We start from the raw sequence: 56,978 nt of genomic DNA on the forward strand, positions 1-56,978 counted from the left end.
ACACCACTCCCATCCGCCTTCACACGTGGCTTCACGTTGTAGTCAATCACCCGCTTCACGCAGACCAGGGCTTTCATGCGTCGTGCTCCTGCCAATGCCATGCCGTTGATGCCAAAAGGCACCGGCTCGATCCTCGCGATGACGTGGAATGTGGGTGGTGTCCACGGTAAATTTGCAAAGGTGCAAAGCAAAACTTTGCAGTTGGCCCAAGGCGATCGGCATTTGGCCCGCGACGCGAAATGACGTAAAAGAACGGAGATTCTAATAAAGGAGAAGGGATGATGCTGAGACTCTCGCGCCAACTCGACTACGGCAAGCCCGCGCCGGATTTTTGCTTGCCGGATGTCGAAGGGCATCTGCGCAGCCTTGGCGACTATGCCGAAAGCCCTGCATTGCTGGTGGCCTTCATCTGCAATCACTGCCCGTTCGTGCTGCACGTGCTGGACGAATTCATTGCCTTCTCACGCGAGTACCAGCCCAAGGGTCTGCAGGTGGTGGCGATATCATCGAACTGGCCCGACGACTTTCCCGAGGACGACTATCCGCACATGCAGAAGCTGGCGGCGGAGAAGGACTTTCCGTTCCCCTATCTGCATGACGAAACGCAGGACGTGGCGCTGGCTTATAACGCGATCTGCACGCCGGATTTCTTCCTCTACGATCGCGAGCGGCTGCTCTATTACGCTGGCCAGTTCGATGCTAGCAGGCCGCAGATCAATCGCCCGCCGGTGCCGGGGCTGCCGCCGCTGCGAACGGACCTGCCGGTTACGGGCGAAGACATGCGGCGCGCCGCGGATGCGCTGCTGGCAGGAGATGCCGCACCGCAGCCGCAGCATCCAAGCGCCGGTTGCAGCATCAAGTGGCGACCGGGGAAGGACCCGTCCTGGGGTTGAGGCTCCGCAGATTGCAGGCAACAAAAAAGGGGAGCGGCGATGCGCTCCCCTTCTTAATTTGCGACCCGGTGTTGACTTAGAAGTCGACCGCAAGGCGGACGCCGTAGGTGCGCGGCGTACCGAACTGCCAGTTGAACACGTCGTCGTTCGGACCGGCAGAGGTGAAGCCGCCATAAGTCAGTGGACGTTCATTCTCGAGGTTCTTGGCAAAAGCCGTGATTGAGAAGCGTTCGTTCTCGGGCTTGTATTCGAGGCTGACGTCAGTCTGCGTGAAGGCGGTCTGCGTGCCATCGCGGTAGTTGTAGAAGTCAGTGAAGTACTTGCTCTTGAACGTGGTGTTTGCGCTGGCGCGCAGGGTCCCGCTGCTGCCGAAATCGAAGGTGTGATCATATCCTGCGGTGATCACCCATTCCGGCGAGAACGGGGGTCGGTTGCCTGCAAAATTCGGCTGCTGAACACCCGGAGCGACCGGATCGAGATCGCCGATGCCGTTGCGGCTGTTGCAGACGCTCTGCGGATTGCCGGCGGTGGGCAGGCAGAACACGTTGAACTGCGCGAACAGCTCCTTGTATTCGGCGTTCAGGTAATTGACCGAAGCATGGAAGCGGTCGTTGTCGCTCAGCGCGAAGTCAGCCGAAGCTTCGATGCCCCAGATCTTGGCCTTGCCCGCGTTGAAGGTCTGGCCGCCGACGGTGGTGTCGAGCAGGACCGAGACCTGCAGGTCCTTGTAATCGTAGTAGAAGCCGCCGAGGTTGAAATGGTGCTGGCCCTTGTCGCCAAAGGTCTGCTTCCAGCCGAGCTCGTAAGCCGTGTTGGTTTCCGGCTTGTAGTCGCCCACGGAGTCGAAGCCACCGCCCTTGAAGCCGGTAGAGACCTTGGCGAACACGAGCGTGTCGCTGTTGGGCTTGTAGTTCAGGCCGGCAAGCCAGGTGATCTTGTCTTCCTTGCTGGAGAGCGGGAAGATCGTCTTGAACTTGAGGTCGGCAAAGTTCTTGGGGCTGATGGCGCCGTTGAACAGGAGCGGATCCGGCGGGCCTGCGCCGAACGGCGATGCATTGCGGTAAAGTGCATCGCGCGAGTTTTCGGTGTAGCGCAGGCCGCCGACAGCCGTAAGTGTTTCGCCGAGCGGTACTTCAACCTGACCGAAGGCCGACTTGCTCTCGCTGGTGATGTCGCGATCAAAGTAGGACAGCGTCACGACGTTCGGGCCGAAGGTGGTGACGAAGCTGCTTTCGGCGTTGACGGTCTCCTTGAAGTAGAATCCGCCGACCTGGTAGGTGATGCCGTTGACTTCACCGTTGAAGCGCAGCTCGTGGCTCTGCGTGCTGGTGCGCTGATCCCACCCGAACGAGCGGTAGGTGACCGGCAGCGTCAGGAACTGGCCCGGCGTACCTTCGAACTTGCGATAGCCGCCGATGTACGAGATCGTCAGGGCATCGCTGACTTCATAGGCCACGCGGCCGCGCAGGGCATAGGTGTCCTGCGAAAGCTTGCCGAGACCGAAGGCGGGCGCTGCATATTCCCCGCGATTGACGCCTGCGAGCAGGTTCGTTTCATTGGGAATGCACAGGACCTGATTCAGTGAGGTCGCATAGAGCGGGGCTACGGCAGTGAAGCCCGAAGCCGTCGCGCAGCTGGCGTTTGTCGGGCGAACGCCGGTTGCATTGAGATCTGCTGACGCGAAAGCCTGCGGGGTGAATTCACGCTTGGCATATTCGCCAGCAAAATAGACCGTCAGCGCATCGGTCGGCTCGAGCTGGACCGAGCCACGCACGCCATAGGACTTGTTGTCGTCCGAACGGCCGCCTGCAAAGGCCGGATAATTGTAACCGCCGCCATTGTAGGCAGCGCGAGCAGGGTGCTTGATGTAGCCATCATGCTCGTCATAGAAGCCGGCAACGCGGACGCCACCGATGTCACCCAAAGGAACGGTCACGCCGCCGTCAAGGCGCACGGCGTTGTAGTTGCCATAGCTGGCCGAGGCGTTGGCGGCGAATTCCTTGCCCGGCTTGCGGGTGATGAAGTTGATGGCTCCGCCGGTGGAGTTGCGGCCGTAGAGCGTACCCTGCGGGCCGCGCAGCACTTCGACGCGATCGAGATCGAACAGCGCGATGCTGAGCGCCTGAGGGCGGTTCATGTATTCGCCGTCGATGTTCACGACGACCGAGGTGTCCTGCGATTCGTCGTTCGAGTTGGTGCCGACGCCGCGGACGGTAACCTTGATGGTGCCCTGGTCCTGGTTGAGCTGCACCGCAGGGGCGATCTTGCCGATGTCGTTCATGTTCGAGAAGCCGGCCTGCTGCAGCTGCTCGGCATTCACCACGTTGATCGCGATCGGAACGTCGTTGACGTTCTGCGCGCGGTTCTGCGCAGTCACGATGATGACGTTGGGATCTGCCTCTTCGGCCGCTTCCTGTGCATGGGCGGGCAGGGCGAAAGCCAGCGCGCAGGCGCTCGCCAAAAGGGTGCGGGTGTACAGGGTCTTGGGCATGATTTTCAGTTCCTCCCCAGGTGGCGCCACGTTGGGCGTGGCAGCGTGTTAGCAGATTAGAATCTAAAAAACTAGAACATAAATTCTATTGGTGGAAATGTTCTGACACCTTGCGGCATTTTTGCCACGGAGAGCTCAAATGAGGCTCTGTGCGATCTGCTTCTGACGCCGGCCCATCATACAGTAAAATACCAAGCTTTGCCTTTGCCATAGTCTGCGACTCTGGAAGGCAGATATATCCGCCGGTGCTGCAAAGCTACGCGCCATGGCTTGATACACAAAGGAAACAAATTTCATGGAAGGTCATTCATCGCGTAAATGCGATTGGGCAAAAAGAAGGCGCCGCCGATCGTCTCGGCGGCGCCCCGATGATGAAGGGTTGATGGTTCAGCTAATTCCCATCAGCTTCGCGTTGAGAGAGCGATCCGCACCTCCAGCGGCGAAATCATCAAAGGCATGCTCGGTGACCTTGATGATGTGGCGGTCGATGAAGGGTGCTCCCTCGGCCGCGCCGACCTCAGGATGCTTCAACGCGCATTCCCATTCCAGCACGGCCCAGCCGGCATAATCATTCGCGGCCATCTTGCTGAAGATGCCGAGGAAATCGACCTGTCCATCTCCCAGAGAGCGGAAGCGTCCGGGCCGATCGACCCACGACTGGTAGCCGCCATAGACACCCGAGCGCCCGTTGGGCCGGAATTCGGCGTCCTTCACGTGGAAGCACTTGATGCGCTCATGGTAGATGTCGATGAAGGCCAGGTAATCGAGCTGCTGCAGCACGAAGTGGCTGGGATCGTAGAGGATGTTGGCGCGCGGATGGTTGCCGACGCGTTCGAGGAACATCTCGAAGGTCACGCCATCGTGCAGGTCCTCGCCGGGATGAATCTCGTAGGCCACGTCGACGCCGTTCTCGTCGAACACGTCGAGAATCGGCTTCCAGCGGCGGGCGAGCTCGTCGAAAGCGTCTTCGACGAGACCGGCCGGGCGCGCGGGCCAGGGATAGAAATAGGGCCAGGCAAATGCGCCGGAGAACGAGGCGTGCGCCTTCAAGCCGAGATTGGCGCTGGCCTTGGCCGCATGCTTCATCTGCTGCACGGCCCATTCCTGCCGAGCGGCGGGGTTGTTGTGGACCGCTTCCGGGGCAAAGCCATCGAACTGCGCGTCAAAGGCAGGGTGCACGGCCACGAGCTGACCCTGCAGGTGGGTCGAAAGCTCGGTGATCTCCAGCCCCTTGTCGGCGAGCATGCCCTTGATCTCGTCGCAGTAGGTCTGGCTGGTCGCAGCATTCTCCAGATCGAACAGGCGTCCGTCCCAGCTCGGGATCTGAATGCCCTTGTACCCGAGCCCCGCCACCCAGTCGGCGATGGTCTCGAGGCTGTTGAACGGCGCGGCGTCGCCCGCAAACTGGGCAAGGAAGATGCCGGGGCCCTTGATGGTCTTCATGGCGGATTACTCCTTAGAGCTTGACCCAGCCGGCGTTGTCGCGGCTGGCGGAAACGGCGGTGTCGATGAAGGTCATGCCGCGCACGCCTTCTGCGATACCGGGCAGGAGCGGGGCGCTTTCGCCGCGCACGAGGGCGGCAAAATCGCGATAGAGGTTGGCGAAGGCTTCGAGATATCCTTCGGGATGGCCTCCGGGCGTGCGGGTGCGCGATGCTGCATCGCCGCCGAGAACGCCAGTGCCGGAGCGGACGAGGGTGCAGGTGCCATCGAGCCGGTTGATCGTGAGAGTGTTCGGCTCTTCCTGCTTCCAGGTCACGCCACCCTTGTCGCCATAGGCGCGGATGCGCAGGCCGTTGAGTTCGCCGACCTCGATCTGGCTGGCGAGGAGGACACCTCGCGCACCGTTGTCGAAACGCAGGAGGATCGAGCAGTCATCATCGAGCAGGCGGCCGGGCACGACTGCGCCCAGATCGGCCAGCAGTTCGGTGACGCGCAGGCCGGTGACGAATTCGGCAAGCTGAAATGCGTGCACCCCGATGTCGCCGATGCAACCGCCGAGACCGGCCTTGGCAGGATCGACGCGCCATTCGGCCTGCTTGCCAACGGCCTCGCCAGCAAGCCAGCCTTGCGGATATTCGACGACGACCTTCCGGACGGTGCCGATCTCGCCAGCGGCAATGCGGGCGCGAGCTTCGCGGACCAGCGGGTAGCCGGAGTAGGTGTAGGTCACGCCGAAGGGCTTGCCCGCGGTTTCGACAAGCGTGGCCAGTTCATGCGCTTCGGCAAGCGTGGCGGTGAGCGGCTTGTCGGTAATGACCGGATAACCCGCAGCCAATGCAGCACGGGCGGAGGGCAGGTGGTTGTGGTTGGGCGTGACGATCGAGACGAAGTCGATCCCGTCCTCCCGCGCCCCTTCGGATGCGAACATGGCGTCGAGCGAGGGATAGGCACGGGCAGAATCAATACGGTAGCTCCCGCCCGCTGCAGCGCTGCGTGCGGCATCGCTGGAGAAGACGCCGGCGACGAGCTCTATTTCGCGGTCCAGTTCCGCTGCAAAGCGGTGCACTGGCCCGATGAACGCCCCCGGACCACCACCGATCATTCCCATCCTCAACCGACGCATCGATATCTCCAATTTTTAGAAAGCCTGTTCTATTTTGAAAATCCAAGGGGTCAAGCGCGAGTACGCCGATTGACCATCGCCTTTCCCGTCAAATCGTGCAACAAACCGCCCACACATTCTAGAATACGAATTTCCTTTAAGGGCGAACGGGTAAGCAATGGCACGAGGCGCAAACGGGCAGGCCGAAGAAGCGGAACTGGCAGTGGAAACGGTCAGCCGAAAGCCACAGCAGGGCCGCAGCAAGGCGTCGCTCGAGCGGATGCTGAACGCGGCGCGCGAACTCATGCTGGAGCGCGGCAGCGAGGACTTCACGCTGCAGGATGTGAACCAGAAGGGCAACGTCTCCATCGGTTCAATCTACCTGCGTTTCCAGAGCAAGGACAATCTCGTGCGCGCTGTGATCGCGCGGGCGCTCGAGGATATCGCGGCGGACGAAGAGGCGATGGTCGCCGATGTCCTGGCGCAGTCGCCCACGCTCGACGAATTCATGCCGCGCTATGTGGCGGGATATGCCGAAGTGCTGCGGGTCAATGCGCCGCTGCTGCGCCTGGCGATGGAGCGGGCGACCTTCGACCCGCTCGTATCGAAGCCCGGCAAGGATCACGCCTTGCGCGCAACCCAGCGCGGCATGGACGCGATGCTGCGGTATCGCGAGACGTTTGGCGGCACGGACCACGAGACCAAGGCCAACTCGGCCTACAAGATCGTCTTCGCCACGATGGCCCGCCAGCTCAGCCTCGGCTCCTCGGGCGAAGCGGCGCATGATTATGACTGGGAAGTCCTGAAGCGCGAACTCGGCCGGATGTGCCTGGCCTACCTTCGCGCTCCATGACGGGGGACGGGCCGAAGTTCAGCCTTCGGCCAACAGCCGCTTCATGATCGCGCGGACATCGTCGGCCATGTCTGGACGTTCAAGCGCCAGCGCCAGCGTGGCCTCGACGAAGCCGGTCTTGCTGCCACAGTCGAAGCGGCGTCCGTCAAACTTCACGGCGTGGAAGGGCTGCTGGCCGATCATGCGCGCCATGGCGTCGGTCAGCTGGATTTCACCGCCCGCGCCTTTCTCCTGGCTTTCAAGCGTGCGCATGACTTCGGGCTGGAGAATGTAGCGGCCAGAGATGATCAGGTTCGAAGGCGCATCCTCGCGCCTCGGCTTCTCGACCAGGCCGGTCACTTCGGTGAGGGAATCCGAAACCCGATTGCCGGGCGCAATCACGCCATAGCTGGACACTTCCTCCTGCGGGACTTCGAGCACGGAGATGAGATTGCCGCCCACTTCGTTGTAGGCATCGACCATCTGCTTCATGCAGCCGCCCTTGCCGCCGGGCTCGCCGACCATCATCTCGTCAGGGAGGAAGATAGCGAATGGTTCGTTGCCGACGACCGCGCGGGCGCACCAGATGGCGTGGCCCAGACCCATCGGCACCTGCTGGCGCACGGTAACGAGATTGCCCGGCAGGATGCGGGTGGGCTCCAGCACCTCGAGCGCCTTGCCGCGATCGGACATGGTGTGTTCGAGTTCGTAGGCGGTGTCGAAGTGTTCGACGATGGCGGTCTTTCCGCGGCCAGTCACGAAGATGAGCTGTTCGATTCCGGCCTCGCGCGCTTCATCCACCGCGTACTGGATCAACGGGCGGTCGATCACTGGCAGCATTTCCTTGGGGATCGCCTTGGTGGCGGGCAGAAAGCGGGTGCCAAGCCCTGCTACCGGAAAAACGGCCTTGCGGATCGGCTTTCGCGAAGTGTCGGAACTCATTTGTCAGCCAATATCCATGCTTTGTTGCATCCTCATGATGCACTGCACAATTACTAAGTGAAAATGTCAAGCACGCCTCGTCACGTTATCGTATGCCCCAAGCTTGCACCGCCCTGAAAACCGGATAAACGGCAGCGATGGACAAGATCATCATCCGTGGCGGCAAGCGCCTTTCGGGAACGGTGCCGGTCTCCGGCGCCAAGAATTCGGCCCTTACGCTGCTGCCCTGCGCGCTGCTGACCGATGAGCCGGTGACCCTGCGCAACCTGCCGCGCCTGGCAGACATCGACGGCTTCCAGCACCTGATGAACCAGTTCGGGGTTTCCACGTCGATCGCAGGCGCGCGCCCCGAGGACTTCGGTCGCGTGATGACGCTGCAGGCGACCCGCCTGACGTCGTCGGTCGCGCCCTATGATCTGGTGCGCAAGATGCGCGCGTCGATCCTCGTGCTTGGCCCGATGCTGGCCCGCGCGGGCGAGGCGACGGTTTCGCTGCCGGGGGGCTGCGCCATCGGCAACCGCCCGATCGACCTGCACCTCAAGGCGCTTGAAGCACTGGGCGCGACGATCGAACTGGCTGCCGGTTACGTCCGCGCAATTGCGCCTGACGGTGGCCTGCCCGGTGGGCGCTATTCGTTCCCCGTCGTCTCTGTCGGGGCGACCGAGAATGCGCTGATGACCGCCGTGCTGTGCAAGGGCAAGTCCACCCTGCACAATGCCGCGCGGGAGCCGGAAATCGTCGACCTGTGCAACCTGCTGGTGGCGATGGGCGCGCAGATCGAAGGCATTGGCACTTCGGACCTGACGATTCATGGCGTCGACCGCCTGCACGGCGCAACCTACATGGTCATGCCCGATCGCATCGAGGCCGGCTCCTATGCCTGCGCCGCTGCGATCACCGGCGGCGAGGTCATGCTGCAGGGCGCTCGCATAGAGGACATGGAAGCGACCGTGCAGGCGCTGCGCGATGCCGGCGTGCACGTCGAGCCGCGCAAGGGCGGGCTGTTCGTTGCAGCGGAAGGTCCGTTGAAGCCGGTCACGCTCTCGACCGCGCCGTACCCCGGCTTTGCTACCGACATGCAGGCGCAGCTGATGGCCATGCTGTGCCTGGCCAAGGGTTCCTCGGTGCTGACCGAGACGATCTTCGAGAACCGCTACATGCACGTTCCCGAGCTCAATCGCATGGGCGCACGGATCGAAACCAAGGGCCGCACCGCCGTGGTCCATGGCGTCGACAAGCTGACTGGCGCGGAAGTGATGGCCACGGACCTGCGCGCCTCGATGAGCCTGGTCATTGCCGGTCTTGCAGCCGAGGGCGAGACGCAGGTGCACCGCCTCTACCACCTCGACCGCGGTTATGAGCGGCTCGAAGAGAAGCTCTCGCTGCTCGGCGCCGAGATCGATCGCGTCGGGGGCGACTGAGGGGCGGCGATCAATCCAGCCGGACCTTGCCGCGTCCGGCCTTTACCGCGCCCCTGATCTTCTTGCCCGCTAGCCGCTCGGTCTTGCCGACGCGGTTTAGGCGGGACTTGGCGCGCTTCTGCGGCAGGTTGCAGGCTTCGCGCAGCAGTTCTGACAGCCGCTTCCTGGCATCCTCGCGGTTCTGTTCCTGCGTGCGATAGCTGCGCGCGGTCAGCACGATCTCGCCTTTCGCGGTCATCTTGCTGCCCGCCAGCGTCTTGAGGCGGTGGAAGATCTCCGGCGGCAGGCGCAGCATGAAGACGTCGAGCCGCAGTTGCACAGCGGTTGCCACCTTGTTGACGTTCTGCCCGCCCGGCCCGGCCGAGGCGATGAAGCTCTCCTCGACCAGCGTCAGCGCATGGGCGACGAGAGCATCGGGCGACATGTCAGGCCTCGGTTTCCGGTTGTTCTGCTATTGGCAGCTCGAAGGCGAAGGCTGCGAAGTCGAGCGGCATCGGTGAATAGGCGTCGATCGGCGGCTTGCCTTCGCGCTTCACCACGAGTTCCGAAGCATGGAGCATCGTGCGCCAGGCAAGCTTCCCGTCACCATAAATCGGATCGCCGACAAGCGCGTGGCCCAGCCCCGCAAGTGCGTGGATGCGGATCTGGTGGGTGCGCCCGGTTTCGGGGCGAAATTCGACCAGCGTCATGCCCGGCTTGCGCGACAGCACCTTCCAGTGCGTGACGGCGGGCTTGCCCTTCCTGGCCGGGATCATGCGCCAGCCCTTTTCGGCTGAGCTGATCTTGGACAGGGCGAGTTCGATCGTGCCGCTTTCGCCCTGCACTTCGCCGGCAACGATGCCGAGATAGACTTTCTCCACCTCGCGCGCTTCGAAGGCGGCCGAAAAGCGCTTCAGTGCCTTGGGATTGCGAGCGAGGAGCAGGCAGCCGGAGGTATCCTGATCAAGCCGGTGGACAGGTTGCGGTTCGCGCTGGAAGCCGAAGCGCAAGGCGTCGAGATGGTTCTCGAGACTGTCGCCACCGGCGCGCGGAGGATCGAGCGGCAATCCTGCCGGCTTGTCGATCACCAGCGCTTCACCGTCTTCGAACAGGATGGAAAAGTCGATCACGCTACCGCCTTTGCTATACGCCGCAGCGCTGCCTCGAGTTTTGCCTCGTCCGCCGCGAAGCTGATACGGAAGCCGTCCTTGCCGCCGAATGCCGAGGCAGGGACGACTGCCACGCCGCTTTCGAGCAGGTGGAGGCACAGTGCTTCGTCATCTCCGAAACGCGCCATCAGCGGGGTGGCATCGACCATGCAATAAAATGCGCCGTCTGGGATCGGGGTGGACAGGCCGGGTATCGCGTTGATGCTGGCACAGACCATGTCCCGCCGCGCGCGGAAGCGTTCGCGCCAGTCTAGCAGAAACTCCTGCGGGCCTTCGAACGCGGCGACGGCGGCTGCCTGGGAGATCGAGGCCGGGTTGCCCGATGAGTGCGACTGCAGGCGCCCCATCGCGCCGATGAGCCAAGCCGGGCCCGCCGAAACGCCGATGCGGAAGCCGGTCATCGCGTGGCTCTTGGATACGCCGGAAACAGTCAGGATGCGGTCGGCAAGGTCCGGGCGTTCCACCGCCAGCGTGGCATGGAGGCCCTCGCCATAGCGCAGCGGCGCATAGATATCGTCGCTCATCACCAGCACACGCGGGTGGCGGCGCAGGACTTCGCCCAGCGCGCGCAGTTCCTCGGCCGGGTAGGTCGCGCCGGTCGGGTTGCCGGGGCTGTTGAGCAGCAGCCAGCGGGTGGCGGGCGTGATCGCCGCTTCAAGCTGGGCAGCGGTGATGCGGAATCCGCCTGCGGCATCGGTCGGCAGGTCCAAGACTTCGGCGCCGGCAAAGCGCACGATTTCGGGATAACTCACCCACCACGGGGAGGGGATCAGCACTTCGTCGCCCGGATCGAGCGTGGCGAGCAGGGCGTGGAAGATCGCCTGCTTGCCGCCTGCGCTGACGATGATCTGCGAGGGCGGAACTGCGATGCCAAGGTCGCGCTTGAAATGCAGCGCGGCGGCCTCGCGCAACCGCTGCGTGCCGACGACGGCGGTATATTTCGTGTCGCCTGCGTCGAGCGCGTCCTTGGCGGCCTCTACGACGTGGGCGGGCGTGGCGAAGTCTGGCTCGCCCACCGAGAGCGAGATCACGTCGCGGCCTTCGGCGCGAAGCTGGATGGCGCGGTCGGTGATGGCGGTGGTGCGCGATGGCGCGATGCGCGCGAGGGCTTTTGATAGCTGGGTCATGAGAGTCAGGAGCCGAGCAGGCGCGCCGGGATCAACCCGCGCAGGGCGTTGCCGACGAGGAAGCCGCCTGCGAGATCGTCAAGCGTCAGGTCAGCCTCGACGGCCCGTCCGGCCTCGATCAGCGAGCGGCGTAGCACGCCCGGCAGCAGGCCGAGGTCGGCGCGCGGGGTGAGCAGCTTGCCATCGCGTTCGACGAACAGGTTGGTGAAGGTGCCCTCAGTGAGCAGGCCATCATCGCGCAGGAACAATGCCTCGCCGGCCCCGGACTTGTTCGCGGCAGCCAGGCCTGCTTCGTAGAAGCCGCGGTCGGTAGTCTTGTGGCGCAGGCGCCAGTCTCCGTCCGAAACCGGCAGCGGCAGGACTGCGCAAGTCAGGCTTTCTAGCGGCGCGGGCATGTCACTGGCATCGAGCGCATGGGCACCGCCCCTGGAGGCCACCAGCCGCACCTTGGACGGCTTGTCGAGATCGAAGCACAACGCATGGATCGCATTGCGCACGGCGTGGCGATCGAAGCTGAAGCCCAAGGCCAGTGCGCTCGCGTTCATGCGTTCGAGGTGCAGTTCGAGCAGTTCGATGCCCTTGGCGGGATCGAAGGCCATCGTTTCGATCAGGTCGGCATGGCCGGCAGACAAGCGCAAGAAATTCCCCTTCACCACGCATTCGCGCCATTCGCCGATCATTGCGGAATCGGCGACCACGGCCGAGCCCACGCCCATCACGGCGCGACCATCGGGCGAGAGGCGCACCGTGCGGATTGCCACATTGAACGCGGCATCGCCAGAGGGGTCTATCCGTCCGATCGAACCGCAATAAGCCCCGCGCGCATCACGCTCTGCCTGGTGGATGATCTCCATGGCGCGGATCTTGGGCGCGCCGGTGATCGATCCGCAGGGGAAGATGGCGCGCAGGAGGCTGCGCACGTCCTGGCCAGAATCCAACTCTGCCCGAACTGTCGTGACCATCTGGTGAACTGTGGGGTAACTCTCGATGGCAAACGGGGCTTCGACACGGACCGAACCGGGGCGCGAAACGCGCGACAGATCGTTGCGCATGAGATCCACGATCATCAGGTTCTCGGCGCGATCCTTAACGCTGGCCGAGAGGTCCGCCTTGAACCGCGCGTCCTCTTCCGGGGTGCTCCCTCGCGGAGCCGTGCCCTTCATTGGGCGGACGCGGGCTTCCCCGCCCGAGAGCTTGAAGAACAGTTCGGGCGAGAACGAGAGGTGCCAGTGCGCGCCGTCCCAGATCACGCCGCCATAGCCTGCCCGGGCATCGCGGCGGACATCGGCATAGATCGCCAGCGGATCGCCGTCCCACGTGCCGGCGAGCGGGAAGGTGAGGTTGGCCTGGTAGATGTCTCCGGCGCGGATCGCTTCCTGCACCTGGGCAAAGGCCTTGGCATAGCCACCGGAAGAGATGGCCGCGCCCATCGGGCCGAGCCTGCCGGAGTCCGTGGCGGTTGCGGCGAGCCAGCGTTCGACGGCGGCGCTGGCCATGCGCGTGACCTTCCCGAACCGGGCGAACCACACCAGCGGGCCTGCCGCGCCGGTGCGCTCTGCCGCCAGAGGGGCGAGGCGCGGTTCGAGCGCCAGCCCGGCCTCGTAGGCAAGGTAGCCCGCCCAATCGCCCGGTGTGGCGGCGATCTGCGCCAGCGCGGCCTCGACTTCATCGGCCCGGCGCGCAACGACGAGTTCGCGCACGTCCTCATAGAGGCGTGCGTCGCTGGCGCCTTCGGTTCGGGCATCGTCGAGCAGGATGAAGGGGGCGCGGGTCATGGGCGGGTCATTGTCTCTGGCGAGCGCGCTCTAGCCGTTCCCCGCTCCGGATGCAAAAACCCCTCGCAAGGGGCGCGGCTGCGTCTTAGTCTCGAGCCAAATCGATGGGGTGCTGTGCATGGACGATATCTACCTTGGCCTCGGTTCCAACGGCGAACGGCAGGTGCTGCGCCTTGGCCGCGCCAACCGCCACGGCCTGATCGCGGGGGCGACCGGCACCGGCAAGACGGTGACGCTGCAGGGCATTGCCGAACAGTTCTCGGCGCGAGGCGTACCCGTGTTCATGGCCGACGTGAAAGGCGACCTTGCGGGCATCGCCATGCCCGGAAGCCCGACCTTCAAGCACGCCGCTTTCCTCGAATCGCGCGCCAAGGAACTGGGCATCGAGGACTACGCCTATTCCGACAATCCGGCAGTGTTCTGGGACCTCTATGGCGAATCTGGCCACCCCATCCGCACAACGATCTCGGAAATGGGCCCGCTGCTGCTGGCGCGGCTGATGGGCCTCAATGAGACGCAGGAAGGCGTGCTCAACATCGCCTTCCGCTATGCCGATGACAACGGACTGCTGCTGATCGACCTGCCCGATCTGCAATCGGTGCTGATGGCCTGCGCCGAGAACGCCAGTGCGCTTGCCACGCGTTACGGCAATGTCTCCAAGGCCAGCGTCGGCACGATCCAGCGCCAGTTGCTGGCGTTCGAAAGCCAGGGCGCGGACCGCTTCTTCGGCGAACCCGCGTTCGAGGTGCACGATTTCCTCAAGGTGGACGAACAGGGGCGCGGCATGGTCAACGTGCTCGCCGCTGACAAGCTGATGCAGAGCCCCAAGCTCTATGCCACATTCCTGCTGTGGCTGCTGTCCGAACTGTTCGAGGCGCTGCCCGAAGTGGGCGATCCGGAAAAGCCGTGCCTGGTGTTCTTCTTCGACGAGGCGCACCTGTTGTTCGACGATGCCCCGCAGGCGCTGATGGAGAAGGTGGAGCAGGTGGTGCGCCTGATCCGCTCGAAGGGCGTGGGCGTCTATTTCGTCACGCAGAACCCGATCGACATTCCGGAGAAGATCGCAGGCCAGCTCGGCAACCGCGTGCAGCACGCCCTGCGCGCCTTCACGCCCCGCGACCAGAAGGCGATCCGCGCGGCGGCCGAGACGTTCCGCATCAACAAGGACCTCGATGTCGAGACGGTCATCACGGAGCTGAAAGTCGGCGAGGCGCTGGTCTCGACGCTGGACGATGACGGCGCGCCTTCGGTGGTGCAGCGCACCCTGATCGCCCCGCCGCGCTCGCGCCTTGGGCCGCTGACCCCAAAGGAGCGCACGGTGATCCAGTCGGTCAGCCCGTTCGATGGCAAGTACGATACTGCGGTGAACCGCGAATCCGCCGCCGAAGTGCTGGCGCAGAAAGCGGCTGACGCGGCAGCGGCGGCACAGCAGGTGGAGGAGCAGGGCGAAGAGGCCCAACGCGCCTCGCCGCGCCGGACGACGACGATGTGGGAACGCGCGGGCAAGGCCGCAGCGGGCGCAGTCGCCTCATCCGCAGGCGCAGTGATCGCCGCCAGCATCACCGGCAAGAAATCCCGCGCGGCGCCGGTGGCTTCGGGCGTGACCGCGATGGTCGGCTCGATCGCGACGTCGATTGGCGGCGAGGCCCTGGGCCGTTTCGCGCGGGGGATTCTGGGTGGGTTGTTGCGTTAGGGCTTGGACTGCTTGGGCAATTGCGGCTTGGCCGAGTTGGCAGTTATCCGCCACTTTGCGGTGGAAGGAGACTTTCGGGATACGACGCCATTCAGGACATTGACCCCTACTGCTGAAAACGTCAGTCAGAGCTATGAACGCTGAAATCGAAGATGCTTTCGCAGCCCTCTCCGTACGAGCAAAAATCGCCGTCCTGGCTCGCGCTATCCACATGGAAACAATCCATAATCGGGATCAACCAGAAAGTGCTGAGCGGCTCTACCGTTCGAGTGAGTTCATACATCGATTGGTCGGGTTCATTATGTCGCTGGCCTATCGGCCTGAGGATTTCCAACGTGATGCGACTTGGGCGAGCAAGACTCTAGTCGAAGGCGTGGCAGTTCACGGCCAACCATATTTGGCAAAGTTGCACGATTGGATTGTGGAAGTTCGTATGGTTTCTTGAGGTCAATTTCCCACCCCAAAACAGTCAACATGCTCCCAGCATTGAGGACCCAAAACCCGTCGTCCCGGACTTGATCCGGGACCTGGCTTTTCTTCTTCAGTGTTTGGCCAGAAAGAAGCCCAGCCCCGTGTCGAGCACGGGGCGACGGTTAGTATGTTTGGCAGTTGTTTGCGCTGCCCAGCTTTTCGTCATTGCGAGCCGCCGCAGGCGGAGAAGCAATCCAGTGCGGTTTGTACCAAGCCGCAATGATCGTGACCCACAACGCCCCTCCCCCTTGAGGGGGAGGTTGGGTGGGGGTGTACCACGGCGGCTGTGGACGCTCGGCTTTGCCTCGCTCCCCACCCCCGAACCCTCCCCGCCGGGGAGGGGAGATGAGACGGCGTTGTCGACTGTCCGGATTACTTCCCCTTCGCGTTCTGCCAGTCGGTCAGGCCCTTGATGAACTGCGGGCGGGTGCGGGCCTTTTCGGTGAGGACTCCGATCACGCGGTCAACCGGGCGGGCGGCTTCGGCGGGGACCGTGGCCTTGAACGCCTTGAGCTTCTCGATCATCGCCGGATCGTTCGACTGCCCGCCGAGGCTGGCGATGAACGTGACGCGGCTCTGCGCGTCGACCAGCGATTCGATCTTCTCGCGGTTGGCCAGCGCGAAGTCGTAGGTCTCGTCCGGGTGCAGGCCTGCCGAGGCGACGATCATTGCCGCGCTGGTGGTCTTGCCGGGCGCGTCGGTCAGCGCAAGCTCACGCGCCGCCTTGGCGAGCGAGGCATCGGCGGGGCGGCCCAGCAGGGTGTAGAGGAACTGGCGTTCCACCGCGCTGTTGCTGGCCGCGGCCATGGCCTTGATTGCTTCCCAATCCGCCTTCGTCGCGTTGCGGGCGACGATGTTGAGCCAGGTCGTCTTGAGCGGGCCGTCCAATGCCTTGGGGTTGCTGGCGAGCATGGCGAAGCGGCGGCGCGCTTCGGCCACGACGTCGGCATCGCCCATCGTGCCGAAGCCCGCGATCAGCGTCGAGCGCAGGTCGGCATCGCGCAGGGGCTCATCGGCCTTGGGCTCGAAGCCCAGCGCCATGAGGCGCGGCTTGTAGGTGCTGGCGACCTTGCCGTAGAGCTTCTTCTGCGCGGCAGGATCCTTGTCGAGCACGCGCCACGCGCCGACGAAATCGCCGAACGCATTGCCGAGCACGACCGGATTGGCATTGCCGGGGATCGCGGCGAGCAGATCGAACGCCGGACCATAGGGCTGGTAGCCGCTCGACGAGAGCGCCAGGTTGTCGGCAACCAGGCCCATCTGGTCGACAGGCTGCAGCGTCGGCATCGCCTTCTTCAGCGAAGTCAGCATCTGCGGCGTGTAGAGCGAGCGGTAGTAACCAAGCTGGCCGGCGTTGATCACGATCGGGCCGCAGCCGTTGACCGTTACCGTCGCCTTGCCGCCATCGAGGATGGTGCGCACCGGCTCGCCGGAACCGGCCGAGACGATCAGCGGCACCTTCCACTGCTGCGGCTTGGCGGCGACTTCGTCCTTGCGGTCGACGCTGAATTCGCTCTGCTGCAGCGTCAGCGTGGAAACGCCCTTCTTGCAGGTCATGCCCGTCACCTTGACCAGCGGGATGCCGGGCTTGGTGGTGAAATCGGTGGCGATGGCGGTGAGGCCGGGAGCGCCGGCCTTCTCGATTGCCTGCCACAGGTCCTTCGAGCGGGTGTTGCCGAACTTGTGATCGCGCATGTAGGCGCGCAGGCCATCGCGCCAGACGTTTTCGCCCGCGAACGCCTCGAGCATCGAGATGACCGCTTCGCCCTTCTGGTAGGTGATCGCGTCGAAGGCCTGGTTGGTCTCGTCGACGGTCTTGATCTCCTGCACGATCGGGTGCGTGGTCTTGAAGCCATCAAGGCCCATCGCCGCATCGCGCCCGTTCACGCGCTCGAGCAGCGGGAACCAGTCGGGATGGAAGTGGGCGGTGGCCTTGGTTTCCATCCAGCTGGCGAAGCCCTCGTTGAGCCAGAGGTCTTCCCACCAGGCCATGGTCACGAGGTTGCCGAACCACTGGTGCGCCACTTCGTGCGCCTGCGTGGTGACGATGTTCTGGCGGGCAGCAGCGCTGGTGATGGCGGGATCGTTGAGCAGGATGCGCTCGAACGTCAGGATCGCGCCCCAGTTTTCCATGGCCGAGAAGAACTGCGACTGGCCGGGTGCGGCGATGTTGTCGATCTTGGGCAGCGGATAGGGCTGGCCGAAGTATTCGGAATAGTAGGGGATCAGCGGCGCGAGTTCGTCCAGCGCGAAACGGGCCTGCTCGCCGCTGCCCTTGGGCGCGACGATGCCAGCCTGAACGCCGGGGGCGGCTTCCTTGGTTATCCGCTCCCAGTCGCCCAAGCCAAAGAACAGGAGGTACGAAGACATCTTCGGGCTGGTGCCGAAGGTCACGCGCTTCATGCCACCCGCGAGCTGCTCTTCCTTGGCGATCGGCATGTTGCTGACGGCCATCTGCGTGGCGGGGACGGTGGCGGAAAGGTCGAACGTCGCCTTGTAGATCGGCTCGTCGAACATCGGGGCGAAGCGGCGGGCGTCGGGCGCTTCGAACTGCGTGAACAGGCCGCGCACCTCCTTGCCGGTCACCTTGTCAGGGTAATCGAGCGCGAAGAGGCCATTGGCCTGCGTGTTGATGATCCCCGAATAGCTGGTGTCGAGCCGGTACTTGCCGGGCTTCAAGGGTGCGGCGGCGGTGAAGGTTGCGGTCTGGCTCTTGGCGTCCATCGTCACGGTGACGGGCATGGCTGCGCCGCCTGCGGGCGTGAGCGTGGCGGTGGCGATCTTCAGGTCGAGCGCGTGGAGCGTCAGCGCGGGCGTCGCTTCGGTGACTTCGAGATCGACCGAGGAGGTGCCGGTGAAGGTCAGCGCCTTGGCATCCGGGGTGATCGAGATGGTGTAGTGCGAGGGGTGCGCCACGCGGGGAAGATCGGTGTGGACGCCCGCTGCAGCCGAAGGATTGAGCGGCGCCTGCGCCGTGGCGGGGACGGCAACGGTCGCAACAGCGAGAGCGAAAGCGGAAACAAGTGAAATGGTACGCATGCCGATCATGACTCCCCGGCGCAATGAAGATTGGTTGCACTAGCAACCGGTCGACCACTGCGCGACTCCTTTCGACGAACGGCAGGCGCGCACCGACGAAGGTCGGTTGACTATTGCGGCGGGGATGAGCGGTGGCTTAACCGAGCGGCAGGCGCATGGTTGCGGTGAGTCCGGCAATGCCATTCTCGCCGCGCCGGTTGGTGAGCGTCAGCGTGCCGCCGTGCTGGTCGGCGATGGCGCGGGCGAGCGTCAGGCCGAGCCCGGTGCCGCCCGTGCCGCTGTTGCGCGAGGCATCGAGCCGGGTGAACGGCTCCATCATCCGCGCAATCTCGTGCTCGGGGATGCCGGGGCCGTCATCCTCGATCCGCAGCACAGCCTCTCGGCCTTCGCGGGCGAGCGTGATGCGAGCGCGATCGCCATAGCGGATTGCGTTGGAGACGAGATTGCGCAGGGCGCGCCGCATCCAGGTCGCGCGGACAGGCAGGACGACGCGGTCGGTGTCACCCAGTTCCACCGGTTCGCCCATGTCCTCGAATTCGCCGATCACGTCGGCGACCAGTGCCGAAAGCTCGGTGGGCTCGAGTGGATCGGACGGCCGTCCGACGCGGGCGAGCGACAGGATATCGTCGAGCGAGCGGTTGATGTCCTCGATCGTCGCAGCCATGCGGGCGCGCTCGACATCATCGTCGACGGCCTCGATCCGCACGCGTAGCGCCGCCAGCGGGGTTTTGAGATCATGCCCGATCGCGCCGAGCATGACGTCCTTTTCATCGAGCATTGCCGCGATTCGCGCTTCCATCGCATTGTGGGCGACGATCAGGCCCTGGATGTCCTCAGGTCCCTCTGGCTGGAGTTGGCCATCCAATGTGCGATTGCCGGCGAAGTCCTCGACCCGGCGGGTGAGGGCCTTCAATGGGCGGGCCATGCGCCGCAGGATCAGCGCCATCGTGCCGACCAGCACCAGGTACAGCACGATGGTCTGGCCGACGAGCGGCGCAAGCACGCGCATTTCACCGCCTTCGGTGAACACGCGGGTCGAGGTCCAGCCGCCAGATGGGCTGCGTATCGAGGCAATGACCAAGCGGGGCATGGGCTCCTTCGAGACCAATTCCAGTTTCCGGCGATTGCGGTTCCAGAATTCGATGCTCGGCCCGTCGCGCATCGGATCGCGTTCGAAGACCAGCACCTCGGCGGTCTCCACGCCCTGCGCGTTCAGGACTTCGCTCAGTTCGTGCTCGACGCGGGGCAGCCGCCGCTCGCCGGGGCGATAGAGTGAATCTTGCGAATGTTCGATGCGGAACGGCGGGGGCGGGCGATCATCGGCATCCCCGTGTCGATGGCGGCGTTCTTCAGGGCTGGGGCCGATCAGCCGAAAAGCGGCCGAACTCACCATGGAAACTTCGCGCCGATGATTCTGTTCGCGCCAGATCAGCACGGCGGAAATGGTCTGCGCCACCAGCAGTGCCAAGGCGATGGCGAGCAGGACCTGGCCCTGCAGGCTGCGCGGCCACAAGCGGAGGTTCTTCACGCCCGGTCAGCTTTCGTCCGAAGTGGCGGGACGCTTGCGCACCTCTGCGGCAAGCATGTACCCGCCGCCCCACACCGTCTGGATCAGTTGCGGGTTGCGGCTGTCGACCTCCACCTTGCGTCGCAGGCGCGAGATCTGGTTGTCGACAGCGCGGTCGAACAGATGCGCCTCGCGGCCCTGCACCATGTCGAGCAGCCGATCGCGATCGAGCACCTGTCGGGGGTGGTCGAGAAAGGCCATGAGCAGGCGGAACTCCGCCGAGGAAATGGCGACGACCGCGCCTTCGCTGTCGATCAGGCGGCGCTTCAATGGATCGAGCCGCCAGCCTTCGAATTCATAGATGACCGCGTCCGAGACCTCGCTCGACTGCTTGGTCGCGCGCCGCAGGACCGAGCGGATGCGAGCGACAAGTTCGCGCGGATCGAATGGTTTGACCACGTAGTCGTCGGCACCGATCTCCAGCCCGACGATGCGGTCGGTCGATTCGCCCTTGGCGGTGATGAAGATGACGGGCAGGCGCTTGGCCTCGACCAGATGGCGGCACAGCGAAAGGCCGTCCTCGCCCGGCATCATGATGTCGAGCAGCACGAGGTCGCAGCCTGCTTCGAGCAGGCGGCTGCGGGCTTCGGCGGCGGTGCCGGCCTGTGTCACGACAAACCCCTGCCGGACCAGATAGTCCGCCAGGGGTTCGCGCAGCGCAGGTTCGTCATCGACCAGGAGCAGTCGGATCGGCGCTTCGTTCATCGTGGATCAGTTAGCCTCAGGGGGCGGCGGAGGTCCATCACCCATCGCACCCATATGGCCGGCGTGCGGGCCCTTCATCTTGCCCATCATCGCCTTCATCGAAGCACGACGCTCTTCCGGCGTGATCTTGCCGTCCTTGTTGGCATCGGCCATGTCGAAGTGCGCCTTCACGCCAGCGTCGAATTCGGCGCGGGTGACGGTGCCGTCCTTGTTGGCGTCCGCCATCATGGCCATGCCGCCACCCATCATCATGCCCTTCATGCCGCCGTGGCCACGGCCACCATGACCGGCCTTGCGGTCACCATCGCGGCCTTCAGGCCCCTTCATCTGCTGGTGATGGGCAATGAATTCCTCGCGGCTGATCGAACCGTTCTTGTCGGTGTCGATCTCGGCGAACTTCTCGGCCCACTTGGCATTCTTGTCGGCCTGGTCGAGCTTGCCGTCCTTGTTGACGTCGAGCTTTACCCACATCTCGTCGGACTTGGCCTTGGCTTCAGCCCAGGTGATAGTCTTGTCGCCGTCGGCATCCATCTTCTGCGCAAAGGCAGGCGAGGCGGCGTAGAGCGCGAGCGAGGCCGTGGCCGTCACTGCAGCGGCAGCCGCAATCTGGAATTTCTTCATCGGTTAGTTCCCGTCAGTAGAGGGAGGAGACTGCGGCCACTGGCACTTGGCAAGGAGAGGGGGAGGGAGTGCCTTGCTCAGGGGGGACTGAAAACCAGCGACCGCAGTTCCTGTAGTCCTTATCTAGGCGCAGCTTGTCGCGCGACTATGCCGGGGACGCGGGTTTATTGTCGCAATTTGTCGCGCCTGCACCGGAGCGTTCATCCGCGTGCAAGCGCGGGCGGAAATGCCTGCGTTCAGCCCATCACGAAGGCGTTGAGCTTGTTGCCGTCGGGGTCGCGGAAGTAGGCGGCGTAGAAGCCACCACCGCGCAGTCCCGGCTGGCCCTCGCAAGTGCCGCCATGGGCAAGCGCAATGGCGTGGAGGCGCCCGACCTGTTCCTTGTCCTTGGCCTGTAGCGCGACCATGACGCCATTGCCCACCGTTGCGGGCTGCCCGTCGAAAGGCTTCATCGCCGCAATTCCGGCAGCGCCATCGGGCACGCCCCAGGCAATCCCGGTCTCGAACTCCATCATCCGGCCCACGCCCATTTCTGCAGCGATGGCATCATAGAACGCTGCGGCCTTGGCCAGGTCATTCGTGCCGACAGTGACGTATCCGATCATCGCATTGCTCCTCATCTTTGAGTCGATAAGGAACAATACGTGAACATATACCCTGTCACAAGGGCGCGCAGGCCGCTTCCAGCCAGATCAGATCGTCACCGGAAAGCTGCGGGGCGAGGACGTCGCGCACCTTGGCGTGGTAAGTGTCGAGCCACTCGCGCTCATCGGGTGAGAGGAGGGCGATATCCACCAGATCGCGGGCGATCGGGGCGAAGGTGAGCGTTTCAAAGCCGTAGAACTCGCCCTCGGCGCCGGGAATGTCGCGCTTTTCGACCAGCACGAGATTTTCGATGCGGATGCCGTATTCGCCGGTCTTGTAGTAGCCCGGTTCGTTCGAGAGGATCATGCCCGGCATGAGCGGCTGGCCGGTGCCCGCCTGCCCGCCGCTGGCCTTGGCAATGCGCTGCGGGCCTTCGTGGACGGCGAGGAAGCTGCCGACGCCGTGGCCGGTGCCATGGGCGTAGTCGAGGCCAGCGGACCACAGGAACTGCCGGGCGAAGCTGTCGAGCTGGCTGCCGGCGGTGCCTTTGGGGAACACGGCGCGGGCCAGCGCGATGTGGCCCTTGAGCACGCGGGTGAAGCGGTCCTTCACTTCCGCATGCGGCGCGTCAGGTCCGACCCAGACGGTGCGGGTGATGTCGGTGGTGCCATCAACGTACTGCCCGCCCGAATCGACGAGGTAGACGCTGTTCGGCTCGAGCGTACGGCTGGTCTCCTCGCTGACGCGATAGTGAACCACCGCACCGTTCGGCCCGGCGCCCGAAATGGTGTCGAACGAGAGGTCGCGGAGCAGCCCGCCCTCGGCGCGGAAGGCTTGCAGGCGGTCGGCTGCGGAAAGCTCGGTCACGGTGCCGTTGGGCGCTTCGACCTCGATCCAGCGCAGGAAGCGGGCAATGGCGGCGCCATCGCGGGCCTGTGCGGCGCGGTGGCCGGCTTGTTCCACCGGGTTCTTGATGGCCTTGGGCAGGACGACCGGATCGGTGACGGCAACGACTTGCGCACCGGCCCCTTCGAGCGCCTGGAAGATCGCGGCCACCGCCCGTTCGGGATCCACCGCCACCTTCCTGCCCTTGAGCGCCTGGAGCGCCGGGACGAAGGCCTCGCGCGGCTGGACGCGAACCGCGTTGCCGAGATGCGCCGTCAGTTCGGGCGTGACCTTTTCGGGCGCGATGAACAGGTCGGCGGTGCCATCGGCATTGGCGATGACGAAGGAGAGCGCCACGGGCGTGCGATCCACGTCCTCGCCGCGAATGTTGAGCAGCCAGGCCACCGAATCGAGCGCAGTGATGACCGCAGCGTCGAGCCCTTGCGATGCGAGCCACTCGGCCACATCGGCCCGCTTTTCCGTTGCCGACTTGCCGGCGTGTTCGGTGGCATGAGGCACGGCCGGAGCGAGCGAGGGCGCCGGCTGGTCCTGCCATACCGCGTCGACGGGGTTGTCTGTGACTGCCACCAGCGAGGCGCCGCGCGGTTCGAGTGCGGAGGCAACGCATTGCGCCCAGCTCTTGGCATGGAGCCAGGCATCGTAACCGATCTTCGCACCTTGCGGAGCATGTTTTCCGAGCCATTCCGCAACGCTGGTCTGCGGCACCGACTGGTACGACCACAGCTTGCCATCGACCTGATCGCGCACCTGCAGGGTATAGCGTCCGTCAACGAAGATCGCGGCTTCATCGGCCAGCACCACCGCCGTGCCCGCGGAGCCGCCGAAGCCGGTCAGCCATTCCAGCCGCTGGGCATAGGCGCCGACATATTCGCTCATATGTTCGTCAGAAATGGGGATGACGAAGCCGTCCAGCCCGTCCTTGGCAAGCTGCTTGCGCAAGGCGTCGAGGCGGGCTTCATGAGTTTGCATCAGCATGGGATCGGTCCTGAATGTGGGCGGCCCGCCTTGCGGGCATCATGCACGCAACATAGATGCGGGGGATGAGCATTGCCACACCTCCTGTCGCCGCCCGCATTCCGCACAGCTTTTCGCATCATGGCCTGACTGTCTCCGACGATTACGCCTGGCTGCGCGATCCCGGCTATCCCGAGGTCACCGACAAGGCCGTGCTCGCCCATCTCGAAGCCGAGAACGCCTGGTTCGAGGCTCGCATGGCCGAGCGCAAACCGGTCATCGACGCCCTGTTCAAGGAAATGCGCGCCCGCATCAAGGAAGCCGACAAGTCCGTGCCGCAGAAGGATGGCGACTTCCTCTACTGGATCGAGTTCGAGGAAGGCGCCGAATACAAGAAGTGGTGGCGCAGGCCGGTTGGCGCGCCCGACGATGGCAGCGCGGATGAACTGATTCTGGATGAAGTCGCTCTGGCGGAGGGCAAGGACTACTTCCGCCTTGGCGCGATTGCGGTGTCGAAGGACGGGACGAAGCTCGCCTGGTCGGTGGATGACAACGGCTCCGAACGCTTCACCGCCCGCATCAAGATCATCGCCACCGGGGAGGTCCTGCCCGACGAGATCCCCGGCACGCTTTCCGGTCTGATCTGGGTGAAGGACGACACCGGCCTCGTCTACAGCCTTGCCAACGAGAACTGGCGGACGGACAACGCGCGCCTGCACTGGATTGGCCAGCCCTTGGAGAACGATGTCGAACTCTATCACGAGGACGACGAGGGCTTCCGCGTGGGCGCGTCGCTTTCGGCCAACGAAAAGTGGCTGATCATTTCGACCGGCGATCACGAGACGGGCGAGGTGCGACTGGTTCCGGCGGACGATCCGCTTGCCGAACCCCTGCTGGTCAAACCCCGGCAGAAGGGCGTGGAGTACGATGTCGATGAGCGCGATGGCGTTCTCTATATCCACGCCAACGATACCCACGAGAACTTCCGCCTCGCCACCGCGCCGCTCGCGAACCCCGGCGAATGGACCACGCTGATCGAGGGAACGGACGATTTCTACCTTACCGGGTTCGACCTGTTCCGCGACTTCTACGTGACCGAAGGGCGAGTGCGCGGGTTGGACCGGATCGAGGTGCGCTATTACGACGATCCGTCTCGCATCGAACCGATCGAGTTTCCCGAAGCAAGCTACGAAGCGTCGCTTGGCGACAATCCCGAATGGGACATGAGCGTGCTGCGCGTCGGCTATGAATCGATGGTCAGCCCGGCGTCGTCCTATGACTATGACGTGGCCACCCGCAGCCTGACCCTGCTCAAGGTGCAGGAAATCCCGAGCGGGTACGATGCTTCTCTCTATGACACGGCGCGGCTGGAAATTGCGGCGCGCGATGGCACGATGGTCCCGGTCAGCGTGGTCTGGCGCAAGGACCGCGCGGCCATCAATGGCGAACAGGGCGGGCCGCTGCACCTCTATGGTTACGGCGCTTATGGCATCGCCATCGGGCCGGGCTTCTCGACCACGCGGCTGAGCCTTGTCGACCGCGGATTTGCCTATGCCATCGCGCATATCCGCGGCGGCGACGATCTTGGCCGCGCGTGGTACAAGGCGGGCAAGCTGGAAGCGCGGACCAATACCTTCAACGACTTCGTCGACGTCGCCAGGGGCCTGATCGAGCGTGGGTTCACGCAGGCTGGCAAGATCAGCATTTCCGGCGGTTCGGCCGGGGGTGAACTGATGGGCGCAGTGATCAATTCCGATCCAGACCTGTGGGGCGCGGTCGTGGCCCACGTGCCGTTCGTCGACGTGCTCAATACCATGCTTGACGAGGACCTGCCGCTGACACCGGGCGAGTGGCCTGAATGGGGCAACCCGATCGAGGACAAGGCGGCGTTCGAGCTGATCCAGTCGTACTCGCCCTATGATCAGGTCAAGCCGCAGGGCTATCCGCCGTTGATGGTGACTGCAGGCCTCAACGACCCGCGCGTGACCTATTGGGAGCCTGCCAAGTGGGTGGCGAAGCTGCGCGAGGTGAAGACCGACGGCAACGAGCTGATCCTCAAGACCAACATGGGCGCGGGCCATGGCGGCAAGTCGGGCCGGTTCGAATCCTTAAAGGAAACGGCGGAGGAGTTCGCCTTCATCCTGTGGCAGCTGGGGGTGGAGGCTTGAGCAACAGCCACACCCTCACCTTTACCGCAGGCCCCGAGCACATCGACGAGCTTGGCCATGTCAACAATGCGGTGTGGGTGAACTGGATTCAGGATATCGCCACCGCGCACTGGTCCGCGGTCGCCTCGCCCGAGCACCAACAGGCCTACGTCTGGGTCGTGACGCGGCACGAGATCGATTATCGCGGAAACATCGTTTCGGGCGAGAGCGTCACGGCCGAGACCTTCATTCCGGAACCGCCCACCGGCGCGAGGTTCGACCGGCGCGTGGATTTCCGCAACGCAGGCGGCAAGGTCATCGTCAGCGCGAAGACCACCTGGGCGATCATCGACCGCGCATCAGGCCGCATATTGCGCGTGCCGAAGGATGTTGCCGCGCCGTTCCTGCCATAGGGTTTCGTCCTGAGGCTTTCCATTCTGCCTGAATGGTTGCAACCATAGATGACCCGAATGCGTTTGGCCGCAGATGCAAGGGCAGTACGTGGATAGGACGATTGGCGCAGTCACGCCGTCAGGGCGCTATCGCGACCGCCAGCGCAGCGGGCGCGAGCGGCTTGCGCCCACCGTGCTCGCCGCATTGTTGCATATCGTTGTGCTGTGGGGTGTGATCCACGGTTTCGGCGGGGTCCCGGCCATGACCGATTTGGCCAAGGAGGCTTTCACCACCAGCACCTTCGATGTGCCGCTGGACGAGCCCAAGCCCACGCCCAGTCCGACCAGGCCCGAACCCGCTGGCGCTTCGGGGGAGGAGGGGAAGAAGGCCAAGCCCAAACCGGTGATCGCCAAGGCTCGCGTCCCTTCGCGCAAGGAGAATGCGCCACCGGTCGCCTCGACCGGCCAAGACGCGCGTTCGGGCGCAGCCGCGCAAGGGCAGGGGACCGGCGGCGGTGGTGAGGGCACGGGCACCGGCAGCGGCGCCAGCGGCAATGGTTCGGGTGGTGGTCTTGCCCGGAAGGCGGAAAAGATCGCCGGCGATATCCGCTCGACCCGTGACTACCCGGTCAGCAGCCAGCAGGAACGCATCGGCAAGCGCGTGGTTATCCTGCTGACGGTCGGCACGGACGGACGCGTATCGTCCTGCCGTGTCTACCGCGCGAGTGGCGTGCCCGAGGCCGATGCGACAACTTGCCGTCTTGCCACCGAGCGCTTCCGCTTTCGGCCTGCGCTTGATGCGGAAGGCAATCCGGTCACCTCCAGCTACGGCTGGGAACAGCGCTGGTTCGAACCATAATACTGCACTGCAACATAGCAGTTCTTATATCCTAAGTTATACAAATGGTTGGATAGAAGAACTTTTGCGGTAACCTGCGTTATTTCCGCGCTATTTTTGTTGCGTCGCAATGCAACCGGATTGCCCTCCCTGCGTTGGTTCATCGACAGTACAGCATCCGCGCCATGCGGTTTGCGACGAGCCTTCGGAAACCTGCACGCCATGACTCTCATCGAAAATGCCTTCGGCACCGGCGACGCTTCCGCTCCCGGAGTCCTCTCCTTCCTCCGTCGCGGCCAGAAAGCGCCCTGCCGCGTTGCGTTGATTGGGGGCTACACGCCGCGCAAGTGCGGCATCGCCACCTTTACCACCGATATCTACGAGCAGCTCCAGGCGCATCATTCGGACATCTCGGTCGATCTTCACGTCATCGACGATGCGCGTTCGCCGCTTGAATACGACGATGTGCGCGGGCTCATCCGTTCAGATCAGGTCGAGGACTATCGTGCCGCGGCGCGCCGCATGAACGAGGACGCGGTCGATGCGGTCTGGCTCCAGCACGAATACGGCATCTTCGGGGGTGCCGATGGCGATATGGTGCTCGAACTCGTCGACCGGGTTGCGGCGCCGCTGATCGTCACCCTGCATACGGTTCTTGCCCAGCCATCCGCGCATCAGCGCGAGGTGCTTGAACACATCCTCCGCCGCGCCTCTCGCGTCATGGTCATGTCGCAGCACTCGATGGGGCTGCTGCAGGATCTCTACCGCGTTGCTCCCGAACGCATCATGGTGATTCCGCATGGCGCGCCAGACCGTCCGTTCGGCCGTGGCGAGGCCTACAAGGCGCGCATCGGCCATGAGGGGCGGCGCGTTATGATGACGTTCGGCCTGCTCGGCCCAGGCAAGGGGCTTGAAACGGTCATCGAGGCGCTGCCGGCCATCGTGCAGAACCATCCCGATGTCGTCTATCGCATCGTTGGTGCCACCCATCCCAACCTCGTTGCCAGCGAAGGCGAGCGCTATCGCGAGAGCCTTGAGGCCCTCGCTCAGGATCTGGGTGTTGCCGCCAACATCGAGTGGGACAACCGCTTCCTCGATCTGGACGAACTGCTCGACCAGCTCGAGGCCTGCGACATCTACCTTACCCCATACCCCAACATGCAACAATCCACCTCGGGGACCCTCAGCTATGCCGTGGCATTGGGCAAGGCTGTGGTCTCGACCCCATATGTCCACGCCCGAGAACTCCTTGCCGATGGGGTGGGGGTTCTGGTCGATCCGCGCCGGGCCGATGTGATTGCAGCCGCTGTGAATCGCCTGCTTGATGATCCCGACGAACTGCATGCCGTGCAGAAGCGCGCTTGGGACAAGGGCCGCGAGACGATCTGGCCCCGCTTTGCCGGCGCCGCCCGCGAACTGGTCGAAAGCGTGGTGGTCCGACCTGATCGCACGACCCCGCTGCTGGCGACTCCGGGCTTCTCTGGCGTGACTGCGATGAGCGATGCCACCGGCATGCTGCAACACTCCATCCTGACAGTGCCCGACCGCCGTCATGGCTACTGCCTGGATGACAACGTGCGGGCACTGATGCTGATGGGTGTGGCCGACACCGTGCCCCTGGCAGAACGGCAACGCTGGGCCATGGTCTATGCCTCGTTCATCCAGCACGCCTGGAATCCCGACGCGCGCGCCTTTCGCAACTTCATGAACTTTGACCGGACCTGGTGTGAACCGATCGGATCGGCCGACAGCAATGGCCGAACGGTCTGGGCACTGGGCCGGGCCATGAACGATGCGCCGGACGCCGGGCTTCGGCACTGGGCAGCACAGTGGTTCGACATCGCGCTTGCTCCGGTTTGCACGATGGATGCCCCGCGCACGGTTGCGTTCGTGATGCTCGGCTGCATCGAGGCTTTGCGCGCCAACCCTGCACATGGCGAGGCGCTGGCCAGCCTTCGCCACGGCGCCGAGTTGCTTGCCAACCTTCTCAACGAAGCGCGTCGCCCCGATTGGGCTTGGTTCGAAGCCGTGCTCAGCTATGACAATCCGCGCCTTTCCCAGGCGCTGATCGGGGCCGGGCAGGTTCTGGAGCGAGCTGACTGGGTGGAATCCGGCCTGTCCTCGCTGCGTTTCATTGCGCGGCAGCAGGTTTCGGCGCAGGGGCACTTCCGCCCCGTGGGTTCGGAAACCTTCGGTCGGCCTTATGAGAACATGCCGTTCGACCAGCAGCCACTGGAAGCTTGGGCTGCGGTCGATGCGGCGGCGACCGCCTATGCCGCAACCGGTGATATTACATGGCTGCGTCATGCGGAAACCGCCTATCGCTGGTTCCTGGGCGGTAATGACCGCGGCGAGGTGCTTGGCGATATCGTGTCAGGCCGATGCCGCGATGGCGTGACCCCGCAAGGGGTCAACCTCAACTGCGGTGCGGAGTCCATCCTCGCGTTCCAACTTGCGCATTACGCCATGGTCGATATTGCGCGGCGCCCGGGTTCCGGAACGATCCGTCAGGAACCTATTCCGCCCCATGCCATTGCCATGAAGATCAACAGCAAGGGTACGCAACAGCTTGCGGGTGCTTGAACAACGACTTCATGCCGATCCCTCCAGGGTCGTGCTTCGTCCATTTCATCTTGGCTGGCAGGGGCCCGGCGGCTCTGGCGCGCGCGCTCGCAAGCTAGTCGCCGATGTCCTTTCGCTTGGCCACAAGGAGGCAGACGAGGAGTACGCGCGCGTGCTCCACGATTTCGAGGAGCGTCACTGGCAGACCGAACAGCTTTTCGAGGAGCGCTATCGCCAGATGGAGGCGGTGCTCAACTTCGATGGTTCGGAACTGTCGATCCGCCGCAAGCGGCTCATCGGTGCCTACTTCTGCCACGAATACACTTATGCCGCTGCGGCCCTGATGAACCCGAGCATCGTGCCGCATCCCGACCAGTCGGGCATGACCGACGGCGCAGTCCGGTTCGTGATGAGCCTGCGTGCCGTGGGCGAGGGGCACATCAGTTCGATCGTCTTCCGGGAAGGCATTGCCCTTCCCGACGGCGCTTTCGAACTCTGGCCGCAGAGCCATTTTGCAACAGCCATGCTGCCGGACGACAGCCTGACGGTGTGCCAAGGGGCCGATTGCGCCGTCACGTTGCATCGGCACTCAGAAAGCACGCTTTCCAACAGCGTGATCTTTCCTGTGACCGAACAGCAACGCGGCGGCCTGGAAGACCTCCGCCTTGTCCGCTTTGACCATGGCGGTGGGGATTACGAGTGGATCGGCACTTACACTGCCTATTCCGGAGCAGATATCAGGTCCGAATTGCTGCGCACGCGGGATTTCCGGTCCTTCCTGCTTGAACCCATCGTCGGGCGCGCCGGTCGGAACAAGGGCATGGCGCTGTTTCCGCAGAAGGTGGGCGGGCAATATTGCATGGTCGGCCGGCAGGACGGCAAGAACCTGTTCCTGCTCCGCTCGGACAGCCTGGAGCGCTGGGACGATGATGGCGTGCTGCTGATGGAGCCGGAATTCCCTTGGGAATTCGTGCAGATCGGCAACTGCGGCAGCCCGATACTGACCGACCACGGCTGGCTGTTGCTGACGCACGGTGTGGGCGCGATGCGCAAGTACGCGTTGGGCTGCGCCTTGCTCGATCGTGATGACCCTTCGAAAGTCATCGCGCGCTCAAGCAAGCCATTGCTGACAGCCATTGATGCCGATCGCTTCGGGTATGTTCCCAACGTAGTCTATACTTGCGGTGCGCTGCTGGTCGAGGATCAGTTGCTTGTGCCATATGGCATATCCGACAGCGCCGTTGGCTTCGCTACGACATCGGTTGGCGAGATGCTGGCAAGAATGGATGCAACTCGCTAGAACAGTGCTTCGCTGCGCTGCAGCAAGTCAGATCAAGGCAACACATGACCAATACAGTTCCCGTGATCCTGTGCGGCGGTAGCGGCACCCGTCTTTGGCCGCGCTCGCGCAAGGCGCGGCCAAAGCCATTCCTTCCGCTAGTAGGCGACGAGACGCTGTTTCGCGCAACCGTCCTGCGCTGCCCGGTGGGGGAAGGCTTTGGCAATCCTGTCGTCGTGACCGGTGCCGCCCATCTCGATCATGTCGAGCAGCAGTTGCCTGATCCTGCCAATACCCGCATCATTGTCGAGCCGGAAGCGCGCAACACTGCGGCGGCGATCGCGCTTGCCGCGCTGACCCTGCCGGAAGACGCGATCATGCTGGTCTGCCCCAGCGACCATCATATCGGTGATTGCGATGCCTTCCGGGCCTCCGCGCACAAGGCGGCGGCACTGGCGCAGGATGGCTGGCTCGTTTCCTTCGGCATCGTGCCCACTGCGCCCGAGACCGGTTTCGGTTATCTCAAGCAGGGGGAAGCGATCGACGGCACCGGCGGTCGCCGCGTCGAGCGCTTCGTCGAAAAGCCCGATCTGGCCCGCGCGATCGAGTTCCTCGGCAGCGGCGAGTATGCCTGGAACGGGGGCATATTCGCATTCAGGGTCGGCACGTTCCTCGAGGAACTCGGCCGGCATCGGCCCGACATTCTGTCGGCCGTGCGCGAGGCCGTGGCCAAAGGGCGGGAAGATGGCATGCGTTTTCATCCCGATCACGAAGCCTTTGCCAAGGTGCCCAGCGAATCCGTCGACTATGCCGTCATGGAAAACACTTCGCGCGCAGCGATGGTCCCGGCTGAGATGGCATGGTCTGACATCGGCAACTGGCAGGCCCTGCACGAAGCGCAGGATCGCGATGAATCGGGCAATGCCGTCCGCGGTCGGGCGGAACTGAAGGATTGCAGCAACGTACTCGTTATGAGTGATGGCCCCCGCGTTTCGGTGGTGGGCGCGTCGAACCTCATGATCGTCGTCGATGGCGACGAAGTCCTCGTCTGCACGCCGGAAGGTGCGCAAGGCGTGGGCAAACTTTCCGGAGCTGCGAACCAGTGAAATTGCTGCCGAGGCGGATAGTCGAAAAACCTTGGGGAAAGAACGATCTGCCCCCGCCTTTCGAATCCTACTCGGGCAAGAGCATTGGCGAAATCTGGTTCGAGCCGCCGCCCGAACTGCCATCGGTCCTGATCAAGTACATCTTCACCAGCGACAAGCTTTCGGTGCAGGTGCATCCCAGCGACGCGCAGGCGAGGGCGCTGGGCGAGCAGGATCGCGGCAAGGAGGAATGCTGGCTGATCCTTGATGCCGAGCCGGGCGCGAAGCTGGGCATCGGCTTTGGCCAGCATCTGGATGGCGAAGCGCTGCGCACAGCAGCGCTCGATGGCAGCATCGAAGAGCTGATGGACTGGTATCCGGTTCAGCGCGGGGACTTCTTCTATATTCCCGCCGGCACAGTGCACGCGATCGGGGCGGGTATAAGCCTGATCGAAATCCAGCAGAACAGCGACATCACCTATCGTTTCTACGACTATGGCCGACCTCGCGAATTGCACCTTGAGCAGAGCGTTGCGGTTGCACGGGGCGAGCCGCACGACCCCTCGCTGCGGCGCCACGGTGTTCTGTCGAAACCGGGCAAGCTGGCCAGCGGCAAGTATTTCCGTGCCGATTGCGTGATTGGCGAGCCTGCGGCCGATGTGCAAAATGCGTATGACGGTCCATGCCTTGTCATCCCGGTCGATGCCGCCGTTGCGGTAGCGGGCGAGGCAGTGGACGTGGGTCATTGCGCCCTTGCCGCTGCTGCCGCCGACGTGGCGTTCTCTGCATCCGGCACCTGCCTGCTCGTCCGACCGGCCTAGCGTTCTCGTTCTTCCTTGGAAAAAGGGCGGCGGATTCATGTAATGTTATGTTGTAACATGCGTGCGGCGCCTGTATGGAGCCGTCAACGCCGCAGCCCGAAGGGCGGGTGGCCAGTCGCATTCAGCAAGGACATTCCATGCGTCTTTCTGCTCTCTTCCTCAGCGCTTCACCGATTTGCGCTGTTGCATTCGCCGTCCCCGCCGTGGCGCAGCAGGCTTCTGCTCCTGCAACTGATGACCAGGCAGACGGGCACACTCAGCCGTCGATCCAGATCGTCGTCAGCGCCCCGTTCGAACGCAAGCGCGACGATGTGGCGTCGGCAGTAACCGTCCTTCAGGGTGACGATCTGCAGTTGCAGCAGCGCTCGACCATCGGGGAGACGCTGGCCCGCCAGCCGGGTGTGTCCTCCACCTTCTTTGGCCCCAATGCTTCGCGCCCGATCCTGCGCGGGCTGGATTCCGAGCGGGTGCGCGTGCTGACCGACGGGATCGGCAGCTTCGACGTGTCGAACACATCGGTCGACCATGCCGTGGCGGTCAATCCGCTGCTGGCCGACCGCATCGAGATCCTGCGCGGCCCGGCTGCGCTGCTCTATGGATCGGGCGCGATCGGTGGCGTGGTCAACATGCGCGATCTGCGCATCCCGCGCGAAGTGCCCCAGTCAGGACCGCACGTCGACGCCGTGGCCGGCCTCGCCTCGGCAGCCGACGAGCGCAATGTCGCAGCCTCGGTAAACGCGCCGCTGGGTGGCGGGTTCGTGGCGCATCTGGACGGCAGCTTCTTTGAATCGGGCAATTACCGCACCGGTGGCTTCGTGTTCAGCAAGGATCTGCGTGAGGAAGCGGCGGAAGAGGGTGGCGAGGTGGCCGATGAGGCGCAGGCGCGGGGGCGGCTCGAGAACACGTCCGCGCGCACCTGGGACGTGGCCGGTGGTCTCGGATGGGTCGGCAGCAATGGTGCGAACTTCGGCTTTGCCGTCAGCCATCTCGAAAATCGCTACGGCATTCCCAACAGCCTTGAAACCCACCACGACGATCACGGCGAAGAAGGGGGTGTCACGGCGCTGGCCGAAGACGACCACGAGGGCCACGGCCATGAGGACATCACCCTCGACATGCGGCAGACCCGCGTCGACGTGCGCGGCGCAGTGCCGCTGGGCGGCGCGTTCAAGGAGCTGAAGGTGCGCGGCGGGTGGGCTGACTATCGCCACGACGAGATCGAATCGACCGGGGAAATCGGCACCAGCTTCTTCAACAGGAGCTGGGAAGCGCGCGCCGAACTGGTGCAGGCACAGCGCAACGGCTGGCAGGGTGCCAGTGGCCTCCAGTACTTCAGCCGCAATTTCAATGCCGTGGGCGAAGAGGCCTATATTCCCGCCAACGAGACACGGCAGATCGGCCTGTTCACCCTTCAGGAGTTCGACCTCGGCGTCGCAAAGCTGGAAGCGGGGGCGCGCTACGAGCATGCGACCGTCAGGTCCGCTGCAATCGGGCGGGAGAGGACGTTCGATTCGGTCTCGCTCTCGCTGGGCGGTTCGGTCGATCTCGGCAGTGGCTTCCGCCTTGCCCTGAGCGGGGCCCGCAGCGAACGCGCGCCTTCCGCCGAAGAACTGTTCGCCAACGGCGCCCACGCGGCCACCCGCGCCTTCGAGATCGGCAATCCCGATTTCCGCAAGGAACGGCAGATCGGCGGCGAAGCGGTGCTGCGCGGACGCGGCGAAGGCTGGCGCGTCGAGCTTTCCGCCTTCATCAACCGCTTCGACAACTACATCTTCCTCAACCCCACGGGCGAGGAAGAGGACGAACTGCCGGTGTTCCAGTATGCTCAGGCCGACGCCCGCTTCTATGGCTTCGAGGCCGAAGGCGCGGTTACCGTGGCTCAGGCGGGCGATACCCGCTTCGAACTGACCGGCCTTGTCGATTACACCCGCGCCGATGTGCTGGGCGCCAATGGTCAACAGGGCGGGGCCGTGCCGCGCATTCCGCCGCTGCGCCTGATCGGCGGACTGGAAGCCAGTGGCAGCGTTATCGGTGGGCGCGTCGAGGTGGAGCATGCCACGGCGCAGCGCCGCATTGCTGCCTTCGAAACCGAAACGCCGGCCTGGACCATGGTCAACGCGAGCGTTTCGTGGAAGCCGTTTGGCGCGCAATCGCAGACCACGCTGATGCTGCAGGCCAACAACATCTTCGATGTGGAAGCGCGCCGCCACACCAGCTTCCTTAAGGATGTCGCCCCGCTGTTCGGGCGAGACATTCGCTTGAGCGCCCGCTTCAGCTTCTGATCACCTGCTGAATCTGGAGGTTCATCGCAGATAAAGCCGTGGCCCATCAGTTTTCTCAGCAAGGGAAAACGGTGAGGTCACGGCATGAAGCGGATAGCACTCGCAGGCGCGGCGGCGCTGGTCATTCTCGGCGCAGGGTTGGCGGAAGCCCGCCCTGGCGAGCGTTTGCGCGAACGCATTGCCAAGCGCATGGAGCAGCGTGCCGAAGGCTCTGCCAAGCGTGAGCGTGCGCCGGGCGCGCAGACTTTCGCCTACGGCTCTGATCCCCTGCAGGTCATGGACTTCTGGGCTCCTGCTACCATTGACATCGCGCCCAAGCCCAAGGTCCCGCTGGTGCTCTACGTCCACGGCGGCGGGTGGAAGCGCGGGAGCAAGGACACCGCGATGGGCAATGCCTTGCCCGGCCACTTGCGCGATCAGGGCTATGCCTTTGCCTCGATCAACTACCGCCTCGTGCCCGATGCCACGGTCGAGCAGCAGGCGAGCGACGTGGCGCAGGCGCTGGCCTATTTGCTGGCCCGCGCCGACAAGCTGAACATCGATCGCAGCAAGGTCGTCATCACCGGCCACAGCGCGGGCGCACACCTCGTCGCGCTGGTCGGGACGGACGAGCAATACTTGCGCAAGGCGGGCCTGTCCTTCGCCGACATCGACGGCGTGATGCCCAACGATGGCGCGGCCTATGACGTGCCCAGGCAGATGGAGCAGGCCGGCCGCCTGATGGCCGATACCTACAAACAGGCCTTCGGCACCGACCCCGCGCGCCAGAAGGCGCTATCCCCGGTGTTCCACGCCGCCGCCCCCAACGCCCCGCGCTTCCTCCTCCTCCACGTCCAGCGCAAGGACGGCGTGGCACAGGCGCAGGAACTCGGCGAAGCGCTGAAGAAGGCGGGCGTGAACGTCGAATACGGCAGCTTCCCCGGCACCGGCCTGCAAGGCCACGCCGAAATCAACCGCAAGCTGGGTGAGCCGGGCTACCCTGCGACGCCGGTGATGGATGCGTGGTTGAAGGGGGTGTTTGGGGGGTGAGACAAAATCCTCCCCGGTTTTGCGAAGCACAAATGGGGAGGGGGACCGCCCGAAGGATGGTGGAGGGGGAAAGAAGCCCCTCCGTCATTCGCTGCAGCGAATGCCACCTCCCCGTTTGTCCTTCGGAAGAACAGGGAGGACTGGGTCGTCGCCCCGTGCTCGACACGGGGGTCTGGCTTCTCCTTGCGGCCCAGCGCTGAAGAAGAAAAGCCAAGTCCCGGATCAAGTCCGGGACGACGGGTTTTGGGGTCGTGATGTTGTTGCTTGGATAGCAGGAACGGGGTTAGGCGCTGTCCTGATCTTCAACGATGATCCACGTCCACAGTCGCGCCCCTTCAATTGGGAAAACTACCCGCAGCGCGTTGGTCAGCATTGCAACTTTCGTCTCTGACAGGAGATTTTGACTCCTTTGGAAAAAGAGACGCTGTTGCGGATCTGATGGTTCATCCGGCTGTTCGGTAAAAGTCCAACCATCCCTTTCCATTGCCTCGACCGCAGCCGCGACATGCTGTGGAGGAACATCAATCCTCAATTGAACGGTTCGTTCGACGGACGGGCTTAGGCTTTCCTCATCCGCAGAAGTCCAGTAAATCCCATCCGGATCAAGAACCCGTTCAAGTGTGTCGCTAAAGCTGCTCATACCACTTTTATGCAAGGGATGCGCAGTTGGTTCAATGTCTGCGATGGCGTCGGTCCGGAACGGCCGCTTCCAGTGCAGAATGAAGCGAAACTTGCCGTTCGCTACCTCAAACCTTCTCTGGCCCTATAGCGCCCAGCACATGCGTGCACCCCAGCGCCTGCGCACTGTCCGCATCACTGAGCGCTGCAACGGTGCGCCAACCGATCGAGCGCAACCGCGCCGCCTCGGCACGGTCATGCCCCAACGGCAGGAACACGCGGTCCTCTGGTGTTTCGCTCGCCGAGAGCAGATCGATCAGCGCGTCGGGGTAGAGCGAGAAGCCGGTCGCCGCTTCATCCTTGCCATTGCCTGCAATGCGATAGGTGCCGCCGCGACCGACCGGTCCGCGCGCGCCTTCGGCGTAGAGGGTGAAGCCGAACCAGGTCTGGTATTCGAAGCCGTGGCGCTCGCTGGGGTCGAGCGTCAGCCGCGCCGCGCCGTTCAGGCTCGCGGCGATCTGCCTGAGCGCCGCGATGCGCGAGGCGAGCGCGCCGCCGGCATCGATGGCCGAGAGCTTCTCGATGGCACTATCGAATTCGCCGGTGGCGTAGAGCAGCGGCACATAGGCCTCGCCGCCCACATCGCGCAGGCCGCCCGCATCCTTGGTGTCGAGTTCGCGCCGCACCGCCTCGATCTGTTCGGGCGCAAGCGGGAAGGCCTTGGCGGCGAGCGTATCGACCAGATCGGGCAGGGTGAAATCGACGCTGACGCCGCGTGCGCCGGCCGCCTGCAGGGCCTCGACCGCGATGGAGACGATCTCGGTCGCCGCTGCCAGATTGTCCGCACCGACCAGCTCCGCGCCGCACTGCAGCTTCTCGCGCGCGGGGTTAAGTCCGTCGCTCTTGATGGTCAGCACTTGCCCTGCATACATCAGCCGCAATGGCCGCGCCGCTTCGGCCAGCCGCGTCTGCGCAATGCGGCCGATCTGCGGGGTGTGGTCCGAACGCAAACCCATCATCCGCAGGCTCGACGGATCGGTGAAGCGGAACATGCGGCGTGATTGAATGCCCGCCATCCGGGCGGCGAGGCTTTTTTCGAACTCGATCATCGGCGGCAGCACGCGGTCATAGCCGTGGCCGTGCATCACGTCCTGAATGCTGCGCATCACGCGCGTGGTGGTCGCCGCCTCGGCAGGCAGGCGGTCCTCAAGCCCCTCGGGCAGCAAGCTGGAATCGACGTCGGTCATGGTTGCGGCGCTTAGCGGCTAGGTAGCCAAAAGCAAAGGGCGGGCGCATCGCTGCACCCGCCCCTCGATTTCACGCTGACGCTGGATCAGACGAAGTTCAGCGCCTTGACCACGCGTACGCCTTCGATGTCGCAGGCCTGCTTGAGCACGTCCTGCGGGACCGGGCTGTCGAGCGAGAGCAGCAGCACGGCTTCACCGCCGGCTTCGCGACGGCCGAGGTGGAAGGTGCCGATGTTGATGTCCGACTGGCCGAGCAGCGTGCCGATGCGGCCGATGAAGCCGGGCGCGTCGGAATTGACGATGTAGAGCATGTCGCCGTCGAGATCGGCCTCGATGCCGATGCCGAAGATCTCGACGAGGCGCGGCTGGCCGTTGCCGAACAGCGTGCCCGCAACCGACCGCTCGCCCTGGCTGGTGCTGACGGTGACGCGAACCAGCGTGCGGTATTCGCCTTCGCGATCGTGGCGCACTTCGCGCACGTCGAGCCCGCGCTCCTTGGCGAGGAACGGCGCGTTGACCATGTTCACGCTCTGCGAATACTGGCTCATCAGGCCGGCAAGGACCGCCGCCGTGATCGGCTTCTGGTTGAGCTGCGCGGCAGCACCTTCAACCTCGATGGCGATCTTGGTCAGGTTGTCGTGCGCGAGCTGGCCCACCAGCTTGCCGAGCTTTTCCGCCAGCGCCATGTAGGGCTTGAGCTTCGGCGCTTCCTCGGCCGAGAGCGAGGGCATGTTGAGCGCGTTGGTGACGCCGCCCGTCACGAGGAAATCGGCCATCTGCTCGGCCACCTGAAGGGCGACGTTGACCTGCGCTTCGGTCGTGCTCGCGCCGAGGTGCGGGGTGCAGATGAAGTTCGGGGTGCCGAACAGCGGCGATTCCTTGGCGGGTTCGGTTTCGAACACGTCGAGCGCGGCGCCTGCGACCTGGCCCGAATCCAGAGCATCCTTGAGTGCGGCTTCATCGATCAGGCCGCCACGCGCGCAGTTGATGATGCGCACGCCCTTCTTGCACTTGGCGAGGTTCTCGCGGCTGAGGATGTTGCGGGTCTGGTCGGTCAGCGGCGTGTGCAGCGTGATGAAGTCCGCCTTGGCCAGCAGCGTGTCGAGGTCGGCCTTTTCGACGCCCATTTCCACGGCGCGCTCGGGCGTCAGGAAGGGGTCGAAGGCGACAACCTTCATCTTGAGGCCAAGCGCGCGGCTGGCAACGATCGAGCCGATGTTGCCAGCGCCGATCAGGCCCAATGTCTTGCCGGTGACTTCAACGCCCATGAAGCCGTTCTTCGGCCACAGGCCAGCTTGCGTCTGCGCGTTGGCTTCCGGGATCTGGCGGGCCAGTGCGAACATCATCGCGATGGCGTGTTCGGCGGTGGTGATCGAGTTGCCGAACGGGGTGTTCATCACCACCACGCCCTTCGAGGAGGCGTAGGGGATGTCGACGTTGTCGACGCCGATGCCGGCGCGGCCGATGACCTTGAGGTTGGTGGCGGCATCGAGGATCGCCTTGGTCACCTTGGTCGAGGAACGGATGGCGAGGCCATCGTATTCGCCGATGCGGGCGATCAGCTGTTCCGGGGTTTCGCCGGTGATCACGTCGACGTCGCAGCCCATCTCGGTGAAGATGCGGGCGGCGTTGGGATCCATCTTGTCGGAAATGAGAACCTTGGGCTTGGTCATGTTTCGATCCAATCCATGAGAATGAGACACCGTCATGCTGAACTCGTTTCAGCATCCATCCCTCGGCCCGAAATGTCGGTTGAGGGGGAGAGATGGACCCTGAACCAAGGACAGGGTGACGACTGGAAGAACGGGAAGGTCTTGGCGCTACCCTGCAGCAGCGCCAAGCCTTGATCAGGCCGCAGCCAGTTCGGCCTTGGTCGTCTCGTAGGCCCAGTCGAGCCACGGGCCGAGATCGGCGATGTCCTCGGCATTGACGGTCGCGCCGCACCAGATGCGAAGGCCCGCCGGGGCATCGCGGTAACCGGCGATGTCATAGGCCGCGCCCTGCTTTTCGAGCAGGCCTGCAAACCTCTTGATGAAGTCTGCGTCCGCGCCTTCGACCGAGAGGCAGACCGAGGTCTTCGACCGCGTCGCTTCGTCAGCGGCCAGATGCGAGAGCCACGAACGCTCTTCGACGATCTTGTTGAGCGCTGCCGCATTGGCATCGCTGCGCGCTTGGAGGCCCTTCAGCCCACCCAGACCCTTGGCCCACTCGAGCGCGAAGATCGCGTCTTCGACGGCGAGCATCGAGGGGGTGTTGATCGTCTCGCCCTTGAACACGCCCTCGGCCAGCTTGCCCTTTGAAACAAGGCGGAACACCTTCGGCAGCGGCCATGCAGGGGTGTAGGTTTCGAGCCGTTCGACCGCGCGGGGCCCCAGGATCAGCACGCCGTGGCCGCCTTCGCCACCAAGGACCTTCTGCCAGGAGAAGGTGGCAACGTCGATCTTCGACCAGTCGATGTCGTAGGCGAAGACAGCCGAAGTTGCGTCGGCGAACGAGAGGCCTTCGCGGGTTTCCGGGATGAAATCGGCGTTCGGCACGCGCACGCCCGAGGTGGTGCCGTTCCAGGTGAACAGCACGTCGTTCGACCAGTCGATCGCGTTCAGATCGGGGATCTGGCCATAGTCGGCGCGCAGGATCGTGGGATCGAGCTTGAGCTGCTTGGCGGCATCGGTGACCCAACCTTCACCGAATGATTCCCATGCCAGCGTGGTGACGGGGCGGGCGCCCAGCATCGTCCACATCGCCATTTCGAAAGCGCCGGTGTCAGACCCCGGAACGATGCCGATGCGGTGCGTATCGGGCAGCTGCAGCACTTCGCGCATCAGGTCGATGCAATACTGCAGGCGCGTCTTGCCGATCTTGGCGCGGTGTGACCGGCCGAGCGATTCGGTGCTGAGCTTTTCGGGGGAGTATCCGGGCGGCTTTGCGCAGGGACCGGACGAGAAGAAGGGGCGCGCAGGCTTGCGAGCCGGAATCGTAGCAGACATTGTAGTCTCTCCTTGCAGAGAGCACGCGCGGCGTTGGGACCGCGTGGCCCGCCGGCCGCTCTAGTGGCGCGTGAGCGAATGTCAAACCATTCCGTTTCCAACTCTCCTGAACTCTGGGGCAAGTTTCCCCCAACTCACCCCCAACTCTCCGGGGCAAAGGGCCAACTCCCCTGCGCCAACGGCCTACTTCTCGAGGGTTTCGGCGAGCATCGCGGCGGTCCTCGGACCTGACCAGTCATGCGCGCCGATCATGCGCCAGACTTCCTTGCCATCCCTGTCGTAGAGCACCGTCGTCGGCAGCATCCCCGTCTCGTAGAAGAAGCCGAGGTTGTTATCGGTGTCGAGCCAGGGTTCCAGCTTGGCGAACTTCTTCTCGGCATAGAACGGTGCGACCTTCGCCCCTCCTTCGATGTCCTGCGATACAGTGAGGACGCGGAGCTTGCCCGCGTTGTCCGCTGCCAGCTTGTCGAGCATCGGCATCTCGAGGACGCATGGCCCGCACCATGTCGCCCAGAGGTTGACCAGCACCGGCTTGCCCTTGAGATCGCGCAACTTGAGCGTCTTGCCCGACGGATCGGTCACGGTGAAGTCGGGCATGTCCTTGCCGCGATTGGCGATGTCGAGCGTGCCATTGAATTCGCCCTTGGCGACAGATTCCGTAGGTGCCGCGCTGCTCTGCGGTTGCGAGTCGCTCGGCGCTTGCCTATCGCACCCCGCAACGGCAAGGGCCGCCACGAGCAACAGCACTTTGGGCGAATAGACGGACATGGGCGACAAATCAGGCTCCAACCAGATGTGGGGCGGGCGCTTCGCAGGCGGTCCCTCGGCGATCATGCGCGAGATTAACGCCTCGATTCCCTTCGACAAGGCGCTGTGGCGGCAAGACATCGCCGCGTCAAAGGCCCATGTGGACATGCTCGGCGCGCAAGGCATCGTCACGGCCGAGGATGCGGCGCTGATCGCGCAAGGGCTGGATCAGGTCGCGGCGGAGTATGAGGCCAACGGGGTGCCCGAAAACTGGGACCTCGAAGACATCCACATGACCACCGAGAGCCGACTTGCCGAACTGATCGGCCCGGCGGCAGGTCGCCTCCACACCGCGCGCAGCCGTAACGATCAGGTGGCGACCGACTTCCGCCTGTGGGTGCGCGATGCGATGGATCAGGCAGAGCTGGGCCTCAAGCAGCTGCAGGTCGCGCTGGTTTCGCGCGCAGGCGAACACACCGCGTCGATCATGCCCGGCTTCACCCACCTGCAGACCGCGCAGCCCGTCACGCTTGGCCATCACCTGATGGCCTACTACGAGATGATCGGGCGGGATCGTTCGCGCTTTGCCGATGCGCGCAGCCGCATGAACCGCAGCCCGCTGGGTTCGGCGGCGCTGGCCGGAACCGGCTTTCCGATCGACCGCTTCCGCACCGCCGAGGCGCTGGGCTTTGACGGGCCAACCGACAACAGCCTCGATTCGGTGTCAGACCGCGATTTCGCGCTCGATTACCTGATGGCGGCGGCGCAGTGCTCGCTGCACCTTTCGCGGCTGGCCGAGGAGTTCATCATTTGGGCAAGCCAGCCCTTCGGCTTCGTGACGCTGCCCGACAGCCTGTCGACCGGCAGCTCGATCATGCCGCAGAAGAAGAACCCCGATGCCGCCGAACTGGTGCGCGGGCATTCCGGACGGATCGTCGGTTGCCTGACCGCCCTGATGATCACGATGAAGGGCCTGCCGCTGGCCTATTCGAAGGACATGCAGGACGACAAGCCGCCGGTGTTTGAAGCTGCCAGCCTGCTCGCCCTGTCCATCGCCGCGATGACCGGCATGGTCGCCGAAGCGAAGTTCCGCACCGACCGGATGCGCGCCGCCGCCGAACTCGGCTATGCCACGGCGACCGACCTCGCCGACTGGCTGGTGCGGCAGGCGAACATCCCGTTCCGCGAGGCGCATCACATCACCGGCAGCGCCGTGAAACTGGCCGAATCGCGCGGCATCGCGCTCGATCAGCTCTCGATTGAGGACCTCAAGGCCATTGACCAGCGCATCGACGATCGCGTCTACGCCGCGCTTTCCGTCGAGGCGAGCGTGGCGGCGCGTTGCAGCCATGGCGGAACCGCGCCGGACGAGGTAAGGAAGCGCGTGGCCCAGGCGCGCGTCGCGCTGGGGCTGGAGGAACAGGCTTGAAGCTTTCGCGCACCATTTTGCTCGGCACCCTTGGCGCCCTCGCTCTGGCGGGCTGCGGCAACAAGGCCGAGCTGAAGCTGGCGCCAGACCAGACGCCGCCGCCGATCCCCTATGGCCGCGAGGTCCAGCCGGGCGCGGACGATCTGCTCAAAACCCCCGCGCAGGCAGCCCCTGCGCGCAACGTCGAGCCGCGTCGCCGCTCGCAGGATCGCGAAGACGATCCTTTCGACCTGCCTCCCGAAGACTGAGAATTTCCGATGGACCATTTTGAACTGAACAACGGCGTGCTCTGCGCCGAGAACGTGCCCCTGCCGATGATCGCGGCGGCGGTCGGCACGCCCGTCTATGTTTATTCGCGCGCGACGCTGACCCGCCACGCCCGCGTGTTCCGCGATGCCCTTGGCGTGCTGCGCGATGTGAAGATCGCCTTCGCGGTCAAGTCCAACCCCAACCTCGCCGTGCTTAAGGTCCTGGCTGCCGAAGGCTACGGCGCCGATGTCGTCTCGGGAGGCGAGATGGAACGCGCGCTGGCGGCAGGCATGGCGCCCGATGGCATCGTGTTCTCGGGCGTGGGCAAGACCGCGGCCGAAATGCGCCGTGGCATCGAAGCCGGGATCGGCCAGTTCAACCTCGAAAGCGAGGAAGAAGGGCTGGAACTGGCGGAAATCGCCGCGTCCATGGGCAAGGTTGCCTCGGCCGCGCTGCGCGTGAATCCTGACGTTGACGCCGGGACGCACGGCAAGATTTCCACCGGCAAGGCCGAGAACAAGTTCGGCGTGCCGTTCGATCGTGCGGCGGCAATCTATGGCCGTCTTGCCACGACGCCGGGCCTGAACATGCGCGGCCTCACGCTGCACATCGGCAGCCAGCTTTCCAGGCTCGAGCCGCTGGAAGCCGCCTTCAACAAGGTCGGCGGGCTGATGGAAGAGATCCGCGCTGCTGGCCATAGCGTCACGCACATGGACTTGGGCGGCGGCATCGGTGTGCCCTACAAGGCGGGCGAGGTGTTCCCGCAGCCCGCCGAATATGCGGCGATGGTCGCGCGGGTGACCGGCAACTGGGGCGTGACCCTGATGTTCGAACCGGGCCGCGTCATCACCGGCAACACCGGCGTGCTGGTGACCGAGGTGATCCGCGTGAAGGAAGGCGTGGGGCACCCCTGGGTCGTCGTCGACGCCGCAATGAACGATCTGGCGCGCCCGGCGCTCTACGATGCCTGGCACGATTTCGCCGCGGTGGAGCCGAAGGGCGAGACCTTCACCGCCAACATCGTCGGCCCGATCTGCGAAAGCTCGGACACCTTCGCCATGGCTCGCACCATCGACAAGGTTGGGCGCGGCGATCTCGCCGTGTTCCGCACCGCCGGGGCCTATGGCGCGACGATGGCCAACACCTACAATTCGCGGCCCCTGGTGCCCGAAGTCATGGTCGATGGCGACAAGTGGGCCGTGGTGGCTGATCGCATCGATCCCGCGACGATCCTGGCGGCAGAGCGCGTGCCGGACTTCCTCAAGTAAGATGCATTCGCTCCCCCTCTTCCACCGCATCGCGGGCCAGCCGGTGATCCTGCTGGGCGAGGGGGAGGCCGCCGCGGCCAAGCAGCGCCTGATCGAGCGCGCGGGCGGAGTGATCTACCGCGATATCAACGCCGGGATCGACGACGGCGCGCGCCTCGCCTTCATCGCGCACGACAATCCCGACATGGCGCAGGGCGATGCGATCCGGCTGCGCTGTGCCGGCCTGCTGGTGAACGTGGTCGACCGACCCGAGCTGTGCGATTACACCACGCCCTCGATCCTCGACCGTGACCCGGTGCTGATCGCCGTGGGCACGGGCGGGGCCTCGGCAGGCCTCGCCAAGATCCTGCGCCTGCGGCTGGAGCGCCTGCTGCCGCAAGGGCTGGGCGCCTTGGCCCGCGCGCTGGAAGAGGCGCGCGAGGGGATGCGCAAGCGCTGGTCCTCGGTCGCCGACCGCCGCCGTGCCCTCGATGCGGCGCTGGACGAGGGCGGGGAACTCGATCTGTTCCGGGCCGGGAGCGAGGCGAAGGTGGCTGACTGGCTGGCTTCTGGCGCGGAAGGGCAGTCCGGGCGCTTCGAAATCACCCTGACCTCGAACGACCCCGAAGACCTTACCCTACGCGCCGCTCGGCTGCTGGGGCAGGCAGACGTGGTGGTGCATGATGCAGGCGTTGCGCCGGAAATCTTGTCACGCGCGCGGGCCGATGCGGTGCGTGTGCTCGCCGGGTGTGAAGTTCCGCAGGGCGGGATCGTCGTGGTGCTGCGAGTAGTTTGACTGATCACTCCTGGCCGTCCCGGACCTGATCCGGGACCCCACTTTTCTTGCCGCAAGCTGCGTTTTCACCGAGGCCGCAAAAGGCAGCGGGGTCCCGGATCAAGTCCGGGACGAGGTGGTTTTAAAGCGGACAGTTACCCCTTCATCGCCGCCTGCAACTGCCCAATAATCACCTGGCTCTGCTCCGCGCCTGACTGGGGCGCGAAATCACCGGTGCGGTCGTTGATCTTGTCCCAGTTGGCGGCGAAGCCTTCGACGGTACGTTCGTTCGGTGCCAGCAGGACGCCCTTGTTCATGGTGACCCATGCGCCGTGGTATGCGCCGCCGCCTGCGCCGACGATGGCGTTGGTGGGGGCGTCTTCCGAGACGAGGAAGAGCGCGGCGGGCACGACGTTTTCCGGGCCAAACAGCTTGAAGGCTTCCTCGGGGAAGATATCCTCGGTCATGCGCGTGGCGGCAACCGGGGCCAGCGTGTTGACCTTGATGTTGTTCTTCGCGCCTTCAAGATAGAGCGTCTTGGTCAGCCCGGCGAGGCCGAGCTTGGCCGCGCCATAGTTGGCCTGCCCGAAGTTGCCGAACAGTCCGGTGGACGATGCCGTCATCAGGATGCGGCCGTAGTTCTGTTCGCGCATCAGGTCCCAGCAGGCCTTGGTGGCGAAGGCCGAGCCGATCAGGTGGACGCGCACGACCATCTCGAAATCGGCCGGGTCCATCTTGGTGAAGCTCTTGTCGCGCAGGATGCCGGCGTTGTTGATCAGCACGTGCACGCCGCCCCAGCGTTCCTTGGCCTTGGCGACCATCTCGACCATCTGCTCGTATTCGCTGACCGAGCCGCCGTTCGACATGGCCTCGCCGCCCATGGCCTCGATTTCCTCGACGACCTTGAGCGCTGCGTCCGAATGGCCCGTGCCATCGCGCGATCCGCCAAGGTCGTTGACCACAACCTTCGCCCCGCGTCGGGCGAGTTCGAGGGCATAGGCGCGGCCAAGGCCACCGCCTGCTCCGGTAACGATCGCGACGCGGCCTTCGAACGAAATGCTCATGCTTGGGTCTCTCCGGAGCGCCCTAACCGGGCGATTAACGCAGGCATCAGCGATGCCACGGCGAGGGCCGGAACGCAACGGGCGAGGCGTTGCCGCAGCATTTGCGACAAATCGGCAAAACCACCGTCAACAAAATGTAACACTACAGACATATTTGGCCGCAAACCGGTAGGCTCAAGGATTCGTCATGAAGTTTGCAACGCGCGTCTCGATCACCGCTCTTGCCTGCGCCGCTGGCTGGGCTGTCCCGGCTGAGGCCGCGTCCTCGAACGCGGATATTGCCGCCATGCAGGCCCAGCTTCAGCAGATGCAGGCGCAGATGCAGAGCCAGATGGATGCAATGGCCGCGATGCAGGCGCAGATCCAGACCTTGCAGGGCCAGCTCGCCGAAGCCAGGGCCAAGAGCGACGCGACCGCCACTGCCGTCGCCGCAATCCCTGCGCCGACCGCTTCGGGCAAGCCGCCAGTCGCGATCAGCTGGGATGGTGGGCCGAAGATTGAAGCGCCGGTCGACCCGAAGAACCCCAAGGCCGGCAAGTGGAGCTTCAAGCCGCGCGGCCGCCTGCAGATTGACACCGCCTCGGTCTCCGCGCCGTCGTCCATAGGCAGCAAGAGCCTTGGCCTCGCCACGGAATTCCGTCGCGCCTACCTGGGCTTCGACGGCACCATTCCCGGCAACTTCGGCTACCGTATCGAGGCGGACATCGCCAACAGCAGTGTCGATCCGACCGACGTCTACCTCACCTATACCGGTATCAGGAACCTTACGCTCACGATCGGCCAGCACAAACCGTTCGAATCGATGGAGGACACCGAGTCCGACCTGTTCACCAGCTTCATGGAGCGCGCCGCGTTCAACACCGCCTTCGGTTTCGAGCGCCGCCTCGGCCTTTCTGCACAGTACCAGAAGGGCATGGTCCTGGCGCAAGTCGGCGTGTTCTCCGACAACGTCACTGACCTCAACGCCGATACCGACAACAGCTATTCCATCGACAGCCGCTTTGCCTTGCAGCCTAGGCTGTTCGGCGGCCAGGCGCACATCGGCGGCTCGGCGCACTACCACGACCTCAACGACAGCAGCGCCACCGTGCGTTATCGCGCGCGCCCGTTCACCCACACCACCGACATCCGCTTCGTCGATACCAAGGCGATCAGCGCGCTGTCGGAAACGAATTACGGCGTGGAACTGGGCTGGACCGGCGGTCCGGTGCATTTCACTGCTGAATCGCAGTGGATGAAGGTCAACCGTCCGGCAGGGATTGCCGACCCCACCTTCAACGGCGGCTATGTCGAAGCGGGCGTGTTCCTGACCAAGGGGGATACGCTTCCCTACAAGGCAAGCGAGGGCACCTGGACCCGGATCAAGCCGAAGAACGGTGTAGACAAGGGCGGCATTGGCGCGGTGCAGGTCAACGCCCGCTATGACTGGCTCGACCTCAACGACGTCGATGGTGCTGGTGGGGGCGTGCTGGGCGGCCGCCAGCAGCTCGTCGGTGCCTCCTTGCTGTGGGTGCCGACGGACTACGTGCGCTTCATTGTCGACTACGGCCATCTCTGGCTAAAGGATGCCGCGGTCGCTGCAGGTGCGGATCGCAATTACAACGCCGACGTCATCGGCATGCGGGCGCAGTTCGACTTCTGAGGCAGACGCAATGAAAAAGGCCCGCCGTTCCACATGGATCGGCGGGCCTTTTCGTTTTCTCAGGTCTCGCTATCAGGCGATCCGCGTCACCCAGCCATGGGTATCGGCAATCTCCCCGCGCTGGATGCCGACGAGCTTGGCGCGCAGCTTCTGCGTCAGCTGGCCGGGACCGCCCGAACCGATCGTGAACTCGCCCTCGTGGCTGGCGACCTTGCCGACTGGCGTGACAACCGCCGCGGTTCCGCAGGCGAACGTCTCGATCAGCTTGCCCGAAGCCGCGTCTGCCTTCCACTGGTCAAGGCTGTAGCGGCCCTCGCGCACGGTCAGGCCCTCTTCGGCGGCAAGCTTGAGCAGGCTCGAACGGGTGATGCCGGGCAGGATCGTGCCGGTCAGTTCAGGCGTCAGGATCGAACCGTCATCGAACACGAAGAACAGGTTCATGCCGCCCAGTTCCTCAACCCACTTGCGCTCTGCTGCATCAAGGAACAGGACCTGATCGTGCCCGCGCGAGAAGGCTTCGGCGGTGGGCACGAGGCTGGCGGCATAGTTGCCGCCGCACTTGGCCGCGCCGGTGCCGCCGGGGGCAGCACGCGTATAGTCCGAAACCCAGATTGAAACCGCCGGCGCGCCCGACTTGAAGTAGTTGCCGGCCGGGCTGGCGATGACCATGAACTTGTACTGCTTCGCAGGCCGCACGCCCAGGAACGCCTCGCTGGCGAACATGAACGGGCGCAGGTACATCGAGCCGCCCTCCACAGTAGGGAACCAGTCCTTGTCGGCCAGCACCTGCTGGCGCACGGCATCGACGAACAGCTCTTCCGGCAGTTCGGGCATGGCGAGGCGGCGCGCAGACGCATTGAAGCGCTGCGCATTGGCTTCCGGACGGAACAGGGCGATGCCGCCGTCGGCCAGGCGATAGGCCTTCAGCCCTTCGAAGATTTCCTGCGCATAATGCAGCACTGCAGCCGCAGGATCGAGCGCGATGGGGCCATAGGGAACGACGCGAGCGTCGTGCCAGCCGGTCCCCTCGGCGTAGTCGATCTCGACCATGTGATCGGTGAAGGCGGTGCCGAAGCCGGGGTTCGCCAGCACTTGCGCCCGCACGTCCGCAGCAACCGGAGCCGGGTGCGGATGCTTGGTGAAGGTGAGGCTGTTGTCGGCGAGCGTCGCCATGGGGCAGTCCTTGCGCTAGAATCGAGGAAGCAGCGCCGTGAACTATTATTGCGCGAAAGGCAAGGGGAATGTAATAAATGTGAAGGGCCGCGTCGGTCAATCCGAGCGGCCCTTCGCATGGTCAGCGGCCGGAAGTGCCGCCCACGAAGCCTTTATCGCTTAATCGAAACTCAGCGATAATGCCTCGCGCGGGACTGTACCGACCTCTCTGCTGAACCATGAGACATCGGATCACCTCCTTTCGCGCTGTTGAGCCAAAGTCACAGGCTGTTGGGCCTGCTGGACCGGGAGTTTGTATTCTCACCGGCCTTGTTCTGAATGTGATTCATCCATGGCAAAACAACAAGACTTGATCGAAAAAAAATTGTCGTCACAATCTCCGCTTCGCGCCTGCAGTATGGTCACCCCTGCAACCGGATAGGCAACTGGCCATGCAGGCGGCCATGCAGGCGGATCGCGTTATTTCCGGCAATCCTCGATCACCCGCCCCACTTCGGCCCAGGCTGGCAGGTAGAGCGTCGGCAAGCCGTTCACCTCGATGGCAAAGCGACCGCGGCTGAACGCCATGGAATCCAGCAGCGGATCGCGTGAGGGCAGCGTTGCCACCAGTTGCGGCTGGCCCTGCGGCGCCGGATCGGCCGAAAGCGGGCGGATATCGCTGGTGGTTGCCACCGTCATCGGCAGCGGCACGGTGGAAGTGCCGGTGCGGATCAGGCTCATCGTTCCTGCGGCGCGGTTGCAGGCCATGGCGAACAGTGTGGCGTCGCCCGGGCCGAAACGGGCGACCCCCGGCTCATAGCGCCAGTTGCCCACGGTCTGTGGCGCATCGCGCCAGTCCTTGAAAGTCTGCGCAGGTGGCGGCGGGGGCGGTGCCTGGGTTGGCCTAGGGGCCGGCGGCGGCGCGGCTTGCGGGACCACCGTCGGCGCGGCGCAGGCGGAAAGGGCCAATGGCAGGACGAAAGCCAGCGCACCGGATAAAACGAGGCGGGGGCGGTGTGCATGGTTGATCTTCATGGTGCAGTTATGGAAGGAACGCGCCGTGACCTCAACCCGCCCCCCCAAACAGCCCGGCGCATCCAAGCTTCGCGTGGACCAGTTGCTCGTCGAACGGGGCTTGGTCGAAAGCCGCGCGCGCGCGCAGGCCCTGATCCTTGCCGGGCTGGTCTACTCGGGCGAGACCAGGATCGCCAAGGCCGGGCAGGCGCTCGCTCTCGATGCCGCCTTGGATGTGCGTGGACGCGATCACCCCTGGGTCTCGCGCGGCGGCATCAAGCTCGCCCACGCCATCGAGCATTTCGGCCTCGATCCATCCGGCGTCACCGCGATGGACATCGGCAGTTCGACGGGCGGCTTCACCGACGTACTGCTGCAAGGCGGCGCGGAGCACGTCTTTGCCGTGGACTCGGGCACCAACCAGCTCGCCTGGAAGCTGCGCCAGGATCCGCGCGTCACCGTACTGGAACAGACCAGCGCGCGCATCCTCACGCCGGGACAGATCGATCGACCAGCGACCTGGGTGGTCTGTGATGCCAGCTTCATTGCCTTGCGCAAGGTGCTGGAAGTGCCGCTCTCCCTGGCGACGAGACCGACCCGCCTCGTCGCGCTGATCAAGCCGCAATTCGAAGTGGGCAAGGCCGAAGTCGGCAAGGGCGGCGTGGTGCGTGATCCCGCGCTTCACGAACGCGTCTGCGGCGAGGTGCGCGATTGGCTGGAAGGCGAAGGCTGGGAGGTTCAGGGCATCGTCCCGAGCCCGATCACCGGGCCCGAAGGCAACGTCGAATTTCTGATTTCCGCGCTGCGTGGCTGAGTTTTCCCCGGATTGTGTCTCCGCGCGGGATGCAATGCGGGACGACTTCCGATTGCAGAGCAGGCAACCCCTCGCCAATATCCCCGGCGAATCGCGCGTTTTGCGCAGTTGCTTGCGGGTGCCATGAACTATCTTGCCTCTTCGGGACAGCTTCGCGCCAGTCTTCTGCGCTGGTCGCTGTTCACCATTCCCCTTGTCGTCGCTCTCGGGTTTCTGTCCGGACAAGCTGCAGGCAGCGGCCCTGGCAACCCGTGGTTCGATGCGCTGGTCAAGCCGTCGATCTATCCACCGCCGGCCGCCTTCGGAATCGTCTGGACCGTCCTTTATGTTCTGATGGGGCTGGCGCTGGCGATGGTTCTCTCGGCACGCGGCGCGGCGGGTCGTGGCATTGCCGTCGCGATGTTCGTGGTCCAGCTTCTCATCAACCTCGCCTGGTCGCCTACGTTCTTCGCGTTGCACCAGATCACGGTGGCGTTCTGGATCACCGTTGCCATGGCCGTGGCGATCGTCTTGACGGTGGTGCTGTTCTGGCGCGTGCGCCCGGTCGCGGGCATGCTGCTGCTGCCATATCTCGCGTGGGTCTGCTTCGCTTCGGTGCTGACGTTCGAGTTCGGCCGGTTGAACCCCGATGCCGATGGCGCATTCGGCACCGTGACGACCGAGCGCGTCGAAATCTGACCTGTCCGGCCACTTGCGCAAGGCATGATGGCGGCCCACATAGCGGGAACCGAATGCCAGCCAGGACTCAAGCCCATGCAGAGTGAAAACCCGATGATCGCCGACTTCGTCAAGCTGCTGAACAGCGCGGCGGGAACGATTGCGGGCATGGGCCGCGAGGCGGGCGAAAACGCGCGCGAGAAGGCCAAGGAAATCTTCGGCGGCCTCGATTTCGTCAGCCGCGAGGAGTTTGACGCGGTCAAGGAACTGGCTGCTTCCGCGCGTGAGGAAGTGGAGGCGCTCAAGGCCCGCATCGCCGCGCTTGAGGCTGCCTCAAAGGGCGAGTGAGGAACCCGTTTCCCGTTTCGCGGATTTAACCTGCATCAAGTTGGCGCCCGGCGGCGCACTGCAGGAAGACAACCGTGTTTACGCAACTCAATCCGACAATTCCCTTGCACGTGCTGGGCAAGGGCGATGGCTATGCGATCGGGATGATCGACTATGGCCAGGAGCACAATCTCATCTGGGTCACGGCGCTCGATGAGTCGGGCGAGATCTGGTGTGCGCCCAACAGCAAGGTCCGTCTCGGCAAGAACTGGACAATGGGGCGGGCGGAAAACCGCCTGATCACGCAGGACAAGCAAGAGGCAACTTCCAAGGCCGAGGTAGAAGCAGAACACTGTGAAGGCCGGCGCGCCGCCTGAGGTTCAGCTTTCCAGCATCCTTGCCGTGGCGAGCGAGCAATCCAGCCGCCAGTGCAACCCGGTCGGCGCGTAATCGATGGTCACTTCGGCATCGAGGCTTCGGGCCGGGATATGCCGCATCAGCGTGGTACCGAACCCGTGATGCGTGGGCACGCACATCAGGGGCACGCCGCTCTCACGCCAGTCGATGACGAAGCGATCTGCGGTTTCCTCCCAGCACAGCACGACTTTGCCTGCCGGCGCGGCCAGGGCACCGTACTTGAGCGCATTGGTGGCAAGCTCGTGCAACGCCATGCCGATGATCTCGGCGCTGCGGGGGCTGAGGGGAATCGAGGCTCCACGCAATTCGATCTGCGCCCGCGCCTCGCGCCCCAGTATCGCCAACTGGGCCTCGGCCAGCTCATCCATGAGGATGGTCGACCAGCCGCGTCGGACCAGCAAGTCCTGATTGGCCGAGAGGCTGGCGAGGCGGCGTTCGAAGCGGTGCAGGAAATCCGGGTCCTTGCAGCCCGAACGGCGGGCAAGGGCCTGAACGACGGCAAGCAGGTTCTTGGAGCGGTGGTTCACCTCCATCAGGAGAACGCGAATCTGCTCTTCCTTCTCGAGCATGTCGGTCACATCGGTATTGGTGCCGAACCAGTAGAGGATCGCGCCCGAAGCGTCGCGAATGGGTAGCGCGCGCGACAGGAACCAGCGGTATTCCCCGTCGCCCGATCGCAAAGGGAAGGTGTCCTCCCACTCCACCCCGGATTCTATGGTGGTCTTGAAGTGTGCAAGGACCCTTTCGAGGTGGTCCGGGTGATGGACCTGATCCCAGCCCCAGCCGTCGCAATCGCCTTCTGCAAGGCCGGTGTAGTCATACCAGCGCTTGTTGTACCAACCTATCCAACCGGACCGGTCGGCAACCCATGCCAGTTGGGTGATGTTATCGGCCAGCATGCGGAAGCGCATCTCGCTTTCGCGCAAGGCGCGCTGGCCTTCCTCGCGAGCGGTGATGTCGCGGGCGATCTTGCTTGCGCCGACGATCTTTCCTGCCTGGTCGTAGATCGGTGAGACCGTGAGCGAGACGGAGATGAGGGCTCCGTCCTGGCGCTGGCGGACGGTGTCGAAGCTCTTCACCCGCTCCCCACGCGCTATGCGAGCAAGGATATCGTCTTCTTCGGCCTGCCGATCTTCCGGGATCAGGCGCCGGATCGACTGGCCGATCATGTCCGCTTCCGCAAATCCGAAGATGCGCGTGGCCGCCGGGTTCCAGCTCAGGACTGTCCCTTGCAGGTCCTTGCTGATGATCGCATCATCGGAAGACTGGATTATGGCAGATAGATGGGCCTCGGCCAGCAAAGCAGCTTGCTCCGTTGCGACCCCACCCGGCTGCCTTTTTACGGCAAGGGTGGCGCGATGCAACCGAATTGGCGCAATTTCAGGCAGATGGTTTCACAAACCCGCGGCCCGCAGGGCCTGGTCGAGATCCTCGATCAGGTCATCGGGGTCCTCAAGGCCGACATTGAGGCGCAGCATGCCTTCGCCCACGCCCATGTCGGCGCGGGTTTCCGGGCCGACGCCGTAATGCGTGGTCGAGGCCGGATGGCACATCAGCGAGCGCGAATCGCCGATGTTGTTCGAGATGTCGATCAATTGCAGCGCATCTAGAACGGCGTGGGCCTGCTTCAGCCCACCATCGAGGTGGAACGAGAAGATGGTGCCGCCCGCCTTCATCTGCTTGCGTGCCAGTTCGTACTGCGGATGGCTGGGCAGGAACGGATAGAGCAGACGGGGCACGCGGGCTTCGACAAAGCTCGCCACCTTGAGCGCGTTCTCGCTCTGGCGGTGGATGCGCAGGTCAAGCGTTTCGAGGCCCTTGTGGACGACCCAGGCGTTGAACGCGGCGATGTTCGGACCGGTGTTGCGTTGGAACGGCAGCAGGACGTTGTTGATCCACTCGGCCGAACCGCACACCGCGCCAGCCATGACGCGGCCCTGGCCATCCATCATCTTCGTGGCTGAATAGGCGACGACATCCGCGCCGAAGTCCATCGGGCGCTGCAGAGCAGCGGTGGCAAAGGCGTTGTCGACCACGGTGGTGATGCCGTGGCGTTTGGCGAGCGCGCAGACGAACTCGAGATCGACAATGTCCATCGTCGGGTTCGCCGGGCTTTCGAAGAAGAACACCTTGGTATTCGGCCTGATTGCGGCTTCCCACGCAGCGTTGTCCGAAGCGTCGATCGTGGTGCCGGTAATGCCGAAGCGCGGCAGCAGGTTGTCGACCAGCCAGCGGCACGAACCGAATGCGGCCTTGGCGGCGACGATGTGGTCCCCGGCCGAAAGCTGGCAGAGCAGGGCGGTGGTCATCGCCGCCATGCCGGTGGCCTGCGTGCGGCACGCCTCGGCTCCTTCCATCAGTGCGATGCGCTCTTCCAGCATCTGCACCGTGGGGTTCTGCAGGCGCGAATAGGTCATGCCTTCCGCCTCGCCGGCGAAGCGCGCGGCAACCGTTGCGGCATCGTCGTAGGTAAAGCCGGAGGTGAGGAACAGCGCTTCGGACGTTTCGCCCATTTCCGAACGCCACGTGCCTCCGCGCACGGCTTGCGTTGCGGGACGCCACTTCTGCGTGATCGAACGGTCCTGGCCAGCAGTTCTCTTCATGCCAGCCGCCTTAGTTTTCCGGACGGCTGCGCGCAAGCGGCGGGATTGCGAAGCGGCCCTGCGCGCCCTATCGGTCAGGACGCATGACGCAACAGTTCCAGACCGCAGCCCCGCGCGAGAAAGACCCTGCATTCTGGTGCGCGGTCATCGCGTCCGCGTTCTTCCTCCTCGTGCTGCACCGGCTCGGCATTCCGTCAAAGCCGATGTTCGACGAGGTGCATTACCTGCCCGCGGCAAGGCGGCTGATCGACCTGACGTCGCGGCTGAACCCTGAGCATCCCCTGCTGGCCAAGCAACTGATCGCCTGGTCGATGCAACTGATCGGCGATACCCCGTTCGGCTGGCGCTTCCCCTCGGCCGTGCTTGGCGGGCTCGGGCTTTGGGCAATGATGCGGGCGCTGTGGTGGGCGAGCTTTTCCCGTTCGGCCACGGTCTTGTTCGGCCTGCTGCTGGCAACGGACTTCATCTGGTTTATGATGTCGCGGATTGCCCTGCTCGACATGGCGATGGCCGGGTTCATGGCGCTGGCCATGTGGCAATGGGCGCTCGCCTGGCGCAATCCTTCCGGCAGGGCCTTGCTGGCGCGGTCTCACCTGCTGCTGGCGGGCGTATTCATGGGGCTTTCGCTGGGCGCAAAGTGGAATGGCGCGCTTCTGCTGCCGCTGCCGGGACTGGTCTTTGCACTGAACCGCTGGGAGGCGCTGAAGGGCAGGAGGAGTGGCCTCCTGTGGGCCTCGCGCGAGGCCGGACCGGTGCCAGGTGTCTCGCTGGTCGAGGCGGCGTTATGGCTGGGGGTGGTCCCGGTGGTGGTCTATCTTGCCACCTTCCTGCCCGCCTTCTTCTATGAAAAGCAGCCGATGACCGTAGGCGGGCTGTGGCATTGGCAGCAATACATGCTGGAACTGCAGGACAGCGTGAAGAAGCCGCACACCTACATGAGCGTGTGGTGGCAGTGGGTGGCCAACATCCGGGCGATCTGGTTCCTTTATGAAGAGGTCGATGGTGCGCAGCGTGGTGTGCTGATGATCGGCAATCCGTTCACGATGCTCGCCGGGCTGCCCGCGCTGCTGTTCTGTGCGTGGGACGGGTTCAAAGGCATGAAGGGTGGGGCAAAGCGGCTCCACCTGCTGGTCTTCGCCGCCTATGTCCTGCTCGTCGGCTTCTGGGCGATCAACGGCAAGCCGGTGCAGTTCTACTACCATTACATGCTGGCCAGCTGCTTCCTGCTGGCCGCCCTTGCGCTGGTCCTGGGCGAGTGGTGGGATCTGGGCCTGCGCTGGCCGACCAAGGTGACGCTGGTGCTGTCGTTCGGTCTGTTTATCGGATTCTACCCGATCCTCTCGGCAGGCCAACTGCCGCGCAAGGATTCCTACCGGGACTATACCTGGCTCAATAGCTGGAAATAGCGCGCAGCCGTAGCCAGACTGCGGTGGTCAGAGCGCCAAGCCCCGCAATCGCCATGTCCTTCTGCGGGTCCCACACATCGCCCTGCTGTCCGTTGTAGGCATCTGCATCCGGCCCGGCCATGACCACGGTAAGCTGCCACTCGAAGATTTCGTAAAGCGCGCTGCCTGCCAGCACGAACTCCACCGCGATGTAGGTGGCCAGCGCAGGCGAAAGCCCGCGATGGCGCGCAAGCCAGCAGGCGATGGGCCAGGCCCACAAGGCACCGAAGCTGAAATGAACGAGCCGGTCCCATGAATTGCGACCCAAGCCGAAAGCATGGTCGATCGAGGGCAGGCCAAGTGCGCCCAGCCACTGCTCGTAGGGCACGTACGAGTAGATGTAGCGCCCGCCGATGGTGTGCAGCGCCATGAATGCCGCGATGCACAGGATCGC

50 protein-coding genes and 1 pseudogene (1 of these 51 running past the window's edge) are annotated in these 56,978 nt (G+C 64.3%); 24 read left to right on the forward strand and 27 right to left on the reverse strand.

Annotated elements, in window-relative coordinates:
- A pseudogene (locus NJ75_RS24430) lies at positions 1-77 on the reverse strand (electron transfer flavoprotein subunit beta/FixA family protein); the annotation flags it as partial.
- A gap of 204 nt (positions 78-281) precedes the next feature.
- Here NJ75_RS24430 and NJ75_RS16125 point away from each other — a divergent pair.
- Positions 282-893 carry a thioredoxin family protein gene (locus NJ75_RS16125; RefSeq protein ID WP_052242585.1) on the forward strand — a complete coding sequence of 204 codons (612 nt, stop codon included), beginning with the start codon at positions 282-284 and terminating at the stop codon, positions 891-893.
- Between the two features lie 76 nt (positions 894-969).
- Here the strand turns inward: NJ75_RS16125 and NJ75_RS16130 are convergent, their stop codons facing one another.
- The 4 genes from NJ75_RS16130 to NJ75_RS16140 form a co-directional block, all read right to left on the reverse strand.
- Complete coding sequence (locus NJ75_RS16130) at positions 970-3,384, reverse strand: TonB-dependent receptor (RefSeq protein WP_039336343.1); 2,415 nt, start codon at positions 3,382-3,384, stop codon at positions 970-972.
- A gap of 135 nt (positions 3,385-3,519) precedes the next feature.
- The gene (locus tag NJ75_RS24435) at positions 3,520-3,681 is read right to left on the reverse strand and encodes a hypothetical protein (RefSeq protein ID WP_156135839.1); all 162 of its coding nucleotides are present in this window, start codon (positions 3,679-3,681) and stop codon (positions 3,520-3,522) included.
- Between the two features lie 90 nt (positions 3,682-3,771).
- Positions 3,772-4,827 carry a sugar phosphate isomerase/epimerase family protein gene (locus NJ75_RS16135; protein WP_039336344.1) on the reverse strand — a complete coding sequence of 352 codons (1,056 nt, stop codon included), beginning with the start codon at positions 4,825-4,827 and terminating at the stop codon, positions 3,772-3,774.
- Positions 4,828-4,840: 13 nt separating this feature from the next.
- Positions 4,841-5,950, reverse strand: a complete 1,110-nt coding sequence (locus NJ75_RS16140; RefSeq protein ID WP_039336346.1) for a Gfo/Idh/MocA family protein — start codon at positions 5,948-5,950, stop codon at positions 4,841-4,843.
- Between the two features lie 157 nt (positions 5,951-6,107).
- Here NJ75_RS16140 and NJ75_RS16145 point away from each other — a divergent pair, with 157 nt between their 5' ends.
- Complete coding sequence (locus tag NJ75_RS16145) at positions 6,108-6,782, forward strand: TetR/AcrR family transcriptional regulator (protein ID WP_039336348.1); 675 nt, start codon at positions 6,108-6,110, stop codon at positions 6,780-6,782.
- Between the two features lie 18 nt (positions 6,783-6,800).
- Here the strand turns inward: NJ75_RS16145 and galU are convergent, their stop codons facing one another.
- On the reverse strand, positions 6,801-7,703 hold the full coding sequence (galU, locus tag NJ75_RS16150; protein WP_039336349.1) for a UTP--glucose-1-phosphate uridylyltransferase GalU: 903 nt from the start codon (positions 7,701-7,703) through the stop codon (positions 6,801-6,803).
- Between the two features lie 137 nt (positions 7,704-7,840).
- Between galU and murA the strand changes: the two genes are divergently transcribed.
- Positions 7,841-9,124 (forward strand): UDP-N-acetylglucosamine 1-carboxyvinyltransferase, encoded by a 1,284-nt coding sequence (murA, locus tag NJ75_RS16155; protein ID WP_039336350.1) that lies wholly within the window; start codon positions 7,841-7,843, stop codon positions 9,122-9,124.
- A 10-nt stretch (positions 9,125-9,134) separates the two neighbouring features.
- Here the strand turns inward: murA and arfB are convergent, their stop codons facing one another.
- From arfB to pabB, 4 genes are read right to left on the reverse strand one after another with little or no spacing between them, the layout of a single operon-like run.
- Complete coding sequence (gene arfB, locus NJ75_RS16160; RefSeq protein ID WP_039336351.1) at positions 9,135-9,548, reverse strand: alternative ribosome rescue aminoacyl-tRNA hydrolase ArfB; 414 nt, start codon at positions 9,546-9,548, stop codon at positions 9,135-9,137.
- Between the two features lies 1 nt (position 9,549).
- Complete coding sequence (locus tag NJ75_RS16165) at positions 9,550-10,230, reverse strand: RluA family pseudouridine synthase (protein ID WP_370584357.1); 681 nt, start codon at positions 10,228-10,230, stop codon at positions 9,550-9,552.
- Positions 10,230-11,399, reverse strand: coding sequence for a pyridoxal phosphate-dependent aminotransferase (locus NJ75_RS16170; RefSeq protein ID WP_039336355.1), 1,170 nt, complete (start codon positions 11,397-11,399; stop codon positions 10,230-10,232). Before NJ75_RS16170 ends, NJ75_RS16165 begins: the two co-directional genes overlap by 1 nt.
- Before the next feature lie 5 nt (positions 11,400-11,404).
- Positions 11,405-13,174 (reverse strand): aminodeoxychorismate synthase component I, encoded by a 1,770-nt coding sequence (gene pabB, locus NJ75_RS16175; protein ID WP_039336356.1) that lies wholly within the window; start codon positions 13,172-13,174, stop codon positions 11,405-11,407.
- Positions 13,175-13,292: 118 nt separating this feature from the next.
- Between pabB and NJ75_RS16180 the strand changes: the two genes are divergently transcribed.
- The gene (locus NJ75_RS16180; protein WP_039336357.1) at positions 13,293-14,867 is read left to right on the forward strand and encodes a helicase HerA-like domain-containing protein; all 1,575 of its coding nucleotides are present in this window, start codon (positions 13,293-13,295) and stop codon (positions 14,865-14,867) included.
- Between the two features lie 133 nt (positions 14,868-15,000).
- On the forward strand, positions 15,001-15,312 hold the full coding sequence (locus tag NJ75_RS16185) for a hypothetical protein (RefSeq protein ID WP_039336358.1): 312 nt from the start codon (positions 15,001-15,003) through the stop codon (positions 15,310-15,312).
- Positions 15,313-15,710: 398 nt separating this feature from the next.
- Here the strand turns inward: NJ75_RS16185 and NJ75_RS16190 are convergent, their stop codons facing one another.
- The 6 genes from NJ75_RS16190 to NJ75_RS16215 form a co-directional block, all read right to left on the reverse strand.
- Positions 15,711-18,377, reverse strand: coding sequence for a M1 family metallopeptidase (locus tag NJ75_RS16190; RefSeq protein ID WP_039336483.1), 2,667 nt, complete (start codon positions 18,375-18,377; stop codon positions 15,711-15,713).
- A gap of 136 nt (positions 18,378-18,513) precedes the next feature.
- On the reverse strand, positions 18,514-19,905 hold the full coding sequence (locus NJ75_RS16195) for a sensor histidine kinase (protein WP_039336360.1): 1,392 nt from the start codon (positions 19,903-19,905) through the stop codon (positions 18,514-18,516).
- 6 nt (positions 19,906-19,911) lie between these two features.
- Positions 19,912-20,649 carry a response regulator gene (locus tag NJ75_RS16200; RefSeq protein ID WP_039336362.1) on the reverse strand — a complete coding sequence of 246 codons (738 nt, stop codon included), beginning with the start codon at positions 20,647-20,649 and terminating at the stop codon, positions 19,912-19,914.
- A gap of 6 nt (positions 20,650-20,655) precedes the next feature.
- Entirely contained in the window at positions 20,656-21,270 is a 615-nt protein-coding gene (locus tag NJ75_RS16205; RefSeq protein ID WP_052242577.1) for an EF-hand domain-containing protein, read from the reverse strand.
- Positions 21,271-21,506: 236 nt separating this feature from the next.
- On the reverse strand, positions 21,507-21,875 hold the full coding sequence (locus NJ75_RS16210) for a VOC family protein (protein WP_039336487.1): 369 nt from the start codon (positions 21,873-21,875) through the stop codon (positions 21,507-21,509).
- A 55-nt stretch (positions 21,876-21,930) separates the two neighbouring features.
- A complete protein-coding gene (locus NJ75_RS16215; RefSeq protein WP_039336489.1) occupies positions 21,931-23,730 on the reverse strand; it encodes an aminopeptidase P family protein in 1,800 nt (599 codons plus the stop codon).
- Positions 23,731-23,792: 62 nt separating this feature from the next.
- Here NJ75_RS16215 and NJ75_RS16220 point away from each other — a divergent pair, with 62 nt between their 5' ends.
- From NJ75_RS16220 to NJ75_RS16260, 9 genes are all read left to right on the forward strand, one after another.
- Positions 23,793-25,883, forward strand: a complete 2,091-nt coding sequence (locus NJ75_RS16220) for a S9 family peptidase (RefSeq protein WP_039336364.1) — start codon at positions 23,793-23,795, stop codon at positions 25,881-25,883.
- Positions 25,880-26,275 carry an acyl-CoA thioesterase gene (locus NJ75_RS16225; RefSeq protein WP_039336365.1) on the forward strand — a complete coding sequence of 132 codons (396 nt, stop codon included), beginning with the start codon at positions 25,880-25,882 and terminating at the stop codon, positions 26,273-26,275. The genes NJ75_RS16220 and NJ75_RS16225 overlap by 4 nt, the downstream gene beginning before the upstream one ends.
- A gap of 88 nt (positions 26,276-26,363) precedes the next feature.
- Entirely contained in the window at positions 26,364-27,113 is a 750-nt protein-coding gene (locus tag NJ75_RS16230; protein WP_236727172.1) for a TonB family protein, read from the forward strand.
- A gap of 201 nt (positions 27,114-27,314) precedes the next feature.
- Positions 27,315-29,675: a glycosyltransferase family 4 protein gene (locus NJ75_RS16235; protein WP_082013429.1), complete on the forward strand. Its 2,361-nt coding sequence runs from the start codon at positions 27,315-27,317 to the stop codon at positions 29,673-29,675.
- A gap of 31 nt (positions 29,676-29,706) precedes the next feature.
- Entirely contained in the window at positions 29,707-30,954 is a 1,248-nt protein-coding gene (locus NJ75_RS16240) for a glycoside hydrolase family 130 protein (RefSeq protein ID WP_236727173.1), read from the forward strand.
- Positions 30,955-30,998: 44 nt separating this feature from the next.
- Positions 30,999-32,039, forward strand: a complete 1,041-nt coding sequence (locus tag NJ75_RS16245) for a mannose-1-phosphate guanylyltransferase (protein WP_039336372.1) — start codon at positions 30,999-31,001, stop codon at positions 32,037-32,039.
- Complete coding sequence (locus NJ75_RS16250) at positions 32,036-32,839, forward strand: class I mannose-6-phosphate isomerase (protein ID WP_039336375.1); 804 nt, start codon at positions 32,036-32,038, stop codon at positions 32,837-32,839. The genes NJ75_RS16245 and NJ75_RS16250 overlap by 4 nt, the downstream gene beginning before the upstream one ends.
- A gap of 137 nt (positions 32,840-32,976) precedes the next feature.
- Positions 32,977-35,121, forward strand: a complete 2,145-nt coding sequence (locus NJ75_RS16255) for a TonB-dependent receptor (RefSeq protein ID WP_039336378.1) — start codon at positions 32,977-32,979, stop codon at positions 35,119-35,121.
- Positions 35,122-35,205: 84 nt separating this feature from the next.
- Positions 35,206-36,150 (forward strand): alpha/beta hydrolase, encoded by a 945-nt coding sequence (locus tag NJ75_RS16260; protein WP_082013430.1) that lies wholly within the window; start codon positions 35,206-35,208, stop codon positions 36,148-36,150.
- Between the two features lie 283 nt (positions 36,151-36,433).
- Here NJ75_RS16260 and NJ75_RS16265 read toward each other — a convergent pair whose 3' ends face one another.
- The 5 genes from NJ75_RS16265 to NJ75_RS16285 form a co-directional block, all read right to left on the reverse strand.
- Complete coding sequence (locus tag NJ75_RS16265; RefSeq protein ID WP_039336380.1) at positions 36,434-36,790, reverse strand: hypothetical protein; 357 nt, start codon at positions 36,788-36,790, stop codon at positions 36,434-36,436.
- Positions 36,791-36,896: 106 nt separating this feature from the next.
- Positions 36,897-38,015, reverse strand: a complete 1,119-nt coding sequence (locus NJ75_RS16270) for an ATP phosphoribosyltransferase regulatory subunit (protein WP_039336382.1) — start codon at positions 38,013-38,015, stop codon at positions 36,897-36,899.
- Between the two features lie 86 nt (positions 38,016-38,101).
- Complete coding sequence (serA, locus tag NJ75_RS16275) at positions 38,102-39,688, reverse strand: phosphoglycerate dehydrogenase (protein WP_039336384.1); 1,587 nt, start codon at positions 39,686-39,688, stop codon at positions 38,102-38,104.
- Positions 39,689-39,862: 174 nt separating this feature from the next.
- Positions 39,863-41,002 (reverse strand): phosphoserine transaminase, encoded by a 1,140-nt coding sequence (locus NJ75_RS16280; RefSeq protein ID WP_039336386.1) that lies wholly within the window; start codon positions 41,000-41,002, stop codon positions 39,863-39,865.
- 183 nt (positions 41,003-41,185) lie between these two features.
- On the reverse strand, positions 41,186-41,770 hold the full coding sequence (locus NJ75_RS16285; RefSeq protein ID WP_039336389.1) for a TlpA family protein disulfide reductase: 585 nt from the start codon (positions 41,768-41,770) through the stop codon (positions 41,186-41,188).
- A gap of 25 nt (positions 41,771-41,795) precedes the next feature.
- On the opposite strand from NJ75_RS16285, the gene argH reads away from it, so the two are divergent.
- The 4 genes from argH to NJ75_RS16305 are packed head-to-tail and all read left to right on the forward strand — an operon-like array spanning position 41,796 to position 45,470.
- Positions 41,796-43,178 (forward strand): argininosuccinate lyase, encoded by a 1,383-nt coding sequence (gene argH, locus NJ75_RS16290; protein WP_039336494.1) that lies wholly within the window; start codon positions 41,796-41,798, stop codon positions 43,176-43,178.
- The gene (locus NJ75_RS16295; RefSeq protein ID WP_039336391.1) at positions 43,175-43,426 is read left to right on the forward strand and encodes a hypothetical protein; all 252 of its coding nucleotides are present in this window, start codon (positions 43,175-43,177) and stop codon (positions 43,424-43,426) included. The genes argH and NJ75_RS16295 overlap by 4 nt, the downstream gene beginning before the upstream one ends.
- Before the next feature lie 9 nt (positions 43,427-43,435).
- The gene (gene lysA, locus NJ75_RS16300; protein ID WP_039336393.1) at positions 43,436-44,695 is read left to right on the forward strand and encodes a diaminopimelate decarboxylase; all 1,260 of its coding nucleotides are present in this window, start codon (positions 43,436-43,438) and stop codon (positions 44,693-44,695) included.
- 1 nt (position 44,696) lies between these two features.
- Entirely contained in the window at positions 44,697-45,470 is a 774-nt protein-coding gene (locus tag NJ75_RS16305; RefSeq protein ID WP_039336395.1) for a precorrin-2 dehydrogenase/sirohydrochlorin ferrochelatase family protein, read from the forward strand.
- A 134-nt stretch (positions 45,471-45,604) separates the two neighbouring features.
- Here the strand turns inward: NJ75_RS16305 and NJ75_RS16310 are convergent, their stop codons facing one another.
- Entirely contained in the window at positions 45,605-46,513 is a 909-nt protein-coding gene (locus NJ75_RS16310; RefSeq protein WP_039336397.1) for an SDR family NAD(P)-dependent oxidoreductase, read from the reverse strand.
- Between the two features lie 187 nt (positions 46,514-46,700).
- Between NJ75_RS16310 and NJ75_RS16315 the strand changes: the two genes are divergently transcribed.
- A complete protein-coding gene (locus tag NJ75_RS16315) occupies positions 46,701-48,155 on the forward strand; it encodes an OprO/OprP family phosphate-selective porin (RefSeq protein ID WP_039336399.1) in 1,455 nt (484 codons plus the stop codon).
- A 72-nt stretch (positions 48,156-48,227) separates the two neighbouring features.
- Here NJ75_RS16315 and NJ75_RS16320 read toward each other — a convergent pair whose 3' ends face one another.
- On the reverse strand, positions 48,228-49,328 hold the full coding sequence (locus NJ75_RS16320) for a branched-chain amino acid aminotransferase (RefSeq protein ID WP_039336400.1): 1,101 nt from the start codon (positions 49,326-49,328) through the stop codon (positions 48,228-48,230).
- A gap of 459 nt (positions 49,329-49,787) precedes the next feature.
- Positions 49,788-50,342 carry a hypothetical protein gene (locus NJ75_RS16325; RefSeq protein WP_052242578.1) on the reverse strand — a complete coding sequence of 185 codons (555 nt, stop codon included), beginning with the start codon at positions 50,340-50,342 and terminating at the stop codon, positions 49,788-49,790.
- On the opposite strand from NJ75_RS16325, the gene NJ75_RS16330 reads away from it, so the two are divergent.
- The 4 genes from NJ75_RS16330 (at position 50,341) to NJ75_RS16345 (ending at position 52,496) form a co-directional block, all read left to right on the forward strand.
- Positions 50,341-51,135 carry a TlyA family RNA methyltransferase gene (locus NJ75_RS16330; RefSeq protein WP_169745735.1) on the forward strand — a complete coding sequence of 265 codons (795 nt, stop codon included), beginning with the start codon at positions 50,341-50,343 and terminating at the stop codon, positions 51,133-51,135. The two genes, NJ75_RS16325 and NJ75_RS16330, sit on opposite strands and share 2 nt — an antisense overlap.
- A 123-nt stretch (positions 51,136-51,258) precedes the next feature.
- Positions 51,259-51,813, forward strand: coding sequence for a TspO/MBR family protein (locus tag NJ75_RS16335; RefSeq protein WP_039336402.1), 555 nt, complete (start codon positions 51,259-51,261; stop codon positions 51,811-51,813).
- Positions 51,814-51,888: 75 nt separating this feature from the next.
- Entirely contained in the window at positions 51,889-52,140 is a 252-nt protein-coding gene (locus NJ75_RS16340) for an accessory factor UbiK family protein (protein WP_039336498.1), read from the forward strand.
- Positions 52,141-52,214: 74 nt separating this feature from the next.
- Positions 52,215-52,496 (forward strand): hypothetical protein, encoded by a 282-nt coding sequence (locus tag NJ75_RS16345; RefSeq protein WP_039336404.1) that lies wholly within the window; start codon positions 52,215-52,217, stop codon positions 52,494-52,496.
- A 3-nt stretch (positions 52,497-52,499) separates the two neighbouring features.
- On the opposite strand, the gene NJ75_RS16350 is transcribed toward NJ75_RS16345, so the two are convergent.
- Together NJ75_RS16350 and NJ75_RS16355 are read right to left on the reverse strand one after the other, a co-directional pair.
- Positions 52,500-53,837 carry a PAS domain S-box protein gene (locus tag NJ75_RS16350; RefSeq protein WP_039336499.1) on the reverse strand — a complete coding sequence of 446 codons (1,338 nt, stop codon included), beginning with the start codon at positions 53,835-53,837 and terminating at the stop codon, positions 52,500-52,502.
- Positions 53,838-53,930: 93 nt separating this feature from the next.
- Positions 53,931-55,139, reverse strand: a complete 1,209-nt coding sequence (locus NJ75_RS16355; RefSeq protein WP_039336406.1) for a trans-sulfuration enzyme family protein — start codon at positions 55,137-55,139, stop codon at positions 53,931-53,933.
- Positions 55,140-55,222: 83 nt separating this feature from the next.
- Between NJ75_RS16355 and NJ75_RS16360 the strand changes: the two genes are divergently transcribed.
- Positions 55,223-56,545: a phospholipid carrier-dependent glycosyltransferase gene (locus tag NJ75_RS16360; protein ID WP_039336408.1), complete on the forward strand. Its 1,323-nt coding sequence runs from the start codon at positions 55,223-55,225 to the stop codon at positions 56,543-56,545.
- Here the strand turns inward: NJ75_RS16360 and NJ75_RS16365 are convergent.
- Positions 56,529-56,978 carry the 3' portion of a DUF2238 domain-containing protein gene (locus tag NJ75_RS16365; protein WP_039336410.1) on the reverse strand. 183 nt of this gene lie beyond the right edge of the window, so only the last 450 of its 633 coding nucleotides appear in the window; its start codon lies off the right edge, out of view; its stop codon occupies positions 56,529-56,531. The genes NJ75_RS16360 and NJ75_RS16365 overlap by 17 nt on opposite strands.

Origin of the sequence: Novosphingobium subterraneum, assembly GCF_000807925.1 — a bacterium.
GTDB lineage: Bacteria > Pseudomonadota > Alphaproteobacteria > Sphingomonadales > Sphingomonadaceae > Novosphingobium > Novosphingobium subterraneum.

What these genes read in the sequence shown, in the direction of transcription:
- NJ75_RS16125 (WP_052242585.1), top strand. Translation starts at nt 282, where the DNA reads ATGCTGAGACTCTCGCGCCAACTCGACTACGGCAAGCCCGCGCCGGAT.
- NJ75_RS16130 (WP_039336343.1), bottom strand. Translation starts at nt 3,384, where the DNA reads ATGCCCAAGACCCTGTACACCCGCACCCTTTTGGCGAGCGCCTGCGCG.
- NJ75_RS24435 (WP_156135839.1), bottom strand. Translation starts at nt 3,681, where the DNA reads ATGAAATTTGTTTCCTTTGTGTATCAAGCCATGGCGCGTAGCTTTGCA.
- NJ75_RS16135 (WP_039336344.1), bottom strand. Translation starts at nt 4,827, where the DNA reads ATGAAGACCATCAAGGGCCCCGGCATCTTCCTTGCCCAGTTTGCGGGC.
- NJ75_RS16140 (WP_039336346.1), bottom strand. Translation starts at nt 5,950, where the DNA reads ATGCGTCGGTTGAGGATGGGAATGATCGGTGGTGGTCCGGGGGCGTTC.
- NJ75_RS16145 (WP_039336348.1), top strand. Translation starts at nt 6,108, where the DNA reads ATGGCACGAGGCGCAAACGGGCAGGCCGAAGAAGCGGAACTGGCAGTG.
- galU (WP_039336349.1), bottom strand. Translation starts at nt 7,703, where the DNA reads ATGAGTTCCGACACTTCGCGAAAGCCGATCCGCAAGGCCGTTTTTCCG.
- murA (WP_039336350.1), top strand. Translation starts at nt 7,841, where the DNA reads ATGGACAAGATCATCATCCGTGGCGGCAAGCGCCTTTCGGGAACGGTG.
- arfB (WP_039336351.1), bottom strand. Translation starts at nt 9,548, where the DNA reads ATGTCGCCCGATGCTCTCGTCGCCCATGCGCTGACGCTGGTCGAGGAG.
- NJ75_RS16170 (WP_039336355.1), bottom strand. Translation starts at nt 11,399, where the DNA reads ATGACCCAGCTATCAAAAGCCCTCGCGCGCATCGCGCCATCGCGCACC.
- pabB (WP_039336356.1), bottom strand. Translation starts at nt 13,174, where the DNA reads ATGACCCGCGCCCCCTTCATCCTGCTCGACGATGCCCGAACCGAAGGC.
- NJ75_RS16180 (WP_039336357.1), top strand. Translation starts at nt 13,293, where the DNA reads ATGGACGATATCTACCTTGGCCTCGGTTCCAACGGCGAACGGCAGGTG.
- NJ75_RS16185 (WP_039336358.1), top strand. Translation starts at nt 15,001, where the DNA reads ATGAACGCTGAAATCGAAGATGCTTTCGCAGCCCTCTCCGTACGAGCA.
- NJ75_RS16190 (WP_039336483.1), bottom strand. Translation starts at nt 18,377, where the DNA reads ATGCGTACCATTTCACTTGTTTCCGCTTTCGCTCTCGCTGTTGCGACC.
- NJ75_RS16200 (WP_039336362.1), bottom strand. Translation starts at nt 20,649, where the DNA reads ATGAACGAAGCGCCGATCCGACTGCTCCTGGTCGATGACGAACCTGCG.
- NJ75_RS16205 (WP_052242577.1), bottom strand. Translation starts at nt 21,270, where the DNA reads ATGAAGAAATTCCAGATTGCGGCTGCCGCTGCAGTGACGGCCACGGCC.
- NJ75_RS16210 (WP_039336487.1), bottom strand. Translation starts at nt 21,875, where the DNA reads ATGATCGGATACGTCACTGTCGGCACGAATGACCTGGCCAAGGCCGCA.
- NJ75_RS16215 (WP_039336489.1), bottom strand. Translation starts at nt 23,730, where the DNA reads ATGCAAACTCATGAAGCCCGCCTCGACGCCTTGCGCAAGCAGCTTGCC.
- NJ75_RS16220 (WP_039336364.1), top strand. Translation starts at nt 23,793, where the DNA reads ATGCGGGGGATGAGCATTGCCACACCTCCTGTCGCCGCCCGCATTCCG.
- NJ75_RS16235 (WP_082013429.1), top strand. Translation starts at nt 27,315, where the DNA reads ATGACTCTCATCGAAAATGCCTTCGGCACCGGCGACGCTTCCGCTCCC.
- NJ75_RS16245 (WP_039336372.1), top strand. Translation starts at nt 30,999, where the DNA reads ATGACCAATACAGTTCCCGTGATCCTGTGCGGCGGTAGCGGCACCCGT.
- NJ75_RS16255 (WP_039336378.1), top strand. Translation starts at nt 32,977, where the DNA reads ATGCGTCTTTCTGCTCTCTTCCTCAGCGCTTCACCGATTTGCGCTGTT.
- NJ75_RS16260 (WP_082013430.1), top strand. Translation starts at nt 35,206, where the DNA reads ATGAAGCGGATAGCACTCGCAGGCGCGGCGGCGCTGGTCATTCTCGGC.
- NJ75_RS16265 (WP_039336380.1), bottom strand. Translation starts at nt 36,790, where the DNA reads ATGAGCAGCTTTAGCGACACACTTGAACGGGTTCTTGATCCGGATGGG.
- NJ75_RS16270 (WP_039336382.1), bottom strand. Translation starts at nt 38,015, where the DNA reads ATGACCGACGTCGATTCCAGCTTGCTGCCCGAGGGGCTTGAGGACCGC.
- serA (WP_039336384.1), bottom strand. Translation starts at nt 39,688, where the DNA reads ATGACCAAGCCCAAGGTTCTCATTTCCGACAAGATGGATCCCAACGCC.
- NJ75_RS16280 (WP_039336386.1), bottom strand. Translation starts at nt 41,002, where the DNA reads ATGTCTGCTACGATTCCGGCTCGCAAGCCTGCGCGCCCCTTCTTCTCG.
- NJ75_RS16285 (WP_039336389.1), bottom strand. Translation starts at nt 41,770, where the DNA reads ATGTCCGTCTATTCGCCCAAAGTGCTGTTGCTCGTGGCGGCCCTTGCC.
- argH (WP_039336494.1), top strand. Translation starts at nt 41,796, where the DNA reads ATGTGGGGCGGGCGCTTCGCAGGCGGTCCCTCGGCGATCATGCGCGAG.
- lysA (WP_039336393.1), top strand. Translation starts at nt 43,436, where the DNA reads ATGGACCATTTTGAACTGAACAACGGCGTGCTCTGCGCCGAGAACGTG.
- NJ75_RS16305 (WP_039336395.1), top strand. Translation starts at nt 44,697, where the DNA reads ATGCATTCGCTCCCCCTCTTCCACCGCATCGCGGGCCAGCCGGTGATC.
- NJ75_RS16310 (WP_039336397.1), bottom strand. Translation starts at nt 46,513, where the DNA reads ATGAGCATTTCGTTCGAAGGCCGCGTCGCGATCGTTACCGGAGCAGGC.
- NJ75_RS16315 (WP_039336399.1), top strand. Translation starts at nt 46,701, where the DNA reads ATGAAGTTTGCAACGCGCGTCTCGATCACCGCTCTTGCCTGCGCCGCT.
- NJ75_RS16320 (WP_039336400.1), bottom strand. Translation starts at nt 49,328, where the DNA reads ATGGCGACGCTCGCCGACAACAGCCTCACCTTCACCAAGCATCCGCAC.
- NJ75_RS16330 (WP_169745735.1), top strand. Translation starts at nt 50,341, where the DNA reads ATGGTGCAGTTATGGAAGGAACGCGCCGTGACCTCAACCCGCCCCCCC.
- NJ75_RS16325 (WP_052242578.1), bottom strand. Translation starts at nt 50,342, where the DNA reads ATGAAGATCAACCATGCACACCGCCCCCGCCTCGTTTTATCCGGTGCG.
- NJ75_RS16335 (WP_039336402.1), top strand. Translation starts at nt 51,259, where the DNA reads ATGAACTATCTTGCCTCTTCGGGACAGCTTCGCGCCAGTCTTCTGCGC.
- NJ75_RS16340 (WP_039336498.1), top strand. Translation starts at nt 51,889, where the DNA reads ATGCAGAGTGAAAACCCGATGATCGCCGACTTCGTCAAGCTGCTGAAC.
- NJ75_RS16355 (WP_039336406.1), bottom strand. Translation starts at nt 55,139, where the DNA reads ATGAAGAGAACTGCTGGCCAGGACCGTTCGATCACGCAGAAGTGGCGT.
- NJ75_RS16360 (WP_039336408.1), top strand. Translation starts at nt 55,223, where the DNA reads ATGACGCAACAGTTCCAGACCGCAGCCCCGCGCGAGAAAGACCCTGCA.